The sequence below is a fragment of the Terriglobales bacterium genome (genome assembly GCA_035457425.1).
GTDB lineage: Bacteria > Acidobacteriota > Terriglobia > Terriglobales > Acidobacteriaceae > JACPNR01.
Window position 1 is genome coordinate 1 of record DATIBR010000074.1, and the last position, 56,504, is coordinate 56,504.

Here is a 56,504-nt window from a genome sequence, read left to right on the forward strand (position 1 = left end):
GTATCGTGAAGAGACTTCTGTTCCCCCTGCTGGCTGCCCTGGCGCTCGCCGCCGTACCGGCAAGCGCCACCACCTACTACAACGTGCAGAACATGACGGGCTGGAAGTGGTGCAGCGCGTGCGCGAATGCCGGAGGCGGCGCGCTGCTCGACATGACGCAGAACGTCAGCTCGCCCTCGCTTTCGGGGAAGAGCTCGCGCTTCTTCCTGGGCGGGACCACGCCCTGGTCGCACGCGCTGTATTACAAGCGGCTGTCCTCCAACTCGACCGCCACCAACTTCCGCTACACCGTGAACTACTACTACAAGAACCCCAAGGCGCCCTCCGGCATGGAGTTCTCCATGAGCCAGCGCAGGGGTTACGAGTGGTATCGCATGGACACGCAGTGCTCGTACATCAACGGGAACTGGCGGCTGTGGGACAACGGGAACGCGCACTGGGTGGACACCGCGATCGCCTGCACCCGCCCGACGGCGTACAAGTGGACCAAGGTCGTGTTCGAGGGCAAGCGCTCGAGCGGGAAGATCGTGTTCGTGTCCATCACCATCAACGGCGTGAAGCACTACATCAATCGCAGTTTCTATCCCAAGAAGATGTCGACTTCGAACTCTTCGATCACGGTGCACTTCCAGCTGAACGGCGACAAGTACCAGACGGACTACAACGTCTGGGGCGACAACTTCACCGCCACGTACTGGTAGAGGGAGCCGTCTCAGGAGTGACACGAGGTGTCGTCCGGCAGCCACGCCGGGCGGCGCCTCGTGGTGTTTTCGCGGCCATTGTCGCGGCACCGCGGGATGGCAGCGCTCCTGCACTCCAAGGCGCCGGGAGGCGGAGTCGCCGAGTTTTTGCCATGCGGACGGCGGTGATTTATAGTCCGCGGCGACTCCGAACAATCGAATGGTCGCGACGTCCAAACGACGCTGGGCCCTGACGGTCGCCGGCTGCCTGCTGGCGGCCGCAGCGGTGGCCGGCGGCGGGCTGCGCGTTCGCCGGTTGATGTCGCAGACCGCGGAAGCCGCCGCGCCACCCGAGCGCGCAAGGGCGGCGATCCGCTGGGACGACCGCTTTGGCGACGGCACGCCGGACTTCCTGCGGCTGGAGAGCGAGAGCGACCGGCAGGCGTTCCGGCGCTGGTTCACCGACATCGCCGAGTACCAGGCGCTGCGCGCCGACGGCGGGCTACCGGCGGAGGTGAGCGACTGCTCGGCGCTCTTGCGCTACGCCTACCGCAACGCGCTGCGCAAGCACGACATCGCGTGGATGGAAGAGACGGGCCTCGGCAGGCTCGGCTCGGGCTCGATCGAGAAGTACTTCTATCCCAACACGCCGCTGGGCGCGGGGCTGTTTCGCGTGCAGCCGGGGCCGCTGCGGGCGGAGGACGCCGCGAACGGCGCCTTCGCCGAATTCGCCGACGCCTTCACGCTCAAGGAGCGGAACGCGTTCTTCGTGAGCCGCGACGCGCGCCAGGCGCGCCCCGGGGACCTGTTGTTCTATCGCCAGCTCGGGCAGCACTCGCCGTATCACTCGATGGTGTTCGTGGGACGCAGCCGGCTGATGCCGGAAGACGGCGAAGTCGTCGTGTACCACACCGGGCCGGACGCCGCGATCAACCACGGCAGGGGCGAGATGCGCCGCGCCACGCTGGCGGAGCTGGAGCGGCATCCGGACGCGCGCTGGCGCCCGCTGCCCGGCAACCGGAATTTCCTCGGGGTCTATCGCTGGAACATCCTTCGGGAGTCCTACTGATGCGCCGCTACTTCGTTCTCGCGCTGTTGCTTGTCGCCGCGCTGCCTGCGCTCGCGCAGGTGGACGAGGCCGCCCCGAACCCGTATTTCTCGCTCTCGACCGAGCGGACGTTCGCGCCGGGCGAGAAGCCGGTCATCCGCGTCTACACGCACGACGTGGAGGTGCTGGAGTTCCGCGTGTACCGCGTGAACGACGCGGAGCAGTTCTTCGCCAAGCTCGACAACCTGCACAGCTTCGGGCAGCAGTCGTTCGCGGGCAAAGAAGACATCGAGGAGAAGAGCTGGCTGGAGAAGTTCCACGACTGGAAGCGCGAGCTGTGGCGGGCGATCAAGGAGTTCTTCCGGCGGCAGTTCACCAGCGCGTCGCGGGCGAGGATCCGCGAGACGCAGACCACCGAGCAGAAGCGCACGAAGATCGGGCAAGCGACGTTGTTCGCGCAGGTGCCGCTGCTGAACTCGAGCCAGCTGATCGCGCGCTGGCACCAGGACGTGCCGCCGAAATATTTCTCGGACGCGCAGCAGATCCCGCTCGATTCGCTGAAGGGCGGGGTGTACGTGGTGGAGGCGACCGACGGCAAGCTGCGCGCCTACACCGTGCTGGTGGTGAGCCAGCTCGGGCTGGTGACGAAGACCGCGCCGCGGCAGATGGTGGCGTTCGCCGCCGATCGCAAGTCGGGCGAGCCGGTGAAGGACGCGACGGTGGTGATCTGGTCGAAGGAGAAGGAGCTGTACCGCGGGACGACCGACGCGCAGGGCCTGGCGGAAGCGAAGCTCACGCCGGCGGCCGACCAGTCGTTCGAGAACACGTTCGTGCTGGCGAGGCGCGGCGACGACGTCGCGGTGGTGGCGCCGTACTCCTTCAACCTGTCGAGCGACCCGTGGCGCGACTGGAGCGGGTTCATCTACACCGACCGCCCGGTCTACCGGCCGGGTCACACGGTGCACTTCAAGGCCATCGTGCGCGAGCGCCAGGGAGAGGCGTGGCGGGCGCCGCGCGGCGAGATGCAGGTGGCGATCGAAGACCCGGCGTCGAAGACCGTCTACCAGAAAAAACTGACGCTGAATGCGATGGGCACGCTGAACGGCGAGCTCGAACTGCCTGCCGACGCGGCGCTCGGCTACTACTCGCTGAGCGTGAACACCGGCTCCGGTCCCACGATGAACGGGTCCTTTTACGTGGAGGAGTACAAGAAGCCGGAGTACGAGGTGAAGGTCACGCCCGACCAGACGCGCGTGCTGGAGGGCGACAAGATCGGCGCGACCATCGAGGCGCGCTACTACTTCGGCGAGCCGGTGGCGGGCGCGGAAGTCACGTACGTGGTCCACACCATGCCGTACTGGTCGCCCTACATCGACCGCTTCGAAGACGACGAGAACATGAGCTACGGGGTCGAGGGTGAAGGCGAGGGCGAGGGCGAGGGGTCCTACGAGGCGGGATACTACGGCGGCGAGCAGGTCTCGGAGCAGAAGGGAAAGCTCGACGCCGACGGCAAGCTGCGGGTGACCGTGCCGACGTCGGTGAACGCGTACAAGCAGGACGTGCGCTACCGCATCGAGGCGCGGGTGATGGACGCCTCGAACCGCGAGATCAACGGCGCGAACTCGGTGATCGCGACCTACGGCAACTACCAGATCTCGGTGCGGGCCGACAGCTACGTCTACGAGAGGGGGCAGACGGCGCGCGTCAACGTGGTCGCGAAGGATTACGACGGCAAGCCGGTCCAGACCAAGGTCCACCTGCAGCTGGAGCGCTACTGGTACCGGTCGGGCGAGAGCGGCCGCACTCCCGACCAGGCCACCGACGTGACGACGGGCGCGGACGGCAACGCGTACGCGACCTTCCAGGTGCGCGAGACCGGCAGCTTCAACATCAAGGCCACGGCGAAGGCGGCGCAGAACCGCGAGCTGGAAGCGCACGGGTACTACTACGCGACCGGGCCGGGCGAGCAGTGGTGGGGCGGCAGCGAGCGGCAGATCAAGCTGGTCGCCGACAAGCCGCAGTACCAGCCCGGGGAGACCGCGCACATCCTGGTGATGAGCGGCATGGAGCACGCGTACGCGCTGGTCACGACCGAGGGCCGCGACGTCCAGACGAAGAAGGTCGTGGAGCTGAGATCGGCGAGCGCCACCATCGACGTGCCGATCACGGCGGACGCGCAACCGAACATCTTCGTGGCGGTCGCGTTCTTCAGCGAGAACAACCTTTACCAGGCGAGCCGCAACCTGAAGGTGCCGGCGGTCGACAAGCAGTTGAACATCACCGTCTCGCCGACCAAGGAGACGTTCACGCCGGGCGAGAAGTCCAGTTACGTGATCAACGTGAAGGACGCGGCGGGCAAGCCGGTGCAGGGCGAGTTCTCGATCGGCGTGGTGGACGAGGCGATCTACGCCATCCGGCCGGACCAGTCGGGCGACATGATGCAGTCGTTCTACGGCTCGGTCTACAACGCGGTGATGACCGAGTCGTCGCTCGCCTACTACTTCTACGGGCAGGCAGGAGAGCGACCGCTGCCGCTGGCCAAGCGCGGCAACTACACCCGGCGGGCGCTGGCGCAGCTCAAGCCGAACGAGGCTCTGGTCGCGCCCAAGATCCGCAAGAACTTCCCCGACACCGCGCTCTGGCAGGCCGACGTCCGGACGGACGCCCGTGGCTTCGCCATCGCCAACCTGGTGTTCCCGGATTCGCTGACGACGTGGCGCGCGACGGTGCGCGGCGTGACCAGCGACACCAAGGTGGGCAGCGCGATCAACCGCATCATCGTGCGCAAGAACGTGATGGTGCGGCTGGCGGTGCCGCGCTTCTTCCGCGACGGCGACGAGGTCACCGTCTCGGTGCTGGTGCACAACTACCTGAAGTCGGAGAAAAGCGCGCAGGTGTCGCTCGACGTCACCGGGCTCGAGGTGCTGGGCGGCTCGACGCAGACGCTGACCATCCCCAGCCGCGGCGAGGCGAAGGCCGACTGGCGCGTGAAGGCCGGGAAGGTCCGCAACGCAGTGCTCACGGCGAAGGCGCTGACGAACGAAGAGTCGGACGCGATGGAGCTCACGCTCCCGGTGGTGCCCTACGGCGTGAAGCTGGCGGACGCGCAGTCGGGCGCCATCACGGCGGCGACCGGCAACGCGCAGGCGAGCGTCAACTACCCGGCGCAGACCGACCCCTCGGCGCACGCGCTCGACGTCAGCATGACGCCCTCGGTCGCGGGCTCGATCTTCGGAGCCCTCGACTACCTGACGCAGTATCCCTACGGCTGCACCGAGCAGACGATGTCCAGCTTCCTGCCGAACATCGTGGTGTCGAAGGCGATGACGGAGCTGAAGCTCGAGGACACGATCAACACGCCCGAGCTGAAGAAGAAGATCGCCGCGGGCATGGACCGTCTCTACGACTTCCAGCATGAGGACGGCGGGTGGGGCTGGTGGAAGGACGACGAGAGCCACGTCTTCATGACGGCGTACGTGGTGAACGGGCTGGCGCAGGCGAAGGCGGCCGGCTACAACGTGCGCGAAGACGCGCTCGAGAACGGCAAGAACTGGCTGGTGCGCTCGATCGAGAAGTATCCGCGGATGCGCGCCGACCTGCACGCCTACGTGCTGTACTCCATCACCTCGACGGGGACGCGCGACCCCAAGCTGATCGAGGCGGTGTGGGACAAGCGCGACAAGATGAGCGTGCAGGGCCTGGCGTTCCTCGGGCTCGCGCTGCACGCCGCCGGCGACATGCGCGCGGCGCAGCTCGCCGACAGGGTGGAGAAGCAGGCCGTCGTGACGCAGGCGGAGGCCTACTGGGCGGCGGAGTGGGATTACCTGATGGAGTTCCGCATCGACGACTCGGCCGAGACCACGGCGTACGCGGTGCGGCTGCTCAGCCTGCTGAAGCCGCAGAGCCCGCTGCTGCCGAAGGCGGTCTTCTACCTGGTGAGCCACCGGAACGGCGGCTACTACTGGGATTCGACGAAGCAGACGGCGATGGTCGTCTTCGGGCTGACCGAGTACCTGCGCGCGAGCAAGGAGCTCGAGGCCGACTTCAACGCGGCCGCGCTGGTCAACAGCAAGCAGGCGCTGGCCAGGCATTTCACGCGCGCGGACGTGTTCGATCCCTCGACCGGGCAGCCGCGCGCGCGGCTCACGCCCGACCAGCTCCAGCCGCAGCAGAACCAGGTGCTGTTCACCAAGAACGGCGCCGGGCGGCTCTACTGGTCGACGCGCGCGGAGTACTACTCGGTCGACAAGCGGATGTTCCAGTCGAACAAGATCTCGCTGAACATCACGCGCGACTACTTCCGCCTGCAGCCGGCCACGGAGAAGGGCAGGATCGTCTACGACCTCGTGCCGCTGGCGGGCGAGCTGCATCCCGGCGACGTGCTCGCGGTGCGGCTCACGGTCGCGGGCTCGGAGTGGCGCTACCTGATGATCGAGGACCCCATCCCCGCGGGCGCCGAGTTTCTGCAGAAGGACAGCCTGTACGAGATCCGCAAGCGTCCCGACTGGTGGGAGAGCTGGTGGTCGCGGCGCGAGTTCCACGATGACCGCGTGGCCATCTTCCAGACGTATTTCTCCGGCGACCGGCCCGGATATTACTTCTACCTGCTGAAGGTGGTGAACCCCGGAAAGTTCCGGGTGAGCCCGGCGTCGGTGCAGCCGATGTACCAGCCGGGCGTGATCTCGACCACCGACGCGGCGACCGTGGAGGTGAAGTGATGAAGCTCGCACTGGTTGGTGATTCGCTTCGCGCCACCTTCCGGCCGCGGTCGTTGTGGCTGGCGGAGTTCCTGCTCAACCCGGTGTTCGCGCTGCTCGCGGTCGTGTGGCTGCAACTGCCGGAGACCGCCGGCGGGCTCACCCTGACGGTGCTTCTCGGGCTCGTGATCGTGGTCGGATCCCTCACGCTGGCCGGCGCGACGCTGGCGTGGTTCGTGGAGCACCACGGAGGTGGCGCGCCCACGCTGCGCGGCGCCTTCGGCAAAGGCCTGCGGCACTTCTGGCTGCTGGGGATCTGGGGACTCGTGATGCTGGTCGGGTGCCACGTGGTCGAGTGGATGGAGGGTTACCGCTACCAGTTCCCGCAGTACGTTCGCTCGGAGCTGCCGATGTTCCTCCGCGTGCACGTGAGCGAGGCGCAACTGCTGTGGCTGTTCCTGTTCGTGCTGGGCGTGCTGTTCTGGGTCATCCTGCCGGCGCTCTGGCTGCCGCCGGCGGCGCAGCTCGCGGCCCAGGGGTTCCGTGGCTTCGGGCGCGACGGCTTCCGCGCCTGGGGCCGCTCGCTCAAGAGCTGGCAGTACTGGCTGATGGTTGCGCTGTGCGCGCTGGTGGGCGTGTGGCTGCCGATGCTGCTGATGGGCATGGCGCCCACGGAGAGCATCAACCCGCCACCACCGCCGCTCTCCACCCAGATGATGAGCCTGATCTTCCGGCTGGCGATCTCGTATGCGCTCGCGCTGTTCGGGTGGATGTGGGTGGCGTCGGCGACGGGGCGGGCCGGTACGGTGTCGTCCGCGCAAGCGGACTCGAAGTAAGAACGCGCGGGAGGACGGCACGACTGAAGTCGTGGCCTGTTACTTGCCTTCCAGGCGGCGCAGGACGGCCGCCTTCCCCTGCTCGCGGATGAGCGCGGCGACGCGCGCGCGCGCGGCGGCGTAGGCTGCCTGCTGTTCCGCCTGGTCACGCGGCTGCGTGAGCGCGCGGTCGAGCTCGGCGTCGTTGAACTGCCGCCGTGCGGGCGGCGCGGGCGAGCCGTCGAAATAAAGCGCCAGGCCTTCGCGCAACCAGAGGGGCGCGCTCTCCACCGCGTGTTCTTCCAGGATCATGTGCAGCAGCTCGTGGCGGAGGGTGCTTTCGAGCGCGCTGCGCGCGCGCAGCGTGGCGAGCGGCTGCAGCCGGATGGTCGCGCCGCGCGTCGAAGCGGCGATCCAGCCGGGCTGGCCGGTGGTGTCGCGATAGGCGTCGAGCGTGGGGAAGACCTGAAGGCGCGGGCGTTGCGCCAGCTTCCAGCCGATGGCGGACTCGGCGTCGTGGAGCAGGCGCTCGGCGAGGTCGAGCACGGCGGCGTCGGCGGCCGTGGCGACGAGCGCGTCGAAACGCGAGCTCTTGCGCGTGAGCCACGCCACGCCCGGCGAGCCCTTGGCCACCGTCGTCCCCGGGTAATAGAAGGCGAGGATCTCGCGGTACGTCCTGCCCTGCGCGGCCATCTGCTCGGCGCCCGCCTGGCAGAGGCCGACGCCGTGCCCGGCGCCCGCGCCGGTGAAGGTGACACCGGCGGCGTCGGAGCGGAGGTCGTAGAGCTCGCTGCGGATGCGGCTCCAGCCCAGCGCGCGCCCGACGGCGAAGCGCACGGTCGAGGCGGAGACCTCCGCCGAGCCGCCGGGGCCGGAGAAGCGGAGGCGCTGCGCGCGTCCGCTGGGGCCGCGCGCGCTGACGGCGGCCGATTGCCAGCCGGCGGGCAGCTTGACGTCGGAGTCGGCGAGCGCGCGCTCGAGCTCGGCGCGCGTCAGCGTCGTCTCCCAGTGCAGCGGCACGGCGGCGCAGTAGGGATCGGGGCGCGACTTCAGGTAGGGCGCTTTGACGGTGGGCCACACCTCGCCGGCGGCGGCGAGCTTCCCGCCGCAGTGCGCGTGGTAGTAGGGCGCGGCGAGCGCGCCGGCGGACCAGAGCAGCTCGCCCGCGGTGGCTTGCGCGGCGGAGCGCGTGCGCGGGTTGTTGACGGCGAGCCGCAGGTCCTGGCAGTGCGTGGTGTCGCAGTAGTCGAAGCCGTCGGCGACGTGGCGCCCGCGGAAGCGCGCGGCGTAGGTGCGCACCGCGACCGCCATCGCCTTCATCGACTCCAGGTTCTGGAAGTTGCCGCTTTCGCCCGCCAGGACGCCCGCGACGTAGTCCTCGAGCGACATCCTGATGACGACACGGAGCGCGTCCTGCTCGGCGGTCACTTCCAGCGGATACCCGGCGCGGAACGGCTTCTGCTGCTCGGCGCGCAGCTCGTAGCTGCCGCTGATGAACAGCCTGGGGTAGGGAACCGAGCTGCCCTGGAGGCGGAGCTGTCCGCGCTGGGCGATGAGCGCGAGCGTAGCGGCGGCGTTCTCCGGGCACTGCTCGCACGTCCTCCACTTCAGGTCCGCGCCGGAGAGCGCGAGCTTGGCCGGCGGGTGGACCGCGTACAGGCGCACGCGGACGTCGTTGCCCTGCGCCCACGCCGGGAGGGCGAGTAGTAATAAGAGGATGAGGCGACGGTTCATTGTTTCCGCGCGTCCTGGAAGTAGGCGGCGAAGACCGGTTGTGCGAGGGCGGCGGCGTCCGCGCCGCGCCCGCGCTCGAGGTACACGACGATGGCGATCTCGGGGTCGGCGGCGGGCGCCAGGCCGACGAACCAGCCGTGTGTCGGGCCGCCGAGGCCGTCGGAAGCCGTGCCGGTCTTGCCGGCGATCTGCATCTTGTCCACGTGCGCTGCATGCGCCATGCCAAAGGCGACCGAGCGCTCCAGCCCCTGCCAGACCAGGCGCACGTTCGGGTCGTCGCGGCGGCCGGCGAGGCGGATGTAGGAGTAGAGCAGCGCGGCGGGCGTGGTGGTGACGCCCCAGTGGCCGAGCGCCTGGAGCTGGAGGCGCTCCTGCGTGTCGGCGGGGAGGAGCTGGCCGTGGCCTTCGTCGGGCGTGAGGCCGGTGTAGGTCTCGAGGCCGGCGCGTTCGAGCGCTTCGTGCAGCTCGGCCGGCGTCAGGCGGCGGGCGACCTCGGCGAAGTAGGCGTTGCAGGACCACGCGAGCGCGTCGGCGGGATCGATGGGGCCGGGCAGCTCGGGGTGGGTGCAGTCGATGCGGCGTCCGCCGACGCGGACCTGGCGCGGGCAGACGAAGAGGTCCGACGGCCTGGCCTTGCCGGTCTCGAGCAACTTGAGCAGGACGAAGGTCTTGACGGTGGAGCCGGGCGTGGCGACGCGGCGCGCGGCCGACTCGATCCGGTGCGCGGCGAGCAGCACAGGGACCTGGCCGCGCACGTCGACGACGAGGAGGGAGCCGCGCTGCGCGCGCATGGCGCGGGCGACGGCGCGCTGCAGCGGCGTGGGAGGCGGGGGCGCGGCAGCGGTGCCGGCGGAGGCGAGCACGAGAGCGCAGAGGATGGCGGAGCGGAGCTGCACGAGCAGGAGTGTAGCGCAAAGCGCGCGCACGCCGAACCGGCGGCGTCGCGCCACGCGAAAATAATCGTTGACATGCAAAAGCATAATTATGCATTCTTGTGCATAATTATTCATGAGCAAGGCAGCGCGACAATCCGTGATCATGGACGTCCTGGGAGCCGGGCCGCTTCCCAACCAGGATGAGCTGCGCAAGAAGCTGCGGCACCGCGGGCTGACCGTGACGCAGGCCACGCTCTCGCGCGACATCCACGAGATGGGGCTGGTGAAGACGCCGGAAGGCTATTCGCTGCCCGAGACGGTCCACGTAGTGGCGGAGGCGAAGCTGCCCTCGACCGCGCGCCTGGTGCGCGAGTTCGTGCGCGAGGTGCGCGAGGCGCAGAACCTGCTCGTGCTGAAGACCACGATCGGCAGCGCGCAGCCGGTGGCGGCCGCGCTCGATGCCGAGCAATCGCCCGAGTGCGTGGGCACGATCGCGGGCGACGATTCCATCCTCATCGTTTCTCCGGACCGAAAGGCGGCGAAGAAGCTGGCACACCGCATCCGGGAGATGCTCGAGTAGTGGCCCGGACGATCCAGACCGCGGTGGTCGGGGCCACCGGGTACGCGGGCTTTGAGCTCGCGCGCCTGCTCGCCCGGCATCCCAGGCTTGCGCCGCCCATGCTGCTGGGCCGCGAGGACGCCGGCGCCGCGCCCGCCGACCTGGCGGAGGCCTATCCGCACGTCGCCGGCAACGGGCAGTTGCCCATCGCGCCCTTCGACTGGAAGAAGGTCGAGGCGGCGGAGGTCGTGTTCCTGGCGACGCCGCACGAGCTCTCGCGCGAACTGGTCCCGCAGCTCATCGCGCGCGGGTTGAAGGTGGTGGACCTGTCGGGCGCGTGGCGGCTGCAGGACGACGCCCACCGCGCCGTCTACGGCTTCCACGAGAACGGCACGGCGGCGGCGAACGCGACGCTGCAAAAGCAGGCGGTCTACGGCCTGCCGGAGCTGCACGCGAAGAAGATCGCGGGCGCCAAGCTGGTGGCGAACCCCGGCTGCTACGCCACGTCGATCATCCTGGCGCTGGCGCCGCTGGTGAAGGCAAGGCTGCTCGACCGCGAGCACGGCATCGTGTGCGACGCGAAGTCAGGCGTCTCGGGCGCGGGCAAGGCGCCCACGCACAAGACGCACTTCGTCGAGGTCGCCGACAATCTGTCCGCCTACTCCGTCTTCGGCCACCGCCACACCGGCGAGATCCTCGAGCAGCTCGCGCTCGACGGCGGGCAGGTCACGTTCACGCCGCACCTGCTGCCGATCCCGCGCGGCATCCTGTCGACCGTGTACGTGAAGCTGGCGAAGCGGGCGAGCGAAGAGCAGGTCGAGGCCTGCTTCCGCGCGTTCTACGCGCGGAGCCCGTGGGTGCGCGTCTTCGGGACAAAGCTGCCGCAGATCCAGTACTCGCTGCGCACCAATTTCTGCGACCTCGGATTCGCGCTCGGGCCGGACGGCAAGCGGCTGGTGGTGGTCTCGTGCCTCGACAACCTGATGAAGGGCGCGGCGGGCCAGGCGGTGCAGAACCTGAACGTCATGTACGGCTGGGACGAGAAAGAGGGACTGGACTGAAGATCGTGCTCAAGGTGGGAGGGGCGGCGCTCGACGACGCGAAGCTGCGTCGGGAGTGCGCGCAGGCCATCGCGGCGGTCGCGCGGGAACACGAGGTCGCCGTGGTGCACGGCGGCGGCGCGGCGCTCACGCGGACGCTCGCCAGGCTGGGGAAGAAGAGCGAGTTCGTGGGCGGACTGCGCGTGACCGACGCCGAGACGCGCGACGCGGCGGTGATGGTGCTGGCCGGGGGCGTGAACAAGCAGCTGGTGGCGGAGCTGGCGATGCTGGGCTGCGCGGCCATCGGGCTGTGCGGCGGCGACGCGGCGATGTTCCGCGCGAAGAAGCGCGGGCCGAACGGCCACGGCGCTCCCCACGCAGACCTGGGTTTTGTCGGCGACGTCTGCAACGCGGACGCGCGCTGGATCCGCGCGCTGTGGAGCGAGCGCTGTATCCCGGTGATCGCGAGCCTCGCGCTCGGCCACGACGGCGAGTACTACAACGTGAACGCCGACCAGATGGCGGCGGCGTGCGCGGTCGCGGTGGGCGCGGACGCGCTGGTGTTCCTGACCGACGTGCCGGGAGTGAAAGACGCGTTCGGCATCGTGATGAAGTCGCTGAGCGTGAGCCAGATCCCGGCGCTGGTGGAGTCGCAGGTGATCGCCGGCGGCATGCTGCCGAAACTGGAAGCCTGCTCGACGGCGCTCGAACAGGGCGTGGCGCGCGTGCTGATCACGCCGGCGGCGGAGGCGGGCGCGCTCCGCGAGATCGCGTCGCTGCGCTTCGCCGCGGGCACCGAGGTGCACGCGTGACGACGCTGGCGGCCATCCAGAAGAAGGAAGCGGCGGTGCTGGTGCCGCTCTACGACCGCTATCCGCTGAAGATCGCGCGAGGCGCCGGCGTCTACGTCTACGACGAGCGCGGGCGGAGGTACCTCGACTTCCTGAGCGGCATCGGCGTGAATGCGCTGGGGTACGCGCACCCCGCGGTGCGGCGAACGATGGCGCAGCAGAGCGCGCGCGGGCTGGTCCACGTCTCCAACCTCTTTTATACGGACTACCAGGCCGAGCTGGCCGCGCGCCTGGAGAAGCTCTCCGGGCTCGACCGCGCGTTCTTCTGCAACAGCGGCACCGAGGCGTGGGAAGCGGCGCTCAAGTTCGCGCGCGCCTACGCGCAGACGAAGGCGACGAACGGCCGCAAGCCGAAATGGCGCGTGCTCGCCATGCAGGACGCCTTCCACGGCCGCACCTTCGGCTCGGTGGCGTGCACGTGGAACGAGAAATACCGCAAGCCGTTCGCGCCGCTGCTGCCGGGCGTGGAGTTCGTGCGGTTCAACGACGTCCGCGACCTGAGGGAGAAGCTCGACGACACGGTGTGCGCGGTGGGGATCGAGGCGGTGCAGGGGGAGGGCGGCATCCGCCCGGCGACGCGGGAATTCATGCAGGCGGCGCGCAAGCTGACGAAGCAGCGCGGCGCTCTGCTCCTGTGCGACGAGATCCAGGCCGGCATCGGACGCACGGGAAAGATGTTCGCGTACCAGCACTTCGGCGTGCTGCCCGACATCGTGACGGTGGCGAAGCCGCTGGCCGCCGGGCTGCCGCTGGGCGCCGTGCTGACTTCGAATGCGGTCTCGCGCGCGCTGCACTACGGGATGCACGGCACCACGTTCGGCGGCGGTCCGATGGCGTGCGCGGTCGCGCTCACAGTGCTCGACGTGCTCGAGAAGAACAAGCTGCTGGCGCGCAGCCGGCAGCTCGGCGACTACTTCCGCGCGCGGCTGGAGTCGCTGCGCAAGAAGCACTCCGCGGTGCGCGAGGTCCGCGTGCTCGGGCTGATGGCCGGCGTGGAGCTGGACTCACCCGACCTGGCCAAGGCCGTCGTCAAGAAGATGCTCGCACGCGGGATCATCCTGAACCGCACGCACGAGACGGCGATCCGCATGCTGCCGCCGTACCTGATCGGCAAGCAGCACATCGAGCGCGTCGTCGCGACATTCGATTCCATCCTGACGGAGGAAGCGAAGCACCAGAAGCAACCTGCTACGAAGAGGAGTACCACTCGTTGAAACCACAGACCATCCGTGCCGCCAATCCGAACCCCGCGCCGCTGCCCATCGAGCAGCCGGTGTGGTGCGAGGACCTGATCTCGATCGCCGACCTGGGGCCGAGCGGCGTCCGCACCGTGCTCGACCTCACGCTGCTGCTGAAGGCGCGGCCGGCGGACTTCCGCGGCGCGCTCGCCGGCAAGCAGATCGCGCTGTTCTTCGAGAAGCCGTCGCTGCGCACGCGCATGACGTTCGAGGCGGGCATCGACGCGCTCGGCGGCACGTCGTTCTTCTACGACCAGCGCGACGCGCGGCTGGGCGCGCGCGAGAAGCTCTCCGACATCGCGCACAACCTGGAGCGCTGGATCGACGGCGTGGTGCTGCGGACGTTCGCGCACGCGACCATCACGGAGATGGCGGCGAACGCGAAGATCCCGGTCATCAATGCGCTCAGCGAGCTGGAGCACCCGTGCCAGGCGCTGGCGGACTACTGCACGCTGCAGGAGAAGTTCAGCGACCTGAAGACGGTGAAGCTGGCGTACGTGGGCGACGGCAACAACGTGGCGCACTCGCTGCTGCTGGCGGCGGCGTGCACGGGCGGGAAGATCTCGGTCGCGACACCGGCGGGCTACGAGCCGCTGCCGTCGGTGGTCGACGCGGCGCGCGCGATCGCGAGCGAGACCGGCGCGGTCCTCAAGACGATGACCGACCCGGAAGCCGCGGTCGAGGGCGCCGATGCCATCTACACCGACGTGTGGGCGAGCATGGGGCAGGAGGCGGAGAGCGAGCAGCGCAAGCGCATCTTCGAGCCCTACCGCGTGGACAAGCGCCTGATGGCGGGCGCGGCGAAGCACGCCGTGTTCATGCACTGCCTGCCGGCGCATCGCGGCGACGAGGTCACCGACGCCGTGATCGATTCCTCGCGCTCGGTCGTCTTCGACCAGGCGGAGAACCGGCTGCACGCGCAGAAAGCGGTGATGCTGATCCTGTTGGGCGGAGGCGTCACGCGCTTCTCGCCGCGGAGGAACGGACATGCCTAAGGTCGTACTCGCATACTCGGGCGGACTCGACACCTCGATCATCATCCCGTGGCTGAAGGAGAACTATTCCGACGAAGTCATTGCGATGGTCGGCGACGTGGGCCAGGGCGACGACATCGAGGCGGTCGTCCAGAAGGCGTACAAGACGGGCGCGGCGAAGGTCGTGGTCGAAGACATGCGCGAGGAGTTCCTCGCCGACTACGTGTTCCCGGCGATCCAGGCGGGCGCGGTGTACGAGCACAAGTATCTGCTGGGGACGTCGCTGGCGCGGCCGGTGATCGCGAAGCACCAGGTCGAGGTCGCGCTGCGCGAGGGCGCGGGGGCGGTGGCGCACGGCTGCACCGGCAAGGGCAACGACCAAGTCCGCTTCGAGCACGCGTACCAGGCGCTGGCGCCGCAGCTGAAGATCATCGCGCCGTGGCGCGAGTGGACGCTGAAGTCGCGCGAGGACTGCCTCGATTACGCCGAGGCGCACGGCGTGGAGGTCGCGCAGAGCCGCGAGAAGATCCACTCGCGCGACCGCAACCTGCTGCACATCTCGCACGAGGGCGGCGAGCTGGAAGATCCGGCGAACGCGCCGCTCGAGACCACGTGGCAGCTCACGCGCTCGCCGCAGTCCGCGCCCGACAAGGCGGAAGAGGTGGAGCTCGGGTTCGAGGGCGGAGCGCCGGTGAGCGTGAACGGGCAGAAGCTCGACCCGGTCACGCTGGTCGAGCTGCTGAACGAGATCGGCGGGCGCAACGCGGTCGGCCGCGTGGACCTGGTGGAGAACCGCTTCGTCGGGATGAAGTCGCGCGGCTGCTACGAGACGCCGGGCGGCACGCTGCTGATCGCGGCGCACCGCGAGCTCGAGGCGCTATGCCTGGAGCGCGAGGTCGCGCACTACAAGCAGCAGGTCGCGCTCAAGTACGCGGAGCTGGTCTATTACGGCCTGTGGTTCACGCCGCTGCGCGAGGCGCTCGACGCGTTCGTGCGCGCGACGCAGAAGGACGTGACCGGCGAGATCACGCTCTCGCTCTACAAGGGCAACGTCAACGTGAAGAGCCGGAAGTCGGAGCACTCGCTGTATCGCACCGACCTCTCGTCGTTCACGATGGGCGAGAGCTACGACCAGAAGGACGCGCAAGGGTTCATCCGCATCCTCGGGCTGCCGGCGCGGGTGCGCGCGTGGCTGAAGGAGAAGAAGGAAAAGAAGCACGAGGTCGCCGCGAAGTGAGCGGCGGCGGCAAGAAGATGTGGTCGGGGCGCTTCCGCGAGCCGCTCGACGCGGAGTTCGAGCGCTGGCAGCGTTCGCTGCCGTTCGACCGCAGGCTGCTGGCGGAGGAGCTCGCGGCGAGCGGCGCGTACGCCGAGGCGCTGGCTTCGGCGGGCGTGCTCACGGGCGACGAGCTGCGGACGCTCGCCGACGGGCTGAAGAAGATCGGCGCGGCGGCGACGGCCGACCCGCACTTCCTCGACGACGACGAAGCGGAGGACATCCACGACTTCGTCGAGCGGCGCCTGGTGGAGCTGATGGGCGACACCGGCTCCAAGCTGCACAGCGGGCGCAGTCGCAACGAGCAGATCGCGACCGACTTGCGGCTGTACGTCCGCAAGCAGTGCGACACCATCGGCGACCTGCTGCTCGACCTGTGCTCCGCGCTGGTGGAGCAGGCGGAGAAGGCGCGCGAGGCCGTGATGCCGGCGTACACGCACCTGCAGCCGGCGGAGCCGGTGCTGGTCGCGCACTGGCTGCTGGCCTACGCGCAGATGTTCCTGCGCGACCACGAGCGGCTGGCCGACTGCCGGAAGCGCGTGAACCTGTCGCCGCTGGGCTCCAGCGCGATCGCCGGCGCGCCGCTCGCGCTCGACAGGAAGACCATGGCGTCGGCGCTCGGCTTCGACGCTCCCGCGGCCAACTCCATCGACGCGACCAGCGACCGCGATTTCGCGATCGAGTTCGTGCAGCACCTGGCGCTAGCGTTCACGCACCTCAGCCGCTGGGCCGAGGAGTTCATCGTGTTCGCCACGCCGGCCTACGGGTTCGTTCGGCTGCCGGAGGCGTTCTCGACCGGGTCGAGCGCGATGCCGCAGAAGCAGAACCCGGACGCACTCGAGCTCATCCGCGCGAAAGCCGCGCGCGTGCTCGGCAACGCGACCGCGCTGCTCGCGACCATGAAGGGACTGCCGCTCGCCTACAACAAGGACCTGCAGGAGACGCAGCCGCCGCTGTTCGACTCCGCCGACCAGGCGGCGCTGGCGCTGCGCACCGCCGCCGGCTTCATGCGCGCGGTCGAGTTCGACCTGGACCGCATGCGCGCCGCGGCCTCGGCCGACGGCATGAACGCGCTGGCGGCGGCGATGTACCTGGTCGCGAAGGGCGTGCCGTTCCGCAAGGCGCACGAGCGCGTGGGCCAGATGGTGCGCGCGTGTCTCGACCGGGGCAAGCAGCTCGGGGAGCTGAGCGCGGCGGAGCTGAAGGCGTTCGGCCCGGAGTTCGGCGCGGACTTCGCGGCAGCGCTGAAGCTCGACGCCGTCCTGGCGCTGCACGACGTCGCCGGCGGGACGCATCCGAAGCGCGTCGCGGAGCAGCTCGCGCAGCTCCGCAAACACATCGCCGAAGCGAGGAGGGAAGCGCATGCGTACGCGTAGAGCGGTGCTTCCCGACGCGGAAGCCATCCACGAGCTGATCGCGCGCTACTCGGGCGACGGCACGCTCATCCCGCGCTCGCTCAACGAGGTGTGCGAGAACGTGCGCGACTTCACCGTGGTGGTGGACCGCGGCAGGATCGTCGGCTGCGGCGCGCTGCATCTCTACGGCCCGCACCTCACCGAGATCCGCTCCATCTGCGTGCTGCCGGAGGTGAAGGGCCGGGGCGCGGGCGCGATGCTGGTGGACGCGCTCCTGCGCGAGGCGCGCCACCACCGCGTGGACTGCGTGTGCCTGTTCACGCGCATCCCGGAATTCTTCGCGCGCTTCGGGTTCCGCGCGGCGACGCGCGAGGAGCTGCCCGACAAGATCTACAAGGACTGCCTGAACTGCCCGCGGCTGCACGCCTGCGACGAGGTCGCGATGGTGCGCGGCGAGTTGCCGCAGCGCGCCGTGCTGGGCGAGCTGCCCATCATCCTGCCCCACCAGATCCGCCCGACCGCATGAGCGCGCCGCATCTGCCGCGCGGCTTTCGCTGGGCCGCGGGAAAAGCCGGCCTGAAGGCGAGCGGCAGGCCGGACCTTGCACTGGCGCTGGCCGCGGCGCCGGCGAGCGCGGCGGCGGTGTTCACGAAGAACCGCGTGGTCGCCGCGCCGGTCGTCGTCGGGCGCGAGCACCTGAAGAAGGCCGGCGGGAAGATGCGGGCCGTGCTGGTGAACTCCGGCAACGCGAACTGCGCCACCGGGCCGGTGGGCGAGCAGACATGCCGCGAAGTCTGTGGCGCGCTGGCGCGGACGCTCGGCGTGGCGACGGCGGAGGTCTTTCCGTCTTCCACGGGGATCATCGGGGTGCCGCTGCCGGGCGGCAAGATCACGGCCGCACTGTCCGCGGTGGCGGACAGTGCGCAAGCAGACGAAGCCGCGCTGCGCGGCTTCGCGCAAGCCATCATGACCACCGACACGCGGCCGAAGCTCGCTTCGGCCGCGTGTCGCATCGGTGGCAAGAAAGTGTCGCTGGCTGGCGTGGCGAAGGGCGCGGGAATGATCCACCCCAACATGGCGACGATGCTGGCGTACGTGTTCACGGACGTGGCGGCGACGCCGGCGGAGCTGCGGCGGGCGCTGCGCGCCGCTGCGGACCAGAGCTTCAACTGCATCTCCGTCGATGGTGACACCTCGACCAACGACACCATGCTGCTGCTGGCGAGCGGGGCGTCGGGCGCGCGGCTGGCCCGTGGCAGCAAGGCGTTCGGGGCGGCGCTGCTCGAGGTCTGCCAGTCGCTGGCGGAGCAGATCGTCACGGACGGCGAAGGCGTGAAGCACGTGGTGCGGCTGCGCATCGAGCAGGCGCGCGACGCGGCGGAAGCCCGCCGCGTCGCGGAGACCATCGCAACCTCTTCCTTGGTGAAGACGGCGTGGGCAGGCGCCGACCCCAACTGGGGCAGGATCCTCGCCGCTGCCGGCCGCAGCGGCGTCGCGATCGACCCCGCGCGCGTGGCCATCCGCTTCGGCGGCATCGCGGTCTTCGAAAAGGGAAGGGCCGCGCCGTTCGACGCCGGCACGGCCCATCGCTATCTTTCCCAGCCGAGCTACGACGTCACAGTCGCGCTCGGCCGCGGCAAGGCGTCGCTCTCATTCCTCACCTGCGACCTTACGACCGAATACGTGCACATCAACGCCGACTATTCCACTTAGCGGCTTCTCCACGACCTTGATCTCGGCGAGGCCGTGCGCGCGCAGCTTCTCGTTGAGCACGGCCAAGTCACTGCCGGTCACTGTTTTCCACTTTGCGATGAGGCCGGGGACCGCACCGCGCAACTGCTTCACGTTGCCGACGGCTTGCGACGTCGGCGCTGCGTCGACCTCCTGGAGCACGGTGAAGAGCTGGCCCAGACGCCCGGCGACCGTGGTGAGCGTGAGCGGCGCCGTCGTCGGCACGCCGGGACGCGGCGGGGCGCCGCCGCCCGCGACCGGCGCGAGCTGCTTCTCGAAGGCGGCGAGCGCGGCTGCCGCTGCGGGTTTGTCCGCGGCGTTCTTCTTGCGGTCGGCGAGCTGCTCGCGCAGCGCGTCGAGCGCGTCCATGACCGGCGCGAGCGTGAGCTGGTCCTGGTAGATGCCATAGGAAAGCTGGAACTGCTGCGCCAGCGCCGCGGGCGCGAGCTTCACGCGAGGGTCCATGCGCACGGTCAGCGGGCGCGAGTAGCTTTTTCCGGCGGCGGCGAGCGTGGCGGTGTACTGCCCCGGCAGCACCCACGGCGAAGTCGCATCGGGCGCGGTGTTGTAAGGCACGGCGGCGATGGGATAGTCGGGCTTGCCGGGCAGCGGCGCGTAGTGCAGGTCCCACACGAAGCGATGGAAACCGGGCTCGGCGGAAAGCGTCTGCGCCGGCCGCGGCCAGTACGGCGGGATAGCGAGCTTCGGATCGGGCGCCGGCGGCTTGTCATCACTCGAGAAGCGGCGCACGACCTTGCCGGCCGCGTCCTTGATCTCGAGCGTGACCGGACCGCTCGCATCCTTCAGCAGGTAGTCGAGCACCGCGCCATCGGGCGGGTTCTCGCCGGCGGGCGTATCGGGCGGCAGCGGCGTGTCGGTGTTCAGGTTCCAGCGCACGCGGGTCGCGACCTGCGGGGCGAACAGGTACGCGGGCTCGGCCGCGACCTGCGGCGTGAGCTGCCGCAGCGGCGTGATGTCGTCGAGCACCCAGAAGCCGCGGCCGTGGAAGGCGACGACGAGGTCGTCGTCTTTCACGATGACGTCGCGCGCCGAGCTCGCCGGCAGGTTGTTGCGCAGCGACTGCCAGTGGTCGCCGTCGTCGAACGATACGTAGACGGTGCGCTCGGTGGAAGCGAACAGCAGCCCCTTGCGCTTGGGATCTTCGCGCACGGCGTTGGTGTTCTCGTTCGCCGGGATGCCGGCATCGATCTCCTGCCAGCTCTTGCCGCCGTCGTGGGTGCGGAAGAGGTGCGGGCGCAGGTCGTCGAGCCGCAGCGTATTGATGGCCGCGTACGCCGTGTTGCGGTCGAAGTGGCCGGCCTCGAGCAGCGACACCTTCCACCACGGCTGGAGCGCGGGCGGCGTGACGTCGCTCCAGGTCTTGCCGCCGTCGCGGGTGACGTGGATGAGGCCGTCGTCGGTGCCCGCCCAGAGCAGGTTGATGTCGAGCGGCGAGGGCGCGAGCGCGTAGATCACGCCGCGCTGCATGGGCTTGGCGGTCTCCTCGCGCAGGAACTTGCCGATGGTCGCGGGCGCCTCGTAGTTCGTGCGCGCCAGGTCGGGCGAGATGCGCTGCCAGCTGCGGCCGTAGTCCACCGTCTTCCACAGGAAGTTGCTGGCGAAGTAGAGGGTGCGCTTGTCCACCGGAGAAAAGATGACCGGCTCGGTGCGCAGCATGCGGAAGTCGGCGCTGCGGAAGAAGCGCGGCGCGATGTTCTGCGTCTGCATGGTGCGGCGGTCGAAGCGCGAGACCTTGCCGCCGTAGACGACGTCGGGGTCGAGCGGGTCGGGCGCGACGTAGCCGTACTCCTCGACGCCGACCGGCGTCCACTCGCGGAAGGTGATCTGGCCGTAGTCGCCGCGGCTCTTGATGCACACCGAGCCCGACTCCTGCTGGCCCGCGCACAGGCGATAGGGGAAGGCGTTGTCGGCGGCCGCGTGATAGAGCTGCGCGGTCGGCTGGTTGTACCACTCGCTCCAGCTCTTGCCGCCGTTCACCGTGATGACCGTGCCCTGGTCGGCCGCGAAGATGACGATGTTCGGGTCGTTGGGATCGATCCAGAGGTTCTGGTAGTCGTCGCCGCCGGGCGCGCCGCGCACCGCCGCCCACGTCTTGCCGCCGTCGGTGGACTTCCACGAGACGATGCTGGCGGAATAGACGACGTCGGGGTCCTTGGGGTCGACGCGCAGCACCGGCAGCTCGCCGCCGCCACCGACGCGCGTGTTGGGACGCGGATCGTCGGTCGCCGGGCGCCAGGTCGCGCCCGCGTCGTCGGAGCGCATGACCTTGATGCCGGCCTTCAGCGCGACCGAGGCGTACAGCCGCGACGTCATGCTGGGCGCGATCGCGAGGTTCGCCTGCTTCATCTCCGGCAGGCCGCCCGCGAGCTGCTGCCAGGTCGCGCCGCCGTCGGTCGACTTGTAGATGCCGGCGCCCGAGGTGGTCGAGCCCCACGCGCCGTTCTCCCACGGGCCTTCACGCTCTTCCCAGAGCGCGGCGTAGACGACCTGCGGGTTCGCGGGATCGATGGCGACGTCGGAGCCGCCTACGTTCTCATCCTTGCCCAGCACTTTCTGGAACGACCGGCCGCCGTCGGTCGAGCGGTAGATGCCGCGCTCTTCGTTCGGGCCGTACGGATGTCCGGCGGCCGCGACGAACAGGCGCTGCGGGTCGCGCGGGTCGACGGCGATCTGCGCGATCTGCTGCGCGTCGCGCAGGCCGAGGTGCGTCCAGGTCTTGCCCGCGTCGGTGGACTTGTACATGCCGTCGCCGATGGAGAGGTCCGGCCGGTGCAGGCCCTCGCCCGAGCCGACATAAATGATGTTCGGGTCCGAGGGTGCGACCGCCAGCGCGCCCACCGAGCCGGTCGGCTGGTCGTCGAAGATGGGCGTCCAAGTGTGGCCGTAGTCTTCGGTCTTCCAGACGCCGCCGTTCACCGGCGCCATATAGAAGACGTTGGGCTGCTGGGCGACGCCGGAGACGGCGCGCGTCCGGCCGCCGCGGAACGGGCCCACGTTCCGCCACTTCAGCCAGCCCAGGTCGGGGCGGAAGTCCTGTGCGGTCAACAGGGAAGCGAGAAAAAGGATGAAAAGGGCGGAAACAGCAGGCTTGCGCATGGGGCGCCTCCGGAAACGGATGAGGATACCAGCTTGGTACCGGCAGTGCCTGCCATCACTTGCGCGAAAAGGGCCGAAGCGTATGATTGTGGCCCTCCCTAGCCCCAGGCCCAGATTCTAGAGACATCCGTCTTCTTCCGGACGGGTGAGCGCGGAGCGAGCGCCGAACTGCGCGAGCGCAGCGCGAGGGGCGACGCAGCCGAGCTGAGTCCGCCGCGGCGGACGAGGCGAGAGCGTTGCGGCGACCCTGGAAGGAAAGAGGCGCCATGCTCGAGACCATCGACCTCAAACTCAGCCTGCCGAAGCCCGCGTACACCAAGCGCATGACGGAGCTGCAGGAGCAACTGCGCGGCCTGCAGTACGCCGCCAAGGAAGCCGAGATCCCCATCATCCTCTGCCTCGAGGGCTGGGACACGGCCGGCAAAGGGCAGACGGTGAAGAAGCTCACCGAGCGGCTCGACCCGCGGCTGTACCGCGTGTATCCCGGCACGCCGCCCTCGGAGCTGGAGCAGCGCTACCACTTCCTGTGGCGCTACCAGGTCGCGCTCCCCAACGACGGCGAGATGGCCGTCTTCGACCACTCCTGGTACGGGCGCGTGCTGGTGGAGCGTTGCGACAAGCTCTGCAAGAAGAAGGAGTGGCGCGAGGCCTACCAGCAGATCAACGAGTTCGAGCGCTGGCTGGTGGACGACGGCCAGGTCGTCCTCAAGTTCTTCCTGCACATCTCGAAGAAGGAGCAGAAGAAGCGCTTCAAGGAGGCGCTGCGCGACCCGCTGCTGCGCTGGAAGATCACCAAGGAGTACAAGCGGCACCACAAGCAGTACGACCGCTGGGTCGAGGCCATCGAAGACATGCTGGCGAAGACCAACACGCCGGACGCACCCTGGACGGTCATCGCGGCCAACGACCTGCGCTACGCGCGCGTGAAGTTCTTCGAGACGGTGGTCACGCGCATCCGCGAGGAGCTGGAGAAGCGCAAGGCGATGCCCGCGCTGGTCTCGCGCACCGTCGCGGCCAAGGACGCGACCAAGGCCGCGCGCACCGCCGAGCACAAGCGCGACGCCGAGCTGGCGCGCGAGGAAGAGAAGAAGACGCTCGCCAAGCCGGAAGAGAAGAAGAGCACGGCCTCGGTGAAGGAAGAGACGGAGGTGGCCCATGCTTGAGCGCATCGATCCGAACAAGAAGATCACGGAAAAGCAGTACGAGGAGCAGATCGGGAAGCTCCAGGTGCGCATGCGCGAGCTGGAGTTCGAGATCTTCAAGCGCAAGGTGCCGGTGCTGTGCGTGTTCGAAGGCTGGGACGCGGCGGGCAAGGGCGGCGCCATCAAGCGCGTCACCGAGATGCTCGACCCGCGCGGGTTCACGGTGTCCGCCTACGCGGCGCCGCGCGGCGAGGAGAAGACGCACCACTACCTCTGGCGCTTCTGGCGGAACCTGCCGCGCGCCGGGCACGTCGCGGTGTTCGACCGCAGCTATTACGGGCGCGTGCTGGTGGAGCGCGTGGAGCACTTCTGCCACGAGAGCGAGTGGCGCCGCGCCTATCGCGAGATCACCGAGTTCGAGTCGCACCAGGCGTCGTATGGCATGGTCATCTGCAAGTTCTGGCTGCAGATCTCGAAGGAAGAGCAGCTGCGGCGCTTCAAGTCGCGCGAGATCGATCCCTACCGGTCGTACAAGCTGACCGAAGAAGACTGGCGCAACCGCGCCAAGTGGGACGAGTACACCGCGGCGGTCGAAGACATGCTGCTGCACACCTCCACGCCCTACGCTCCCTGGACCGTGGTCGAAGCCAACAGCAAGTGGTTCGCGCGGGTGAAGGTGCTGAACACCGTCGTCAACGCGGTGGAGAAGCGGCTGAACTAGGCGCGGAGGCGAGAGTTTTTCGGCGCGGTGTTTTGGAATCAGTGGGTTGCGGCGAAAAGTCTGTCATGGGGTCTGGCGGGGATCCGTGGCTTTGCGCGCGCTGAACCACGTTGCCAGAAAGATCAGGTAGGAAACCAGCGCTGCCAAGCCGAAGCCGGGACGCGCCGTCCACACCCACGCCGCCATCAGCACCCAGGTAACGGCGTGGAACCAGCGCAGCACGAATCGAACGCCCACCGACCAAGCTCGCTCGCGTTTCCATCCCGGCCACACCACCACGTAAGCGGCGGCAATCGCCAGGCACGCCAGTGCACCCATGAGCCGCATGCAGGGGATGCTATAGCAGCGGGTGCGGTCCTGGGGTCTCTAAGTCCATTCAGGAGTTCTAGAACCCGTATGCCGACTTCTTCACCTGGAAGGGCACCTGGATGACGGCCTCGAGGTCGACGGGCGCGCCGTTCTTGGTGGCCGGGCGGAACTTCCAGCCGAGCAGCGCCTTGACGGCGTTGAGGTCGAGCGTGTCGTCGATGCCCTGGATGACGCGCACCTCGCCGACGCGGCCGTCGGCGTGGATGACGGCGTAGAGCAGCACGCGGCCCTCGACGCGCTGCTTCATCAGCTCCGGCGGATACGCCGGGTCGAGCTTCTGCACCGCCACCGGCGCCGTCAGCGCGGACGCGCTGCGCGTCTGGTTCAGCTCCGCGAAGCGGATGATCCACGTGCCGCTCGCCGAAGTGAGGTTCGGCATGTTGATGGTCATGGTGTAGTACTTCTTCGGGCCGAAGGTGTAGTCGTTGATGTTGTCGGCGTCTCTCGGAGCGGTCGGACCGGTCGGGCCGATAGGACGCTCCGCGCGCGGGATGTCGGCGGGATTCGGCGGCGCCACCGCCTTCGCCATCAGGTCTTTCAGGTTCCCCGGATTCCCATTCGTGCCCGGGCCGGAGCCGCCCGAGCCCGGTCCGCCGGGCGCGCCGCCAGCGTAGTTTGCCGGGTTGTTGCCTTGCACGCCCGCACCGGGATCGTAGGGACCAGCGCCGACGTAGACGCCGCGCGGGTCGCCCGAGCCCGAGCCGGGACCGCCCTCGCCGGTGCCGGTGCCGCCGGGACCGGAGCCGCAGCACGCTTTGTCGGGCGTGCCGGCCGCGCCGGGGTGTCCCGAGGGCGTGGCGGCGAACTCGCCGCTGCGGCTGCCGCCGGGCAGCTCGACCGGACCGCTGGGCTGCGTGGGATGGATGCCGAGCGCGATGAGGCGCCCCATGGCTTGCGCGCCGGAGCCTTGCCCGAGGCTGGCGGAGGGCGCGGCGGTCTCGGCCTTGGCGGTGCCGGCGGGGTCGCCCACGGCGGTGGCGCGCTGCACGGGAACGACCAGCTCGGGATTGACCACCGTCCCGGCGGCGCCGAAGTTGATGTCGCCGACCTTGCGCTGCAAGTCATCGGCGGCGGGCGGCGGCGCGATGACCGACGACTCGGCCAGCTTGGGCAGCTTGAGGTCGGCGACGTTACGCACGGTGGAAGGCGCGGGCGCGACGACTTCGGGCGCGAGCCGCGGCATGGTGATGGCGTTGCCGCGCGCGGCGGCGGCGACCGGCACGGCCGACGGGATGGGCGTCCACACCACCACGTTGGGGATCTTCACTTCCTGCGTGAGCAGGTTGGGGTGCGCCGGGTCGATGATCGTCTGCATCCGGTTGTCGGGCTTGGGCGGCAGCGAGACGATGGGCTGCCTGGCGTACTCCGGATCGCCCTTTTCGGCCTTGGGCGCGGGGGCGCTGCCGCCATTGATGGGCGGCAGGTACTCGCTCACGTCGTAATAAGTGAGCTTGTCGCCGGGCTTCTTCTCCTGCGTGACCTGCGGCTGGTAGATGAAGGCGAAGGTGATGACGTAGACGATGAGGGCGGTCAGCAGGTGGGCGCCGGCGGATTGCAGGAAGGGCGCCGCGGGCAAGCGCTTGTTGACGAAGACGTCGGGCCAGAAGGGCGCGGGCTTCGAGGTCAGCGAGAGCGGCGGCGGAGGCGGAAGAAAGAGGTCGCCGACGTTCTGCAGAAAGGAACCGAACCACGGGGTCCAGGGCACGAGCAGGCGCGGGGCTGCAGTGGCGGGCACGAGCGGCCTTCTGACCGGAGCACTAGACACGAAGGACTTCCACATCCTGGGGCAGAGTAGCGGGATTATACCTTAGTAAACATGCCGCCCACGGCGGCCGGCAGAATCTTTTCCTCCGCCCTCGCCGATTATGCGACTTGTGGGAGGATAGGAGTAGACATTTGTGATTTGTGATTGGTGATCGGTTCAGGAGCGGTATGAGATCTCAGACGTTGCGGACGGCGCTCGTTCTCTTGTTGCTTGCGGTGATGTCGGGGGCGCAGGCGAATCCCGCTCCCAAGAGCGCCGCGCCGGATTACTCCGGCCGCTACAGCTTCCTGCAGGAAGGCGAGGACCTGCAGCTGGACATCAACGACGGCCGGGTGGACGGCTACATCTCGCGACTGGGCGACACCGACACCGACCGCGACACCATCCTGAACCACTATCTCGCGAAGGCGTCGCTCACCGGCGACAAGCTCACGTTCACCTCGAAGCCGGTGCACGCGGTGTGGTACGAGTTCAGCGGGACGATCGGGCGCGGGCCCGCCAAGAGCAGGGCGGAGGACGGCTACTACCAGATCGTGGGGACGCTGATCGAGCATCGCCAGAAGAACGGCAAGGAAGAGAGCGCGCGCCAGCGCGAGGTCACGTTCAAGCTCTTCGCCGACGAGAGCGCGCCCACGACGAAATAGCAACGCGTGTCATCCTGAGCGAAGCGAAGGATCTCATCACCTGAGATGCTTCGCGTCTGCGACGCTCAGCATGACACGCACGATCACCTACGACTTGGCCTCCGGCGGGCGGGTGAACTCGACCGTCTCCTCCTGGTTGCCGAAACGGGAAGTCTGCGCGCCCGTGCTCGGAGGCGTGGTGACGCCGGCCTCGACCGGGCGGCCGCTCACGGGCGAGCCCGCTCCGAAGGTGCCGGTGGCGCGCTCCTGTCCCTTGCCTTCGAGCGCGGCCTTGAAGTCGCGCAGCGCCTGCTCGACGTACTGGTCGACGCGGTCGAAGGTCTCGAGCACGGCGCGGCCGAAGGCGCCCATCGGGGGCGCGTAGTTCATCTGGACGTGCACGAGCGTGTTGTCGCCCAGGGGCGCGAAGTTGATGCGGCCGGTGTGCTGCGGGCCGGAGGCGGAGCGCCATCCCAGCGCCTGGTTGGGGACGACCTGGATGAGCTCGGCGTCCCACTCGAAGGTGCGGCCGTTGATCTCGACGGCCCAGTGGGAGCGGCGGCCGAAGGGGCGCACGCGCTTCACCATCCCGATGTATTCGGGAAGATTCTCCAGCTGCGACCACGCGCGGAAGACCTCGTGGACCGGGCGGCCGATCTGCACGGTCTTCTCCAGGCGCAGGACGTCGGAGTCCCGGTTGCCGGAGCGCAGCGCGCGCGAGGTGAGCGCCGCTCCGATGCCCGCGAACATGCCGGCAGCCGCGCCGGCGCCGAATCCACCCCAGAAGTCTCGCTGCGACATAGCCTGTTCCTCCGCCGAAAAATCGCTGTCCTTGGTTGGAACGGAGGCGGGAAGCGCGGGTTGCCAAATTTCGGACACGAGTGAAGGGGATGGTGGACGGGCGCGAGCCGCGGCGAGCGGCATAGCGTTAAGCCCGCGAAAAATGCTACTCTGCGCTCTCCATGGCCTCCACTCCATCCACGTCCGGGGTTGCGCCCATGCCGGGCGGCGAGAAGCCGCTCGGCTATCCGGAGCTGGTGTACTCGCAGAAGGGCGAGCAATCGAGCATCGTCTTGAAGAAGCTGCCGTTCCGGGTGGGGCGGAAGACGGAGAACGACCTGGTCATTCCGGACGCGCGCGTCTCGCGCGAGCACGCACAACTGGTGGAAGACAACGGCGACTACTACGTGGTCGACAACCAGTCGAAGCACGGCACGTTCGTGAACGGGGAGCGGATCGAAGGCCGGCGCAAGCTGGCGCGCAACGACCGCATCGAGTTTGGGATCCGGGACGAGATCTTCGTGGTGTTCAGCCCGTCGGAGGGCCGGCACAACACGACGCGCGAGTTCCTGACGCAGCTGAGCGGGATCGAGCTGAAGAGCCACGCCGGGTCGGACCTGGAGAAGCTGACGTTCTTCCTGGACGCGGCGCGCAAGCTGAACACCAGCAACGTGCTGGAAGAGATCCTGGTGACGCTGATCGAGGCGACGCTGCGGCTGACGGGCGCGGAACGCGGGTACGTGTTCCTGCGCAACGACGACGGGACGCTGCGGCTGGCGGCGGGCCGGAACGCCAAGGGCGGCCCGCTGAGCGACGACAAGACGATCTCGAAGTCCATCATCACGGATGCGGCGCGCTCGGCTTCGGCGTTCCTGGTGAGTGACACGATGAAGACGAGCGGGATGGCGAAGCGCGAAAGCGTGATCGCGCACGACCTGCGGACGGTGATCTGCATCCCGCTGCGGCGCAAGATGGTGCACGCGGAGGCGAAGGGGAACCAGATCACGCCGGACGTGATCGGGGTCCTGTACCTGGACAGCAAGTACGCCTCGCGCGACCTCACGACGGTGGGCCAGGACATCCTGGCGGCGATCGCGACGGAAGCGGCGGCGCTGGTGGAGAACGCGCGGCTGGTGCAGGCGGAAGAGGCGGCGCGGCGCATGGAGCAGGAAATGACCATCGCCGCCGGCATCCAGCAGCGGCTGATGGCGGTGCGCATCCCGGAGCTGCCGTTCGCCAAGATCCAGGCGAAGAACGTGCCTTGCAAGGACATCGGGGGCGACTTTTTCGACCTGGTGAAGACCGACGACGGGCTGCTGGTGGTGATCACCGACGTGTGCGGCAAGGGCATCACGGCCGCCATCATGGCTTCGATCATCCAGGGGCTGGTGTATTCGCAGGCGCTGGCCGGGGTGCCGCTGGAGCAGATCGTCAGCACCGCGAACACCTTCCTTTGCCAGAAGGAACTGGGCGAGAAGTACGCCACGCTGATGATCGGCAAGCTCTTCCCCGACGGGCGGCTGGAGTACGTGAACTGCGGACACGTGCCGCCGCTGGTGGTGAGCGGTTCGAAGATCACGAAGCTCGAGCAATCGAACCTGCCGGTCGGACTGCTGGGCGAGGCGCAATACAAGCCGGGCTTCACGCACCTCAGCGCCGGCGACCGGCTGATCGTCGTGACCGATGGCGTGACCGAGGCAGAGAACCGCGCGGGCGAGTTCTTCGGCTACGAGCGGCTGCAGGACGTCGTGAAGACGGAGGGCCTGGACGGGATCTTCAAGGCCATCCGGGAGTACGCCGAAGGCATGCCGTTCGGCGACGATTGCACGATCTTCGAGCTGACCTACAAGAACTAAAGGCAGACTTCAGACTTCAGTCTTCAGAAAAGCGCAACACGGATGCCGACGAACATCCGCGTTGCGCTTTCGGGTCTTAGGCGGCCTTTTTTGTGCCATGGTCCACCGAAGGGGACTTTGTCGATGACGCCGCCGTAGGCGCCGGGGACGACGGCGCCGGCTTTGGAAGGGCATAAATCGAGGCGCAGCTTAGGTTTGCCGGGAGTACATGTCCGCCGCCGGAAAGGGGGCATGTCCTTAATTCCTGGGGTTTTCCGCAACCAAACCCGCCCAACGTGCATAACAATTCATCAGCACCACTTCGGCGCGGGGGTGCCAGGAAAGAGCGTGTATGGGTCACACCCCGAACTATCAGCGGGTCGAACACGAGCGGCGGCGCTTCCAGGCCGCGCTCGATGACTACTTTGCGGCTTTGGAAAACGCCTCGAGCGCCGTCCTGCCGGAAAAGAAGCGGGAATTGCTGAGCGCGTACGCGGAGTTCCGCTACCAGGTGAACGGCGGGACGCATTGCGTGCTGTGCCGCGCGCACGTGCGTCACAACATGCTGGTGGAAGTCCGGCGCGCGGACGGCAGCACGCGGCAGTTCGCCGCGCTCTGCACCCGCTGCCTGGAAGGCGAGAAGGCGAGCGCCGAGAGCGTGACGCTGCGCGTGGGTCCGGTGGAGTACGAGACGTTCCACCGCCAGCCGGGCGCGAAGGACGCTCCGCAGCGCGGCCGCACCGCCGCAGCCTGAACTGGCGGGTGAGACCGGAGCGAGCGCAGGTCGAGGGGCGACGCAGCCGAGGCGGGCGCGACGCGTGAGCCGACCGCGTTGCGGCGACCCTGGAAATAATGATGTAAAGTGTCTGGTTCCTTACTCCGGAGGGAACCTGACCGATGCGCACCGCTCGCGCTCTGCTGCTGTTCTACTGCTGCCTCCCCCTGTTCGCCCAGACTCCCGCCGCGGCCCCGAAGGAGATCACCGGCTTCCGTGACGCGAGCGCGCAACACGCGCTCGACCAGAAGTTTCTCGCCGTCCCCGACCCGAAGCTGGCGGAAGAGCACCTGCGCACGCTGACGGCGAAGCCGCACCTTGCCGGCACGCCAGAGGACAAAGAGACCGCCGAGTACGTGGCGCGGAAGTTCCGCGAGGCGGGCCTGGAGACCGAGATCGTCGAGTACAAGGTGTGGCTGAACTTTCCCCGGGAGATCAGCGTGGACATGACGGGCCCCGCGGGGGTGAAGATGCACGGCCCGACGCCGGAGCGCGTCGCCGGCGACCCTTTCCAGGACGACCCGCGCGTGGTGACGGCGATGAACGGCTCGTCGCCCTCGGGCGACGTGGAAGCGGAGGTGGTGTACGCGAACTACGCGCGGCCGGAGGACTTCGCCAAGCTCAAGGAGATGGGCATCGACGTCCGCGGGAAGATCGTGATCGCGCGCTACGGCGCGAACTACCGCGGCGTGAAGGCGTACGTGGCCGAGCGCGCGGGCGCGGCGGGCCTGATCATCTACTCCGACCCGATGGACGACGGCTACTTCAAGGGCGACGCGTACCCGAAGGGCGCGTACCGGCCGCCGAGCGCGGTGCAGCGCGGCTCGATCGAGTACCTGTTCAAGTATCCGGGCGACGTGACGACGCCGAGCCTGGCGTCGGTGCCTGACCTGCCGGCGCCGCAGCGCACGCCGCCGGAAAAGGCCGAGGCGCTGCCGAAGATCCCGACGACGCCGCTCAGCTACCAGGACGCGCAGCCCATCCTGGCGAACCTGGGGGGGCCGGCGACGCCGCGCGACTGGCAGGGCGCGCTGCCGTTCACCTACCACGTGGGCCCGGGGCCGGCGCGCGTGAAGCTGCACCTGCGATTCGACTACGCCTATCGCTCGATCTGGAACGTGATCGGCAAGGTCCGGGGCACGGAGCTGCCGGACGAATGGGTGGTCGCCGGGAATCACCGCGACGCCTGGGTCTACGGCGCGGTCGATCCGAACAGCGGCACGGCCGCGATGCTGGAGACGGTGCACGGCATCGGGGAGCTGCTGAAGTCCGGCTGGAAGCCGAGGCGGACGATCGTCTTCGGCAGCTGGGACGCGGAGGAGCAGGGCCTGATCGGCTCGACCGAGTGGGTGGAGCAGAACGAGAAGCAGCTCGCGAACGCGGTGGTGTACTTCAACACCGACTCGGCGGTGTCGGGGCCGCGGTTCAGCGCGTCGGCGGTGCCGACGCTGAAGCAGTTCACGCGCGAGGCGGCGCAGGTGGTGCCGTCGGCGAAGGGCGGCGGCTCGGTGTACGACGTCTGGAAGCAGCAGCGCGAGCAGGAAGACCGCGAGAAGAAGGAGAAGGCGGCGAATTCCGACGTCACCGGCTCGCAGGAGCGCGCCCCGAACGCCCGGTCGAAGGACGTTCCGGTGGGCGACCTGGGGTCGGGCTCCGACTACACGCCGTTCTTCCAGCACCTCGGCATCCCGTCGAACGACATCGGGTCGAACGGCGACTACGGCGTGTACCACTCGGTGTTCGACAACTTCGCGTGGTTCAAGAAGAACGCCGACCCGGATTTCACCATCGAGCAGCAGATGGCGCGGGTCTTCGGCATCCAGCTGCTGCACATGGCGCAGACCGACGTGCTGCCGTTCGACTACCAGAGCTACGGCGAGGAGATCCAGCAGTACATCGAGAGCGCGGAGAAGAAGGCGGAGAAGAAGCTCGGGAAGCAGGCACCGTCGTTCACCGCGGCGCACCAGGCGGCCGAGCGCTTCACCGCGGCCGGCAAGGCCATCGGCGCGCGGCAAAAAGACCCGAGCTCCGACACCCGGAAGCTGAATCGCACGCTGCACGACGCCGAGCGCGCGCTGCTCATCCCCGAGGGGCTGCCGAACCGGCCGTGGTTCAAGCACGCCATCTACGCGCCGGGGGAGTTCACCGGATACGCCGCGGTCGTCATCCCGGGGGTGAACGAGGCCATCGACGCGGGCGACGTGGGGCGGACGACCAGGCAGCTCGAGGTGCTGGCGGGGGCGCTCGACCGGGCGGCGGCGGTGCTCGAACAGCGCTAGGGACGGGCCTGACGCGCGCTACGCAGCGAATGTATCGGCGGCTAAGGTATTCGCAGGATTCGCCGTTTTCGGGCGAGGACTAGACTCAGTGGCCATGCACACGGCCATCAACAAATTCCTTTTCGCGCACGAGCGCTATCTCTCGCTCGAGCAGGCGCGCACCGAGTGCAAAGGCCCGACCGAGCGCGAGCTGATGCACATCGAGATCCTGACCGCTTACCTGGAAGTGCAGTACCGCGCCAAGGTCATCGCCGGGCTGCAGTTCGCCGACGGCATGGACTACGCGGAAGTGAACTAGTCGCGAGTTGTTCGATGTTCGATGTCAGGAGCCGGGGGCTTGCCCGGCGACTAGCACCTAACAACTGGCAGCCAGCGACTCCCCCCAAGCAGCCCCGCAGCTTCTACTCCGCTTCTAAGTAGCCAGCCACTGCTCCGGCCCCTGGCCGCGCCCGGAGCCTGTCGAATCCAAGACGCAAGAGGCACGTCCATGCCCGTCGCACGGATCGTCACCCGTTTTGCCGAAGAGGCCGCGCCGCTGATCGGAGAGCTGCGCGCGCGCGGCTACACCATCGAGCTAGTCGATCCCGGCACGTTCCGCGTCACGCCCGCGGACCTGGAGATCCAGCTCGACCGCCTGCGCACCCCCGAAGCGCTCCGCCACGCAGTGAAGTTCGCGGGTGAGCACGATGCCGAGGTGTTCGTCGCGGCGGGCCTGCCGCTCGACGAGGAAGCGGCGGCTGCGCTGCGCGGCGCCAGGGCGCGGCGCAATCTCCTGGCCGAAGGCTTCCAGCAATTGCTCGCGCCGTTCCGGCGGCTGGGCGCCCAGGTGCACGATTCGCGCAAGGCGCGGCGCCAGGACGTGATCGACCAGGAGCTGGCGCGCGAGGCGGAGAAGAAGCAGCGGGCCGAGCAGAAGGCGGCCGAGCGCGCGGAGCGCGCGCGACGCGAGCAGGAAGAAGCGGAGCGGCGCCGCGTGGAACGCGAAGCGATGCTGGCCCGCGAGCGCGAAGCAGCCGAGCGGCGGCAACAGGAAGAAGCCCGGCTGGCGCGCGAGCGCGAGGCGGCGAAGGCGCGGCAGCGCGAGGAAGAAGCGCGGCTGGCGGCCGAAAGGGAAGCGCAGCTGGCCGCGCGGCGGCGGGAGGAAGAAAGCGAGCGCGAGCGGCGCGAAGCGGAAGCGGCGCGCTTGTCGGCCGAGGAGCAGGAGCGGCAGCGCGTGGCGCACGAGCTGGCGGCAGCGGAGCGCGAGCGCCGGCTGGAGGAGGAGCGCCGGCGCGCGGTCGCCGGCGCCGCGGCGCTGGTCGAGGCGCAGCGCAGGGAAGCGGAGCGGGAACGAGCGCGGCAGCGGGTCGCTGCCGCCCCAGCCGGCGTCCTGCCGGCGGTCCAAGAGCGGGCGGGCAGCCGCGCGATGAAGCGCGCCCTTGTGGCCGCGGCGGGACTCGCGGTCCTGATCACCGCGGGGTGGGGCGCGTACGAGAACCGGATGCCGGCGCAGCCGCTCAGCAACCAGCAGCAGGTGAACAGCAACCAGATCCGGCAGGACGTGCCGTTCGGCTCCGCGACCATTCGGCCGCAACAGCAACCGAAGCCGGCCGCTACGAAACCGCCAGCGCAGCCGAAGACGGCGCAGCAGAAGGCGGCGCCGGCGAGCGCGCCCAAGCCCTCGCCGAAGCGCGCGCAGCGCTATGCGGCCGACGACGTGGACATGGTCGCGGAAGACGAGATCGTGTACCACGGCGCGCCGAAGAACTCGAAGAGCCGGGCGTCGGCGAAGCCGCAGCAGCAGCAAAATGGCGTGAAGCGGATCTCCGACCTGGCCGACGGCGAAGAGGAGTAGCGTCGCCGGCTGAAGCCGGCTCGGAGTCTGCTCTGCGACAGCTACGGCGCGTCTGAAGGCGCGCCCCTCCGAAAGAAAAGCGCCGGCGAGTCGCCGGCGCCTACCTGCAAGTGAAAGTGCAAGTCAAAGGGCGCGGGCGAGGACGCCCGCGCCACAGCCGGCGAGCCGCCGACGCTACCGGTTGGTGGTGCCGCCGATGGAGACCAGCTTCTCCACCAGCTCCTTGTAATCCTGCTTCTCGAGGCCGTGCTCCTTCTTGTTGTACTCGTCCACCTTGGAGGAGTAGTTCATGGAGCAGAACTTGGGGCCGCACATGGAGCAGAAGGCGGCGTCCTTGAAGCGCTCGTCGGGCAGGGTCTCGTCGTGCATGGAGCGCGCGGTCTCGGGATCGAGCGAGAGCTCGAACTGCTTGTTCCAGTCGAAGGTGTAGCGGGCGTAGCTGAGGGCGTCGTCGCGGTCGCGGGCGCCGGGGCGGTGGCGGGCGATGTCGGCGGCGTGGGCGGCGATCTTGTAGGCGATGATGCCGTCCTTCACGTCCTTCTCGTTGGGCAGGCCGAGGTGCTCCTTGGGCGTGACGTAGCACAGCATGGAAGCGCCGTACCAGCCGATCATGGCCGCGCCGATGGCACTGGTGATGTGGTCATAGCCGGGCGCGATGTCGGTGACGAGCGGCCCGAGCGTGTAGAACGGCGCCTCGTAGCACCATTCGTTCTCCAGGTCCACCTGCTCCTTGATCTTGTCCATCGGGATGTGCCCCGGGCCTTCGATCATGGTCTGGACGTCGTGCTCCCAGGCTTTCTTCGTCAGCTCGCCCAGGGTCTTGAGTTCGGCGAACTGGGCTTCGTCGGAAGCGTCGGCGACGCAGCCGGGACGCAGGCCGTCGCCGAGCGAGAACGAGACGTCGTACTTCTTGAAGATCTTGCAGAGGTCGTCGAAGCGCTCGTAGAGGAAGTTCTGCTTGTGGTGGTGGGTCATCCACTGGGCGAGGATGGCGCCGCCGCGGGAGACGATGCCGGTGATGCGCCTGGCGACCAGGGGCACGTACTGGATGAGGACGCCGGCGTGGATGGTCATGTAGTCCACGCCCTGCTGGGCCTGCTCCTCGATGACCTCGATCATGATGTCGGCGTTGAGGTCCTCGAGCCGCTTCACGCGCGCGATGGCTTCGTAGATGGGCACGGTGCCGATGGGCACGGGCGAGTGCCGCAGGATGGCGTTGCGGATCTCCGGGATGTCGCCGCCGGTGGAGAGGTCCATCACGGTGTCGGCGCCGTGGTGCACCGCGGTGTGCAGCTTCTTCAGTTCCTCGTCGATATTCGACGTGACGGCCGAGTTGCCGATGTTGGCGTTGATCTTGCACAGCGAGGCGACGCCGATGGCCATGGGCTCCAGCTCGGGGTGGTTGACGTTGGCGGGGATGATCATGCGGCCGCGCGCGACCTCGTCGCGCACCAGCTCCGGGGTGAGCCGCTCGCGCCGCGCGACGTAGGCCATCTCCTCGGTGACGACGCCCTTGCGGGCGAAGTGCATCTGGCTGAGGTTGGAGTCGCCGGTGCGCGCGGCTTCCGCCTTGCGCTTCGCGACCCACTCGCCGCGCAGCGCGGGAAGAGCGCCGTTGCCGTTGGTGCGGTTGTTCGTCATGGGGACCCGCCTTCTCTGTGCCGAAATGGGCTGGAAGTGGCTTGTAACAGGCGATTATACGCCGCCGCCCGAGGTGACTTTCGTCATACCTTGGGGTGACGCGCGGTGCCGCAGGGAAGGATCAGTTGTGGCACAATAACGCTTCTCCCCAGGAAACCAGCCCCCAGGATCGAGGTTTGTCCCCGACATGGCGATCGAGCGCAATCAACTGAAGATCCAGGGCATCAAGTACGCGCGCTCGCTGCAGATGATCATCAAGATGGTCGGGATGTTCTCCGCCGACCACAACGCGGCCCAAGGTCCGTTCCAGAACAGCTTCAACATGCTGAACGAGATCGTGAAGCAGACCCGGCAGTTCACCATCGGGTTCGTCGACCAGCGCATCCTGATCAACAACATCCTGACGCAGGAGAAGTCGCTGAACACGCTGGAGAACGAGTTTCTCAAGCGCGGCATCGGAGCGGTGACGTTCGAGGTCGGCATGACGCTGGCGGCGTACAAGCGCGCGATCGGCGTGCTGGCCAAGCCGGCGAAGGACATCGAGGAGTTCGGCGGGTTGTCGCGCTACCTGGAAGCGAACCCGCTGGAGTTCGTGCGCGTGTTCCCCGCGAGCAAGAACCAACAGCGCACCGAGAGCGGCGACACGCTGCTCGACATGGATTCGGAATCGTTCCTGATGGCGAAGGCCTTCGCCGAGCTGCACAACCCGAACCCGGGCTTGCAGAGCCTCGACGCCTTCCTGACGCAGACCGGCATCCAGGGCGGGGGCGGAGCGGGCGGCGGAGGCGGGACCGGTGGTCCCGGCGGCGGTCCAGGTGAGGGCGGCGGCGGCGGAGGCGGCGGCTACGCCGAGATGCTGGGCTCGAGCGGCACGGGCATCGGATACGGTTCGACCTACCAGCCAGGCGGGGGAGGCCCGGGGGGCCCTGGGCCGGGTGGCGGTGGCCCCGGCGGCGGCGAAGGTGGCGGTCCCGGCGGCGGTGGACCGGGCGGACCTGGCGGTGGCGGCGGAGGCTACGGCGGCGGAGGCTACGGAGCCGGAGGAGGCGCCTCCATCGGCGGGTCGAGCGTGGTGGTGCAGCCGCCGGCGCCGGGTGGTCCGGCGGACATCGAGAACATGGTCTCGGGCTTCTTCACCTCCAGCCTGATGGATTCCAACCAGGGTCCGCAGCAGCGCTCGTACACCGAGCTGGCGAAGATCATCAAGGAGATGCGGCCGGAGTTCGTGCTGCAGAATTTTCCGCCCGCCCGGCGCGAAGAGCTGCGCAACCTGCCGCCCGACCAGATGGCGGCGGAGATCATCGAAGACACGGCGGTGAAGTGGGCGATGGACCGGCTGGTGTCGGCGCCCTCCGGCTCGGAAGCGGTGATCGTGGAAGAGGAAGTCATCCGCGTGCTGATGCGCAGCCTGCAGACCACGCAGATGGCCGACCGGCTGGCGAAGAAGCTGGCGGAGTTCGTGAAGCAGTACTCCATCCCGCCGACGACGGTCAAGCGCATCCAGGACGAGCTCTCCTGGGTCACGCTGAAATCGAAAGAGAAGACCGCGCGGCTGCTGGCGCTCGAGAAGTTCGACGTGGGTTCGTACCGGCGACTGCTGGAGCACCTGAAGGAATTGATCAAGCAGCCGGACTTCGATTCCGCGACCGCGCTCGGCAACCAGTACCTCGCCTTCCTCGACCAGCCCGGCAATCCGCCGCCGGAGGAGATGGGGCGGGTGCCCGAGCTGCTGCGCACCATGGCCGGCGTGCGCACCGATTTCTGGCAGAAGACGGGCGAGCGGCTGGTGCGGGCGCTGGAGAAGAAGTCGGACAGCGAATTCCTGCACCGGCAGCTCATCAACTCGCTGGTCGCGCTCACCAAGACGAGCGCGCTGTATGAAGACTTCAAGCTCATCCAGACGATCGGGACCGCGATCGAGAAGAAGGCGAGCGAGGAAGGACACGCGGCCTGCTGCGGCGCCGCGCTCAAAGAGCTGCTCACGATGCACGCGGTGGACCGCGTGGTCGAGATCTTCGTGCAGAAGAAAGACGACTTGCCGTGGACGCGCACCGCGGCCACGCTGCTGCGCTGGTCGGGGACGCCCGCCATCAGCAAGGTCTTCCAGCAACTGGAGGACGAGCCGCAGGCGCCCGTGCGGCTGGCGCTGCTGCGGCTGATCGCGCGCATCGGCCCGGCGGCGCTGGTGCTGGCGCGCCAGCAGCTGAAGAGCGACAGGTGGTTCGTAGTCCGCAACGGCTGCAAGCTGCTGGGCGAACTCAAGGATCCCGAGCTGCTCCAGGTCATCGCGCCGGTGCTCAAGCACCCGGATCCGCGCGTGCAAAAGGCCGCCGTCACCGCGCTCATGGACAGCCGCAACAAGGACCGCGCCGCCGTCTTCGCCACCGCGCTGCGCGAGATGGACCCGCAGGTGCTGGAAGACGTCTTCGCCGACATGCTGTTCCTGAAGGACCCGCGCTGCCAGGACGCGCTCGAGAACTTCCTCTTCGAGCACGAGCACGGCAAGGTGAAGATGCTGACCCAGGCGGTGCAGGCGCTGGCCGCCATCCCGGGGCAGCGCACGCTCGATTCGCTGATGCGCGTGCTCTCCGACGGCAACCTGGAGAAGGCGGTGCGGCGGGCGGCGATGTATCCGCTGACGCGCAGCCCCGAGGGCGCTGCGATGGTGCAGAAGTTCGCCGAGGCCTTCCCCGACGACGAGATGGCCAAGGAAGCCAAGCGCCACGCCAAGGCCGCCGGCCACGGGTAGAAACAGCGACTAGCGATTAGCGATTAGCGATCAGCAACTTCCGGCCGTCACGACTCTCCGACCCGCGGGTTGTGACGCGCGTCACAGCCGGGGGTTCTAGCCCTTCCGTAGGATGGACTTATTCCGCTGCTGCGCCGGTTGAAACGAGGGGACGCAGGGGCGTAAAGTCAGGTCTGTCTATGTCTTCGAACGAGCGCAGTCGCTACCTCCGGTTCGGCATCGCCACCGCGGTCATCGTGCTCTCACTCGGCTACCTCGCCTTCACCGGGGTGGAGGAGAGCAAGAGCTACTACGTGACCATCGCGGAGCTGCGCAAGATGGGCGATGACGCCTACTCGAAGCGGCTGCGGGTGGCGGGCAACGTGGTGCCGGGATCGATCCAGCGGCAGGGCTCGAAGATCCACTTCGAACTGATCGAGCAGGAACAGAAGCTCGCGGTCATCTACTCGGGGAGCGAAGCGCCTCCGGACACGTTCGTGGACAACTCGCAGGCGCTGGCCGAGGGCGAGTTCGGGCGCGACGGCGTCTTCCACGCCAAGAAGCTGCAAGCCAAGTGCGCGTCGAAGTACGCGCCGAAAGAAGGCGAAGCCGCCGCGGCGGGCGCGATGACGACGACCCAGGCTCCGGCGACAACTTCCGCGCCCCAAGCTCCGGCAGCGAAGTCCACCAAGTAAGTCTTGTCCACCACGCCCAACGCGCCGAGCGGGACGCCGCCGGCCGTCAGCCTTCAGGAAGTCACCAAGCTTTTCGGGCGCTTCGCGGCGCTGCGCGAGGTCACGGCCGAGTTTCCCGCCGGACGCCTCTACGCGGTGCTGGGCGAGAACGGCGCGGGGAAGTCCACGCTGCTGCGCATGATGGCGGGGCTCTCGCGGCCGACGCGCGGCGAGCTGCGCGTCTTCGGCCGGGACCCGCGCGAGGCCGCCCGCCGCGGCGGGCTCGGCTACATGAGCCACTCGTCGTTCCTCTACGACGAGCTCGACTGCCAGGAGAACCTGGCGTATTTCGCCGGGCTCTATGACATCCATGACCCGCAGGTGTGGGAACGCGCCATCGCCGCCGTCGGGCTGGACCCCAAGCTGGCGCGGCGCGTGGGCGACTACTCGCAGGGGATGCGGCAACGGCTCTCGCTGGCGCGCGCGGTGCTGCACGACCCGCAGTTGCTGCTGCTCGACGAGCCGTTCTCGAACCTCGACCTCGGCTCGGCGGCGGCGATGGCGCAGCTGCTCGGCAAGATGCGCGACCAGGGCAAGACCATCTTCGTGGTGACGCACCAGCCGGCGCACCTGGCCGAGGTCGCGGACGAATCCATCACGCTGGCGGCGGGCGCGATCACGAGCCGCGGCGTGGGCTCTCGCTCGCGGAGGCGAGACGCCTCCGCGCCGGCCGGCGTGGACGCCGGCGCTCCGGAGGCGCGGCGATGAGCGCGCTCGTCCACGTCACGCGCACCACGCTGGCGAAGGACATTCGCCTGGAGTGGCGTTCGAAGGATGCGCTCAACGGCATGCTGTTCTTCGCGCTGCTGGTGGTGATCATCTTCAGCTTCGCGTTCGACCCGACGGCGGAGGAATCGCGGCAGATGGCGGGCGGGCTGATCTGGACCGCCTTCCTGTTCGCCGCAACGGTGGCGCTCAACCAGGCGTGGGCGCGCGAGCTGCGCAACCAGGTGCTCGACGCCTACCGCATCTCGCCGGCGCCGCCGAACGCGCTGTTCCTCGGCAAGGCGCTGGGGAACTTCCTGTTCATCGCGGTGGTGGAGGCGGCGGTGGTGCCCATCTTCGTGATGTTCTACAACCTGCGCTCCATCGGCCCGCCGGTGCAGTTGCTGTGGATCTTCCTGCTGGGGACGTGGGCGCTGGTGGTGAACGGGACGTTCTTCGCGGCGCTCTCGCTCCGCACGCGCAGCCGTGAGATGATGCTGCCGCTCATCCTTTTCCCCATCAGCTTGCCGGCCATCATCGGGATGGTGACGGGCACGACCGCGGTGCTGGTGGGAGAATCGCCCAAGCTGGCGATGAGCCTGCTGGTCGGCTACGACGTGGCGTTCACGGCCTTATGTCTGGTCTTATTTGAAACGGTTTTGCACGCGGAATGATCCGATCATGAGAAGAGCCTTTCCTATCCTCGCAATCATCACGCTGGCGCTGCTGAGCTACGGCGCGTACCAGGCGCTGGGCAGCTCGCCCAATCCGCTGGAGCCGTACATCGGCAAGCCCGCGCCTTCCATCTACGTTCCGACGGCGAACACCGCCAAGGAATCCGAGCTGAGCAACGTGTTCCGCATCTTCTATTACCACGTGCCGTCGGCGTGGGTGGCGTTCCTGCTGTTCTTCACGAACTTCCTGGCGTCGATCGCGTACCTGATCAAGCGCAGGCCAGGCATCGACGCGTTCGCGCTGGCGACGGCGCAGGTGGGCGTGGTGTTCTGCACCATCGTGCTCGTGACCGGGCCGATCTGGGCGAAGCCGGTGTGGGGCATCTGGTGGACGTGGGACGCGCGGCTGACTTCGACGCTGGTGCTGTGGCTGATCTACGTGAGCTACCTGCTCTTGCGGCGCTACGCCGCCGGCGGGCAGACGCCGGTGCTGGCGGCGGCGCTGGCCATCTTCGGTTTCGTGGACGTGCCGCTGGTGTACATGTCCATCCGCTGGTTCCGGACGCAGCATCCGCAGCCGGTGCTGGGCGGCGGTGAAGGTTCGGGCATCGATCCCGCGATGCTGCACGCGCTGCTCATCAACTTCGCGGCCTTCCTGCTGTTCGGCGTCCTGCTGGTGTGGGTGCGCTACACGATGGAGCGGCTGCGGCTGGAGATCGAAGAGGCGCACGCCATGGGCGCGGTCAGGGGGACGCGATGAGCTACTTGTACGCCGCGATCGTCGCGACGTGGGCCATCCACATCGTGTACCTGTTCATCCTGGTGAGCGGCATCCGCAAGCTGCGCCGGGAAGCCGACGAGCTGGAGCGCCGCTAGATGAAGCGCTTCGTCGGCGGTTTCCTGCTGGGAGCGATCGCCGGCGGGCTCGCGGTGTGGGGCTACCTGTCGCGGCCGCACCGCGCGCTGGCCACGCCGGCGGTGTGCTACTCCTGCTTCTGGCAGACGCAGAGCGCCGCGCTGCGCAAAGACCTGATCGACTTCTACCAGCAGTACCGCAGCCCGGACGAATTCGTGATGGGCGACGTGGCGTACATCCTGTGGCGGGCGAAGGACCAGCCCAACTGCGACGCCCGGGAGCGCTACCGCGCGATCGCCAGCGACGACAGCGACGGTTACCGCAAGTTCCTGGCGCGGGGCATCCTGGCGTTCAGCGGGTCGGAGTGCGGCGCGGGACGCCCGCAGGACTTCGGAGCGGCGGCGGAGCAGGCGCGCATGATCGGCCTGGCGGGGGAAGCGAAGCTGCTCGACGCGCTGGCGCAGAACAAGCCGGCGCCGGAGTTCGGCGACGTCGAGCTGCAAGGCAGCGTGCCGGCGCCGCGCGGCGCGAAGACGCTGATCCTGGGGGAGTCGCGCATCGAGGTCGCGCCCGACACGCGGCTGGGCGCGCAGGTGGACCGCGTCTCGCGCGACTGGCTGAGCTACCAGCTCAAGTGGGACATGAGCGGCGCCGCGCTGCCGCCGCAGCAGATCATCGGGTGGCACGAGGGGCGCTTCATCCGGTACATCGTGAACGCCGCGCCGGTGGAGGTGCATCCGCTGAGCGGCACGCTGGTCGCGAAGAAGGGCGAGAAGTGGTACGCGCCCGACGAGAACGGCGTCTTCCGGTTCGAGGTGCTGCTCGACAAGGTGGAGTATCCGACGACGCATGTCGCGGGGCAGTTCGGCCTGCTGGAGGACACGCACGGCATCTCGGCGCTGGTGAGCCAGGCGATGCGCCGCGGCATGCAGGTGGTGGTGGGCTGCGGCGACTCCGACGGCAAGGTGAAGGCGGCCTATTACCTGGCGCAGCGCGGCGTGCACGTCATCATGCCGGGCGACCGCTACGACGACGAGCTGGTCGGCTACCAGGGCAAGGGCGTGATCCTGGGCACGGCGCCGGTGCGCGCGCAGGGCAACAAGGCCGTGATCGGCGGGCAGCCCGTGCGGTTCGCGCTGGCCGAGACCATCGTGGTCGAAGACACCAAGGCGATCTTTCCCATCCAGTACTACGACGCAGGCGCGCGCTACTTCCGGCGGCTGGCGAAGGCCGCGCCGCTGAAGCTGGAGTTCGTGAACGTGGACGACCAGAACCAGATCGCGCGCGTCCTCGACCGCGCCGACGAACTGAGGGCCACGGCGGTCGCGGTGCGCGTGATGACGAAAGAGGAGAACGACCGGCTGGTGGCGTGGCTGAGCGTCGCGCCGCAGCGGCGCGCGATCCTGTTCCATTCCGGCCTGTACGAGTTCGCGCAGCCGCTGTTCGAGAAGTTCCCGCAACAAGTGACGTTCGGCGACCTGCGGCCGAGGTTCGAGTAGGGGAAAGAATGGCGCTGCTGCGCGAGCTGAGCGCGCTGACCAAAGCCGCGGCTGTCGCGTACAAGAGCTGGAAATCCAGCTAGTTTGGCGGGTTTGGGCGGTGTGACACCTGACCCATTGGGGTATAGGGGTATGTGACGCACGTCACAGAGGACCCTTGGTCGCTATGGGAGTATCATGAAGAACTAGATAAGGAACTACTCATCATGCGCTCACCGTACGGGCTCGACATCATCGAGAGCTGTATCACCTGTCCATTCCGCGAAGACCGCCTGTTCTGCAACCTTTCCAACGCTGCCGTAAAAGAGCTGCAGGAGATCACCTCCGCGGCGGCGTATCCGAAAGGGGCGCTGTTGTTCGTGGAAGGGCAGGCGCCGCGCGGCATTTTCATCCTGTGCGGCGGCAAGGCGAAGCTTTCGACCTCGGCTTCGGACGGCAAGACGTTGATCCTGAAGATCGCGGAGCCCGGGGAGGTGCTGGGGCTGAGCGCGACGGTCTCGGGGCGGGAGTACGAGGTGACGGTCGAGCTGCTGGAGCCGGCGCAGGCGAAGTTCGTGCCGCGCGACAAGTTCCTGAACTTCCTGAAGCACCATGCGGATGCCGCTTTCCAGGTGGCGAACCAGCTCTCCAACAGCTATCACACAGCGTACGAGGAGATCCGGTCGCTCGGGCTCTCGCGCTCGGCGACGGCGAAGCTGGCCAAGCTGCTGCTGGAGTGGTCGGCCGGGCATGACGGCAAGGAGCCGCGCATCACCGTGACGCTGACGCACGAGGAGATGGCGCAGCTCATCGGCGCTTCGCGCGAGACGGTCACGCGCGCCTTTGCCGACCTGAAGAAGCGCAAGCTGATCGACGTGAAGGGTTCGGCGGTCGTGCTGCGCGACAAGAACAAGCTGGAGCAGATGGTCGGTTCGTAGCAGGGCACTCCTAAGCGCTTTTCCTTCAAGCACTTCGCCGTGTGACACCTGTCACAAACGGCTGTAGCCGAAATCACGGCAACAAGTCTTTCCGGCAGCGATGATGCGGGTGTGACTAGCAAGGTTCTAGTTGAATCTGCTCTCCCCGCGCCGGTGCGCAGCGCCGTCCTGTGGCCGCGCGAACATGGCGCGTGGGGCCTGCTGGCCGCACCTCTGGTACTGGGCACCGCGGTGGCCGCGCGTGCCGGCGGAGACCGCTGGATGGCGTGGGGCGCGATCGTGGTCGCGGCCCTGGCCGTCTTCCTGGCCCGCACGCCTCTCGATGCGCTGCTCGGCGTGGGGATCGTGCGCGCGAACGGGCCGGCGGAGGTCGCAGCGGCGCGCGCACGCCTGGCGCTCTGGGCAACGGTCGCGGCGGTCGCCGGCGGCGTGAGCCTGCTCTTCGTCTCCTACAAGATCCTGGGGCTGTTTGCCGCGATCGGCCTTGCGGGCTACGCGACGCAGTGGCTGCTGACGCGCAGCGAATCGCAGCTCGTCGTCGCCGTGGCGTTCGCGGTGGGCGCGCCGGCGGCATACGTTGGGCTATGCGGCCGCGCCGACGGCATGGCGCTCGAGCTGGCGGTGCTGGCCTCCGCGCTCACCCTGAACCAGGTCGCCTACGTCCAGGTCGAGATCGACGCATTGCGGCACGCGGGACGGCGCGCCGACCTTCGCGCCGGCTGGCTGTTCCTCATGCTGCAGGCCGCCATACTGGCAGCGCTGCTGTGGGCGTGGCAACAGGGAGAGCTGCCGCTGCTGGCGGTGCTCGGGTTCGTGCCGCTGCTGGCGCGCGGGTTCTGGCGGTTCGCGCACACGCCCAAGCGGGTCGCGCTCAAGCGCTTGGGGTTCACGGAACTGGCGTACACCGCGATCGCAGTGGTGCTGATCGCGCTCGGAGTCTCCCTGTGATGGACATCACGAGCGGGGGTACGAGCGGTCACGGCGCAGGCAATACCGGGCCGATAGATTCCGGGAAGAAGGAGTGATCATGACGACGAAGACAGCGAAGACGGTAGCTGAGATCGCGCTGGAGACGCCGCGCGCCGCGAGCCTCTTCGAAGAGTTCGGGATCGACTACTGCTGCGGAGGCGAGAAGACGCTGCAGGAAGCGTGCAACGAGGCGCGGGTGGCGCTGGCCGAGGTCGAGGCCGCGCTGCAGGAAGTACGGGACGCGCGCGAGAGCGCGGAGGCCCGGGACTGGAGCGCGGAATCGCTGGCGCAGCTGGTGGCGCACATCGTGAATTTCCACCACCAATACGTGCGGCGCGCGCTGCCGCGCATCGAGCAATTGCTGGGCAGCGTGTTGAGCGCGCACGGGCAGAAACATCACGACCTGGCGAAGGTGCAGCGGCACTTCCACGTGCTGGCGGACGAGATGGTGCGCCACATGATGAAGGAAGAGCAGGTGCTCTTTCCGTACATCATCCGGATGGAAGACGCGGCGGCGGGTGGCGAGGCGGTGGCGGCGCCGACTTTCGGCACGGTGAAGAACCCGATCCGGATGATGCGGTCCGAACACGACTCGATCGGGCTCGAGCTGCGGGAGATCCGCAAGCTGAGCAAGGATTACGACACGCCCAAGGAGCAATGCAATTCGTTCCGGGCGCTGTACAACGCGCTGGAGGAATTCGAGCGCGAGCGCAACCAGCACATCCACCTGGAGAACGAGATCCTGTTCCCGCGGGCGGAAGCGCTGGAAGCGCGGGCCGGCAGGCAATAAGGGGGAAGGTATGAGACGGGAACTGAAGCAGGAATTCGCGGAGCGTCCGCTGGTGGTGATCTGGGAGATGACGCAGGCGTGCGACCTGAAATGCGCGCACTGCCGCGCGAGCGCGCAGCCGTTGCGCTCGGCGCTGGAGCTCTCGACCGCGGAAGGCTTCCACCTGGTGGACCAGGTGGCGGAGATGGGGGTGCCGATCTTCGTGCTGACCGGGGGCGATCCGCTGAAGCGCTCGGACCTGTTCGCGATCACGCAGTACGCGGCGCAGAAGGGCGTGAAGACGTCGCTGACGCCGAGCGCGACGCCGCTGCTGACGCGCGACTCGATCCGCAAGCTGAAGGAATCGGGGCTGGCGCGGCTGGCGCTCTCGCTCGACGGCGCGACGCCGGAGCTGCACGACGGCATCCGTGGCGTGCCGGGTTCGTTCGCCAAGACGCTGGAGTGCGCGAAGTGGGCGCGCGAGGTGCACCTGCCGCTGCAGATCAACACCACCGTCTCGCGGCGCAACTTCCACCAACTGGAGGAGATGGCGAAGCTGCTGGAAGAGCAGAAGATCGTGCTGTGGAGCATGTTCTTCCTGGTGCCGGTGGGGCGCGGCCAGGCCTTCGACCTGCTCTCGCCGGAGGAGACCGAAGCGGTGTTCGGGCGGATGTACGAGATGTCGAAGCGGGTGCCGTTCCGCATCAAGACGACCGAAGCGCCGCACTACCGGCGCTTCCTGATGCAGCAGAAGGCGGCCGCGGCGGGCGGCGAGGAGAAGCTGCCGGAGATGCTGGCGCACGCGCAGACCGGGGTGAGCGACGGCAAGGGGTTCATGTTCATCAGCCACACCGGGCAGGTGTTCCCGTCGGGCTTCCTGCCTCTGCCGGCGGGCAACATCCTGTGGGAGCCGCTGGGGCAGATCTACCGCAAGTCGCCGCTGTTCATGGCGCTGCGGGATCCGGAGCAGCTGAAAGGGAAGTGCCACGACTGCGAGTTCCGCGAGCTGTGCGGTGGATCGCGCGCGCGGGCCTACGCCTTCACCGGCGACCCGCTGAGCGAGGAGCCCTGCTGCGCGTTCACGCCGCAGGCGAGCGCGGCTGCCGACTAAGGCCTGGCGACAGGCGGAGGCATGAGGACCGGGAAATCTCCCGGTCCTTCGCCTTTTAGGGCGAACACAGAGCGAAGCAGAAAATCTTGCCGTGGCGGACTTAAGTCACAGCCTATCGTCTCACGACCTTTCATGATGAAGGTGTCATGGAGGGTACGACGATGGAGCGTATTCATAGATCCAGGCTGGTAGTGACGGCGGCCGCGATGCTGCTGCTGAGCGTGGCGGCGGTGGGACAGCAAACGCACGAGATGCCGGCGGCGAAGAGCGGAGCGGCCGTCAACATCGTGCGCGACCCGGCGGAGGTGCCGCCGCCGGTCGGCGATCGCGCTCCGGCGACGGTCAGGATCCAGCTCGTTTCGAAGGAAGTGGTGGGCACGCTGGATGCGCAGGCGGGCACCACGTTCCGTTACTGGACGTTCAACGGCAAGGTGCCGGGGCCGATGATCCGCGTGCGGGAGGGCGACACCATCGAGGTGAGCCTGCGCAACGAGCCGGGCAGCGCGATGGTCCACTCCATCGACTTTCACGCCGCGATGGGACCGGGCGGCGGCGCGGCCCTGACGCAGGTGACCCCGGGGCAGGAGAAGACGTTCACTTTCGTGGCGGCGACTCCCGGGCTCTATGTGTACCACTGCGGCACGCCGATGATCGGCGACCACATCGCCAACGGCATGTACGGGCTGATCCTGGTGGAGCCGGCGGGCGGGCTGCCGAAGGTCGACCACGAATACTACGTCATGCAGGGGGAGATCTACACCGCAGGACCGAAGGGGAAGAGCGGACTGCAGGCCTTCAGCGAAGCGAAGCTGCTGGCGGAGCAGCCCGACTATGTAGTGTTCAACGGCGCGGTCGACTCGCTCACCGGCAAGTACACACTGAAGTCGAAGACGGGCGAGACGGTGCGGCTGCTGTTCGGCAATGCCGGCCCCAACCTGACGTCGTCGTTCCACGTGGTGGGGCACATCTTCAGCAAAGATTACGTGCTGGGCGGGCTCGAATCGCCGCCCGTGACCGGCATCCAGACCATCAGCGCGCCGGCGGGCGGGGCCACCCTGGTCGAGATGGTGACCAACATGCCGGGCAAGTACCCCTTCATGGACCATGCGATGGCGCGCATGCCGAAGGGGTTGATGGGGATGCTGGCGGTCGAGGGTGTGGCTGTGGCGGATTACATGCATCCGGGGCCGGCGCCGGTGACGGCGGCTGCGGGCCCGGCGCCGCAAGCGATGATCGTGGCGCAGGACGACGCCGTGCCGGCGACGCAGAGTGCGGGCACCGGCGTCCTCGCCATGCTGCCGCACGACGAGGCGCCGGAGAGCGGGACGGCCGCGACGACGGAGCCGGCCGCGAAGCCGGTGGCGACGGTGCGCACGAATGAGCTTAGCGGCTGTCTGCACCTGGCGCCGGGTACTCGGCAATTGCGGCTCACGGCGTTCCGCTCCGGCACGAGCTACGACTTGGAGCCGCGGGCAGGCCTGCTGAGCGAACACCCGCTCCTGTTCGCCGACAACCTGAACACCCTGGTGCAGGTGAATGGCCGCTTCGAACCGGCGCAGGGAAAACGGCGCTTCGCGGTAGAGGCGGTGACGCCGCTGGCACCGACCTGCCACCCGCAGGGCTCGCTCGCGGCGTTGCGGCGGGCGGCGCAGGCGAAGATGGTGCGGACTGCGGTCGAGGGAGCGCGCGGCAGGGTGGGCGCGACGGTCAACATGAGCGAGATGGCGTTCCTTCAGCGCCAGGTGACGATCGAGGCGGGGCAGAGCGTGCTGTGGCGGAACACTTCGCAGGTCACGCACGATGTCGTGACCAACGTGGCTCGGGTGGCGATTGCGGCGCACGTGCGCACCCCGAACGGCGCCGCGATGTTCGACTCGGGCCACATCCAGCCGGGCGCGAACTACCAGCGCACTTTTAACGTGCCGGGCATTTATAAGTACGTCTGCACGCTGCATGAGACCGGCGGGATGATCGGAGTGGTGATCGTGAAGCCGGCGCCGGGAAGGACCGAGCCGGCGGTCATGACGGCCGCAGCGGGCAAGTAGGCGGACGCGGGCACGAAGGGGGCATCGCGCGGCGGCCTTCTTGCGGCCGGCAGAACAACATTCGGGCGCTCCGGCGGCTCCAACCCCGGTGGTTGGCAAACTGGAAGGCCTGCGGCGCGCGGGACGCCTGCCTTAGAGGCGTCATGCCGGCCGGGCGATAGATAATGGACGGCTGAGATAAAGGAGAGGCAAGCATGTCATACAAGGGGCTGTGGATCGCGTTGGCGGTGGTGATCATCGCGTCGTTCGCGATCCTGGGAGGTGCGGGGTACAAGGCGCTGAACGCGGCGCCGCCGCTGCCGCGGCAGGTGGCGGCGGAGGACGGGCGCGTGCTGTTCGAGGGCGCCACCATCCAGAACGGCCAGGGCGTGTGGCAGGCGATGGGCGGGCAGGAAGTCGGGTCGATCTGGGGACACGGCGCCTACGTCGCCCCGGACTGGACGGCCGACTACCTGCATCGCGAGTCGGTGCTGATGCTCGACGACTGGGCGCAGCAAGCGGGCGCGGCGAACTTTGCGGCGCTGGGTGGAGAGCAGCAGGGAGCGCTCAAGGCTCGCCTCCAGCGCGTGATGCGCAGCAACACCTACGACCCCGCCTCGGGACGGATCGTCATCGCGAAGGAGCGCGCCGCCGCCTTCGAGAGACTCGCCGCCTACTACGGCGACGTGTTCGCGAACGGGCGCAACGAATACGCCATCCCGAAAGGGGCGGTGACCGACCCCACGAAGCTGCGCGAGATGACGGCGTTCTTCTGGTGGACGGCGTGGGCGTCGTCGACGAACCGGCCGGACCTGGGGGTGAGCTACACCAACAACTGGCCGCACGAGCCGCTGGTGGGGAACACGCCGACCGGGAGCAACATCGTGTGGAGCGTGATCAGCTTCGTGCTGCTGCTGGCGGGAGTGGGCGGGATGGTGTGGTACTTCGGCTGGCGGGCCGAGGCGCCGGAGCACGTGGCGCCCGCCACGCATGATCCGTTCCTCGACCTGCAGGCCACGCCGTCGCAGCGCGCCACGACGAAGTACTTCTTCGTGGTCGCGGCGCTCATCGTGGTGCAGGTGCTGCTGGGGGCCATCACCGCGCACTACGGCGTGGAGGGCTCGGGCTTCTACGGGATCCCGCTCGACCGCTGGCTGCCGTATTCGGTCGCGCGCACCTGGCACCTGCAACTCGGCCTGTTCTGGATCGCGACCTCATGGCTGGCCACCGGGCTGTTCGTGGCGCCGGCCATCAGCGGCAAGGAGCCGAAGGGGCAGCGCCTGGGCGTGAACATCCTGTTCGGCGCGGTGCTGCTGGTCGTGGTGGGGTCGCTGACGGGCGAGTGGCTGAGCATCCAGAACAAGCTGGGCGGGCTGAACTGGTTCTGGTTCGGCACGCAAGGGTACGAGTACGTGGACCTCGGCCGCTTCTGGCAGATCGCGCTGTTCGGCGGGCTGTGCTTCTGGCTGTGGCTGATGTGGCGCGGGCTGCGGCCGGCGCTGCAGCGGAAGGACGAAAGCCATTCGCTGCTGCTGTTATTCACCATCGCGTCGATCGCGATCCCGCTGTTCTACGGCGCGGGCCTGATGTACGGGCAAAAGACCAGCCTGGTGACGGCAGAGTACTGGCGCTGGTGGGTCGTCCATCTCTGGGTGGAGGGCTTCTTCGAGGTCTTCGCCACGGTGGTGATCGCGTTCCTGTTCACGCGGCTGGGATTGCTGGCGGTGCGGTCGGCGACGCGCGCCGTGCTGTTCTCCACCGTCATCTTCCTCTCCGGCGGGATCGTCGGCACCTTCCATCACCTGTACTTCACCGGGGTGCCCGATTACGTGCTGGCGCTGGGCTCGGTGTTCTCGGCGCTGGAAGTGGTACCGCTGGTGCTGATCGGCTTCGAGGCGTGGGAGAACATTCGCCTCGCGCGCACCGGCGAGCGCGACGCGCGCTGGGTGCGCGCGTATCGCTGGCCGATCTACTTTTTCGTCGGCGTGGCGTTCTGGAACTTCGTGGGCGCCGGGCTGTTCGGCTTCTTCATCAACCCGCCCATCGCGCTCTACTACATGCAGGGGCTGAACACGACGCCGGTCCACGGCCATACCGCGCTGTTCGGCGTGTATGGCTTGCTGGGGATCGGGCTCATGCTGTTCTGCCTGCGCGCGCTGCGTCCGCGGGAGATGTGGAAGTCGGGGGCGCTGACAGTGGCATTCTGGGGCATCAACATCGGCCTGATGGCCATGGTGGCGCTCAGCCTGCTGCCCATCGGGCTGATGCAGGCGTGGGCGTCGGTGGAATTCGGCACGTGGTACGCGCGCTCGGCGGAGTTCATGCAGACCGGCGTGATGAACCGCCTGCGCTGGATGCGCATGTTCGGCGACACCATCTTCGCGGTCGGCGCGCTGGCGCTGGGATGGTTCGTCCTGGGCCTGCTGACCGGGCATTCGCACACCGGGAAGCGGCCGTCGGTGCTGGAGTACGAGAAGGGCAAGGCAGACGCCGCGGACTGAGCAAGAAGGAAGAGACAATCTCGGCGGCTGGACGCGAACATCCTTCGGTGACGCGCGTCACAGCCGCCTTTCTGTTGTTCCGGCTAGCATGCGAAATCTTCGGGCGGGGGTCCTTTCGGGAAACGCACGAAAGGATCTGAAGGAGTCGTTAAGAACGGCAACGCAGTTGTGATAAGTTGCAACAACGCCATTTCGCGACACGCAAGCCAGGCAGCGTACGGTACGCAATCCGGCCCCTAACCACAAACGAGCGAGATAGGGGGACAAATGGCAGCACGGTCTATCCGTCTTCTTCTCCTGCTGTTCCTTTGCGCTTTGCTGGCAGTGGCGTTTGCCGCTGCGCAGAACGCGACCGGCACCGCGCCCGCGGCCAAGCCCAAGGCCGAAGAGGTGCGGGGCGCCGAACCCAGCCGCAGCACGAACGCGGAGGACTACGTCGGCACCGATACCTGCAAGGGGTGCCACGAAGCCGAGTTCAACAGCTACGATCACGGCCCGCACTGGCAGACGGAGAAGAACTCCAAGGGCCTGGGCTGGCAGGGCTGCGAGTCCTGCCACGGTCCGGGGAAAGCGCACGTGGAGGGCGGCGGCGACAAGACGAAGATCGTCCGCTTTCCGGACCTGAGCGCGGAAAAGGCCAGTCGCGTCTGCCTGGATTGTCACGAGCGCGGCGAGGACCACACCAACTTCCAGCGCTCCGTGCACCTGACGAACGGCGTGGGCTGCACCAGTTGCCACTCCGTGCACAAGCCGAAGACGCCGGAGAAGCTGCTGCTCGCCAAGCAGCCGACGCTCTGCTACAGCTGCCACCTGGAGATCAAGCCGGACTTTTCCAAGCCGTTCCACCATCGGGTGAACGAAGGGCTGGTCGGTTGCACCGACTGCCACAACCCGCACGGCGGGTTCCTGACCAAGCAACTGCGAGCCACGGCGGCACAGGACCAGGTCTGCTTCAAGTGCCACTCGGAGAAGGCGGGGCCGTTCGTGTTCGAGCACGCACCGCTGAAGACCGAAGGCTGCGTGGCGTGCCACACGCCGCACGGCTCGTCGAACCCGCGGCTGCTGAAGCGCGCCAACGTGAACCTGCTCTGCCTGGAGTGCCATACCCTCACGGTGGACTCGATCGCGCCAGCCATCCCGAGCTTCCACAACCAGGCGCAGAAGTACCAGGCATGCACGATGTGCCACACCCAGATCCACGGGTCGAACTTCGACCATATCTTCTTCCGTTAGAAAGGAGCGGTCATGCACACGCGCAGAGAGAGCACGATGAAGTGGACGCTCCTGGCGGGATGCCTTCTCCTGCTGGTCGCGAGCACGGCGCAGGCGCAGTTCCTGCCGGCGCCGGCGCCGCCGCCGGAGAGCGAGAAGGGCGAGGTCAAGGACGGCTACCAGATCCACCAGTCCATCGAATTCGGCGGCTACATCTCCGATTTCGACGGCAACGAGTCGCTGTGGGACACGTTCGTGAACCAGCACACCGGACCGCGGCTGCTCGGTTTCACGCTCGACATGCACTCGGTCGACCACTCCAACCTGCTGTTCGACGAGCTGCACAGCGCCAGCTTCGGCTACGGCGGCGATCCCAACAACTGGACGCGGCTGCGCGTCAGCAAGTCGCGGATCTACGACTTCAGCGCGAGCTTCCGCCGCAACCGGAACTACTGGGATTACAACCTGCTGGCGAATCCGCTGAACCCGCCCACCTCGGTGCCGAACGACCCGGTGGAGGTGTCGCCGCACCGCTTCCAGGTGGTGCGCCGCATGACGGACCTGAACCTGACCATCCTGCCGCAGTCGAAGATACGGTTCCGCCTGGGCTATTCGCGTAACGTGAGCGAGGGGCCGTCGAACTGGACGATCCACGAGGGCACCGAGACCGTGCTCGACCAGTTCTGGCGCAACGGGCTGGATACCTATCGCGCGGGCGTGGACTTCCAGTTCATCCCGCGGACGACCTTCAGCTACGACCAGTTCTGGAGCTTCTACAAGGGCGACATCTACTGGGTCGACACCAACCACCAGTTCGAGTTGAGTCCGGGCGTTGCGAGCGACCTGGGCATCGTGTTCAACACGGGCGCGAACCAGCCCTGCGCGCCGCCGGTGATCGTGGGAGGCTTCACCGCTCCGGCCTGCAACCAGTACCTGGACTACGCGCGCTTCCAGAAGCCGCGCGGCGAGTATCCGGTGGAGCAGTTCAGCTTCCAAAGCAATTACTGGAAGCCGGTGGACCTGTCAGGGCGCTTCTCGTACAGCAGCTCGGATGGCGATGTGCCGTTCGACAGCGGAGCGGGCTGGGGTGAGTTCTACGACGGGTTCACTTCGCGGTCGCGCACGCGCATCCAGACCACCACCGGCCCGACGAGGGCGCGACGGGTGAACGCCAACGCCGATCTCGGCCTCACCTGGCATATCACCGACAAGCTCAACTTCGTCGACAGCTTCCGCTGGACCAACTTCCGCATCCCCGGCAACTGGCAGGAGCTGCAGTCCACGCTGTTTGCGGCGAATGCCGCCACCACGCCGAACACGTTCGATCCGCTGACCTGCCCGGGCGTGCCGGCGACCTGCCCGCAGCACAACGCCAATTCCGGAGCGGATGTGATCGTCGCCGACCGCAACCGCTTCCTCGGCCAGCAGATCACGATGAACACGGTGGAGCTCGAGTATGCGCCGTGGCGGCAGTTCGGCGGCTCGCTCGGCTATCGCTACCGGCATCGCGACATCGACGTGCGCGAGTTCGACCTCTACACGCTCACGTTCTTCCCGACGCTGCCCAACCGCGGCGCCTGCGCCGGGCAGCCGTTGAATCCTGACGGCTCGTGCTCCGTGCTCACGTTCAACGGGACCGGCGCCACGAACGTGGTCCCCAGCTTCACCGGGCTCGAGCCGGAGAGCGAAAAGACCGAGATCAACGAGCACTCGCTGCTGTTCGGGCTGTGGTTCCGGCCGGCCCGTTCGTTCACCGCGCGCTACGACATGGAGTGGATGTACGCCGACAACGTGTTCACCCGCATCAGCCCGCGGCAGCTGCAGCAGGTTCGCCTGCGCGTGAACTGGGAACCGGCGCAGTGGGCGAACGTCTCGGCGTCGATCAACATCCGGGAGAACCGCAACAACGTGGAGACGGTCGAGAACAAGCAGCACAACCACGCCTACAACCTGGGCGTGACGGTGATGCCGCGCGATGCCTGGAGCCTCGACTTCGGCTACAGCTACCAGGACATCTTCTCGGCCACCAACATCTGCTTCGTGGCCACCCCGGTGCCGCCCGGGACACTCACCTGCGGCGCGCCCTTCCTCGAGGACGTGTCGTTCTACAGCCAGAAGGTGCAGTTCTTCTCCTTCGGCGCGATGTGGCGGCCTATCAAGCGCGTGACGACGCAGGTCGGGTATACCGGCACGTTCGCGCGCGGCGATACGCTGATCCTGAATCCGATCGCGCCGCTCGGCCCGCTCGACTACCGCTACCACCTGCCGGTCGCCGGCATCCGCGTGGAACTGGCGCCGCGGTGGAGCGTGGCAGGCGGCTGGAATTACTACGGCTACAACGAGAAGGGCGAGGTCGGACCGACGGTGCCGCGCGATTTCAAGGGGAACGTCGGCACACTCGGGGTCCGGTACGCGTTCTAGCCAGACGAGCGGCAGGGGTCGAGCTGTTGAAACCTCCAACGCTCGAACGCTGAGAAATGCATCAATCACTGTGTAATCAACAACTTGCAATGGTGTGACGCCGCCACAATCTGGTGTGACGGCCGTCACATGGCGGGCGGAGCGCAGGCCGCAAACTGTTCTTGTACAACGGCGTCCGAGACGCCTTTCCTAGGAGGAACGACATGAAACGCATTCTTAGCCTGGCAATCGCGCTGGGACTGATCCTGATGGTGGCTTCTCCGGTAGCTTCGGCCGCCGACGCGGCAGGTGACTACAAGGCGAAGTGCCAGATGTGCCATGGCCCCGACGGCAAAGGGACGCCGGTCGGCACGAAGATGGGCGCGCACGACTTCCACGGCGCCGATGTGCAGAAGATGGCCGACGGCGAACTGGCGAGCGTGATCGAGAACGGCAAGAACAAGATGCCGGCGTACAAGGGCAAGCTGACCGCCGACCAGATCAAGGCGCTCGCGGCCTACGTGAAGGAACTCGGGAAGAAGTAGATGGCGACGGAGGCCAACGCGCCCCACGAATCGCCCCCGGCACGCCGCACGTTCCTGCAGCTTTTGCTGGGCGCGGGACTGCTGGGGTCGTTGGCCTCGTTCTTTTATCCGGTCCTGCAGTACCTCATCCCGCCGGCGGCAGCCGACCTGGGCTCCGACGAGGTGGTGGCGGGCAAGGTGGGCGAACTGAAGCTGAACGCGGGGAAGATCTTCCGCTTCGGCTCGCGCCCGGGACTGATCGTGCGCAACGCGCAGGGCGAGTACAACGCGCTGTCAGCGACCTGCACGCACCTGGACTGCATCGTGCAGTACCGCAGCGACATGCAGCGCATCTGGTGCGCGTGCCACAACGGCGTCTACGACCTGAGCGGGAAGAACGTGTCGGGTCCGCCGCCGCGGCCGCTCGAGGCCTACGACGTGCACGTGCGCGGCGACGAGATCTACGTCAGCCGGCGCAAGGGAGCGTGAGATGATCGCGCGCGCGCGCCAGTGGCTGGAAGAACGCGTCGGCCTCAGCCAGATCAACGACTTCCTGGCGCACAAGACCGTCCCCGTCCACAAGCTGTCGTACTGGTACTTCCTGGGCGGCATCACGCTGTTCCTGTTCATGGTGCAGGTCGCGACCGGCATGCTGCTGCTGCTGTACTACCGGCCGACCTCGAACGAAGCCTTCGAGAGCGTGCAGTACATCGTGACGCAGGTGCGCTTCGGGTGGCTGGTGCGGTCCATCCATTCGTGGTCGGCGAACCTGATGGTGCTGACGGCGATGGCGCACATGTTCAGCGTGCTGTTCCTGGGCGCGCATCGCAAGCCGCGCGAGCTGACCTGGGTGTCGGGGATGGTCCTGCTGTTCCTGGTGCTGGGCTTCGGCTTCAGCGGCTACCTGCTGCCGTGGAACACGCTGGCGTACTTCGCGACCAAGGTGGGCACCGACATGGTGAAGCAGGTGCCGGTGATCGGGAAGCCGATGATGATCTTCCTGCGCGGCGGCGAAGAGGTGTCGGGTGCGACGCTCACGCGCTTCTTCGGATTCCACGTGGCCGTCCTGCCCGGCATCACCACGCTCATTCTGGCCCTGCATCTTCTGCTCGTGCAGCGCTTCGGGA

The 56,504-nt window shown here is 67.9% G+C and carries 45 protein-coding genes; 38 read left to right on the forward strand and 7 right to left on the reverse strand.

The features are described from left to right. The 4 genes from VLA96_05340 to VLA96_05355 form a co-directional block, all read left to right on the forward strand. On the forward strand, positions 1-701 hold a 701-nt coding region (locus VLA96_05340; GenBank protein HSE48612.1), incomplete at its 5' end, for a hypothetical protein. A 199-nt stretch (positions 702-900) separates the two neighbouring features. Continuing rightward, positions 901-1,749 carry a DUF1175 family protein gene (locus VLA96_05345; GenBank protein HSE48613.1) on the forward strand — a complete coding sequence of 283 codons (849 nt, stop codon included), beginning with the start codon at positions 901-903 and terminating at the stop codon, positions 1,747-1,749. Beyond that, positions 1,749-6,446, forward strand: coding sequence for an MG2 domain-containing protein (locus VLA96_05350; GenBank protein HSE48614.1), 4,698 nt, complete (start codon positions 1,749-1,751; stop codon positions 6,444-6,446). Before VLA96_05345 ends, VLA96_05350 begins: the two co-directional genes overlap by 1 nt. Beyond that, positions 6,446-7,261 carry a hypothetical protein gene (locus tag VLA96_05355; protein ID HSE48615.1) on the forward strand — a complete coding sequence of 272 codons (816 nt, stop codon included), beginning with the start codon at positions 6,446-6,448 and terminating at the stop codon, positions 7,259-7,261. The genes VLA96_05350 and VLA96_05355 overlap by 1 nt, the downstream gene beginning before the upstream one ends. Positions 7,262-7,300: 39 nt before the next feature. Here the strand turns inward: VLA96_05355 and VLA96_05360 are convergent, their stop codons facing one another. Then, on the reverse strand, positions 7,301-8,974 hold the full coding sequence (locus VLA96_05360) for a SpoIID/LytB domain-containing protein (GenBank protein ID HSE48616.1): 1,674 nt from the start codon (positions 8,972-8,974) through the stop codon (positions 7,301-7,303). Then, positions 8,971-9,954, reverse strand: a complete 984-nt coding sequence (locus VLA96_05365; GenBank protein HSE48617.1) for a penicillin-binding transpeptidase domain-containing protein — start codon at positions 9,952-9,954, stop codon at positions 8,971-8,973. The genes VLA96_05360 and VLA96_05365 overlap by 4 nt, the downstream gene beginning before the upstream one ends. Positions 9,955-9,982: 28 nt before the next feature. Here VLA96_05365 and VLA96_05370 point away from each other — a divergent pair, with 28 nt between their 5' ends. Genes VLA96_05370 through argJ form a run of 9 tightly spaced genes read left to right on the forward strand, consistent with a single transcriptional unit; the run spans position 9,983 to position 18,855 of the window. Further along, positions 9,983-10,429, forward strand: coding sequence for a hypothetical protein (locus VLA96_05370; GenBank protein HSE48618.1), 447 nt, complete (start codon positions 9,983-9,985; stop codon positions 10,427-10,429). Continuing rightward, on the forward strand, positions 10,429-11,469 hold the full coding sequence (gene argC / locus VLA96_05375) for an N-acetyl-gamma-glutamyl-phosphate reductase (protein ID HSE48619.1): 1,041 nt from the start codon (positions 10,429-10,431) through the stop codon (positions 11,467-11,469). Before VLA96_05370 ends, argC begins: the two co-directional genes overlap by 1 nt. 5 nt (positions 11,470-11,474) lie before the next feature. Beyond that, positions 11,475-12,260: an acetylglutamate kinase gene (gene argB / locus VLA96_05380; GenBank protein ID HSE48620.1), complete on the forward strand. Its 786-nt coding sequence runs from the start codon at positions 11,475-11,477 to the stop codon at positions 12,258-12,260. Further along, a complete protein-coding gene (locus VLA96_05385) occupies positions 12,257-13,513 on the forward strand; it encodes an aspartate aminotransferase family protein (GenBank protein HSE48621.1) in 1,257 nt (418 codons plus the stop codon). Before argB ends, VLA96_05385 begins: the two co-directional genes overlap by 4 nt. Further along, complete coding sequence (gene argF / locus VLA96_05390; GenBank protein ID HSE48622.1) at positions 13,510-14,532, forward strand: ornithine carbamoyltransferase; 1,023 nt, start codon at positions 13,510-13,512, stop codon at positions 14,530-14,532. Before VLA96_05385 ends, argF begins: the two co-directional genes overlap by 4 nt. Further along, complete coding sequence (locus tag VLA96_05395; protein ID HSE48623.1) at positions 14,525-15,748, forward strand: argininosuccinate synthase; 1,224 nt, start codon at positions 14,525-14,527, stop codon at positions 15,746-15,748. The genes argF and VLA96_05395 overlap by 8 nt, the downstream gene beginning before the upstream one ends. Next, positions 15,700-17,163: an argininosuccinate lyase gene (gene argH / locus VLA96_05400; protein HSE48624.1), complete on the forward strand. Its 1,464-nt coding sequence runs from the start codon at positions 15,700-15,702 to the stop codon at positions 17,161-17,163. Before VLA96_05395 ends, argH begins: the two co-directional genes overlap by 49 nt. Beyond that, positions 17,150-17,668 carry an N-acetyltransferase gene (locus VLA96_05405; GenBank protein ID HSE48625.1) on the forward strand — a complete coding sequence of 173 codons (519 nt, stop codon included), beginning with the start codon at positions 17,150-17,152 and terminating at the stop codon, positions 17,666-17,668. Before argH ends, VLA96_05405 begins: the two co-directional genes overlap by 14 nt. Then, positions 17,665-18,855, forward strand: coding sequence for a bifunctional glutamate N-acetyltransferase/amino-acid acetyltransferase ArgJ (gene argJ / locus VLA96_05410; protein ID HSE48626.1), 1,191 nt, complete (start codon positions 17,665-17,667; stop codon positions 18,853-18,855). The genes VLA96_05405 and argJ overlap by 4 nt, the downstream gene beginning before the upstream one ends. On the opposite strand, the gene VLA96_05415 is transcribed toward argJ, so the two are convergent. Further along, complete coding sequence (locus VLA96_05415; protein HSE48627.1) at positions 18,793-21,990, reverse strand: hypothetical protein; 3,198 nt, start codon at positions 21,988-21,990, stop codon at positions 18,793-18,795. The genes argJ and VLA96_05415 overlap by 63 nt on opposite strands. Before the next feature lie 266 nt (positions 21,991-22,256). Here VLA96_05415 and VLA96_05420 point away from each other — a divergent pair, with 266 nt between their 5' ends. Together VLA96_05420 and VLA96_05425 are read left to right on the forward strand one after the other, a co-directional pair. Next, positions 22,257-23,153 (forward strand): hypothetical protein, encoded by an 897-nt coding sequence (locus tag VLA96_05420; protein ID HSE48628.1) that lies wholly within the window; start codon positions 22,257-22,259, stop codon positions 23,151-23,153. Beyond that, a complete protein-coding gene (locus tag VLA96_05425) occupies positions 23,146-23,853 on the forward strand; it encodes a hypothetical protein (protein HSE48629.1) in 708 nt (235 codons plus the stop codon). Before VLA96_05420 ends, VLA96_05425 begins: the two co-directional genes overlap by 8 nt. A 63-nt stretch (positions 23,854-23,916) precedes the next feature. On the opposite strand, the gene VLA96_05430 is transcribed toward VLA96_05425, so the two are convergent. Together VLA96_05430 and VLA96_05435 are read right to left on the reverse strand one after the other, a co-directional pair. Next, positions 23,917-24,180 (reverse strand): hypothetical protein, encoded by a 264-nt coding sequence (locus VLA96_05430; protein HSE48630.1) that lies wholly within the window; start codon positions 24,178-24,180, stop codon positions 23,917-23,919. A 58-nt stretch (positions 24,181-24,238) separates the two neighbouring features. Continuing rightward, positions 24,239-25,957: an energy transducer TonB gene (locus tag VLA96_05435; protein HSE48631.1), complete on the reverse strand. Its 1,719-nt coding sequence runs from the start codon at positions 25,955-25,957 to the stop codon at positions 24,239-24,241. Between the two features lie 197 nt (positions 25,958-26,154). On the opposite strand from VLA96_05435, the gene VLA96_05440 reads away from it, so the two are divergent. Beyond that, complete coding sequence (locus VLA96_05440) at positions 26,155-26,631, forward strand: hypothetical protein (GenBank protein ID HSE48632.1); 477 nt, start codon at positions 26,155-26,157, stop codon at positions 26,629-26,631. 87 nt (positions 26,632-26,718) lie between these two features. Here VLA96_05440 and VLA96_05445 read toward each other — a convergent pair whose 3' ends face one another. Beyond that, positions 26,719-27,411: an SRPBCC family protein gene (locus tag VLA96_05445; GenBank protein ID HSE48633.1), complete on the reverse strand. Its 693-nt coding sequence runs from the start codon at positions 27,409-27,411 to the stop codon at positions 26,719-26,721. A gap of 161 nt (positions 27,412-27,572) precedes the next feature. Here VLA96_05445 and VLA96_05450 point away from each other — a divergent pair, with 161 nt between their 5' ends. The 5 genes from VLA96_05450 (at position 27,573) to VLA96_05470 (ending at position 34,113) form a co-directional block, all read left to right on the forward strand. Continuing rightward, positions 27,573-29,246 carry a SpoIIE family protein phosphatase gene (locus tag VLA96_05450; GenBank protein HSE48634.1) on the forward strand — a complete coding sequence of 558 codons (1,674 nt, stop codon included), beginning with the start codon at positions 27,573-27,575 and terminating at the stop codon, positions 29,244-29,246. Between the two features lie 331 nt (positions 29,247-29,577). Continuing rightward, a complete protein-coding gene (locus VLA96_05455) occupies positions 29,578-29,979 on the forward strand; it encodes a hypothetical protein (GenBank protein HSE48635.1) in 402 nt (133 codons plus the stop codon). A gap of 143 nt (positions 29,980-30,122) precedes the next feature. Beyond that, the gene (locus VLA96_05460; GenBank protein HSE48636.1) at positions 30,123-32,279 is read left to right on the forward strand and encodes a M28 family metallopeptidase; all 2,157 of its coding nucleotides are present in this window, start codon (positions 30,123-30,125) and stop codon (positions 32,277-32,279) included. Positions 32,280-32,373: 94 nt separating this feature from the next. After that, complete coding sequence (locus VLA96_05465) at positions 32,374-32,577, forward strand: hypothetical protein (protein ID HSE48637.1); 204 nt, start codon at positions 32,374-32,376, stop codon at positions 32,575-32,577. A gap of 189 nt (positions 32,578-32,766) precedes the next feature. Further along, entirely contained in the window at positions 32,767-34,113 is a 1,347-nt protein-coding gene (locus VLA96_05470) for a hypothetical protein (protein HSE48638.1), read from the forward strand. Between the two features lie 174 nt (positions 34,114-34,287). Here the strand turns inward: VLA96_05470 and thiC are convergent, their stop codons facing one another. Then, positions 34,288-35,754, reverse strand: coding sequence for a phosphomethylpyrimidine synthase ThiC (thiC, locus tag VLA96_05475; protein HSE48639.1), 1,467 nt, complete (start codon positions 35,752-35,754; stop codon positions 34,288-34,290). A gap of 187 nt (positions 35,755-35,941) precedes the next feature. Here thiC and VLA96_05480 point away from each other — a divergent pair, with 187 nt between their 5' ends. From VLA96_05480 to VLA96_05560, 17 genes are all read left to right on the forward strand, one after another. Next, positions 35,942-38,503, forward strand: coding sequence for a HEAT repeat domain-containing protein (locus tag VLA96_05480; GenBank protein HSE48640.1), 2,562 nt, complete (start codon positions 35,942-35,944; stop codon positions 38,501-38,503). A gap of 179 nt (positions 38,504-38,682) precedes the next feature. Then, positions 38,683-39,177, forward strand: a complete 495-nt coding sequence (locus VLA96_05485) for a cytochrome c maturation protein CcmE (GenBank protein HSE48641.1) — start codon at positions 38,683-38,685, stop codon at positions 39,175-39,177. 3 nt (positions 39,178-39,180) lie between these two features. Continuing rightward, positions 39,181-39,924, forward strand: a complete 744-nt coding sequence (locus tag VLA96_05490) for an ABC transporter ATP-binding protein (GenBank protein ID HSE48642.1) — start codon at positions 39,181-39,183, stop codon at positions 39,922-39,924. Then, positions 39,921-40,595, forward strand: coding sequence for a heme exporter protein CcmB (locus tag VLA96_05495; protein ID HSE48643.1), 675 nt, complete (start codon positions 39,921-39,923; stop codon positions 40,593-40,595). Before VLA96_05490 ends, VLA96_05495 begins: the two co-directional genes overlap by 4 nt. A gap of 7 nt (positions 40,596-40,602) precedes the next feature. Beyond that, the gene (ccsA, locus tag VLA96_05500; GenBank protein HSE48644.1) at positions 40,603-41,355 is read left to right on the forward strand and encodes a cytochrome c biogenesis protein CcsA; all 753 of its coding nucleotides are present in this window, start codon (positions 40,603-40,605) and stop codon (positions 41,353-41,355) included. A 116-nt stretch (positions 41,356-41,471) separates the two neighbouring features. Then, the gene (locus tag VLA96_05505; protein ID HSE48645.1) at positions 41,472-42,950 is read left to right on the forward strand and encodes a hypothetical protein; all 1,479 of its coding nucleotides are present in this window, start codon (positions 41,472-41,474) and stop codon (positions 42,948-42,950) included. A gap of 206 nt (positions 42,951-43,156) precedes the next feature. Then, on the forward strand, positions 43,157-43,867 hold the full coding sequence (locus VLA96_05510; GenBank protein ID HSE48646.1) for a Crp/Fnr family transcriptional regulator: 711 nt from the start codon (positions 43,157-43,159) through the stop codon (positions 43,865-43,867). A 111-nt stretch (positions 43,868-43,978) separates the two neighbouring features. Further along, positions 43,979-44,815: a YwiC-like family protein gene (locus tag VLA96_05515; protein ID HSE48647.1), complete on the forward strand. Its 837-nt coding sequence runs from the start codon at positions 43,979-43,981 to the stop codon at positions 44,813-44,815. A gap of 79 nt (positions 44,816-44,894) precedes the next feature. Then, complete coding sequence (gene ric / locus VLA96_05520; GenBank protein HSE48648.1) at positions 44,895-45,626, forward strand: iron-sulfur cluster repair di-iron protein; 732 nt, start codon at positions 44,895-44,897, stop codon at positions 45,624-45,626. A gap of 10 nt (positions 45,627-45,636) precedes the next feature. Further along, the gene (locus VLA96_05525) at positions 45,637-46,716 is read left to right on the forward strand and encodes a TIGR04053 family radical SAM/SPASM domain-containing protein (protein HSE48649.1); all 1,080 of its coding nucleotides are present in this window, start codon (positions 45,637-45,639) and stop codon (positions 46,714-46,716) included. 161 nt (positions 46,717-46,877) lie between these two features. Beyond that, positions 46,878-48,761 (forward strand): copper-containing nitrite reductase, encoded by a 1,884-nt coding sequence (gene nirK, locus VLA96_05530; GenBank protein HSE48650.1) that lies wholly within the window; start codon positions 46,878-46,880, stop codon positions 48,759-48,761. A 194-nt stretch (positions 48,762-48,955) separates the two neighbouring features. Beyond that, the gene (locus tag VLA96_05535; protein ID HSE48651.1) at positions 48,956-51,241 is read left to right on the forward strand and encodes a nitric-oxide reductase large subunit; all 2,286 of its coding nucleotides are present in this window, start codon (positions 48,956-48,958) and stop codon (positions 51,239-51,241) included. Positions 51,242-51,508: 267 nt separating this feature from the next. Further along, entirely contained in the window at positions 51,509-52,474 is a 966-nt protein-coding gene (locus VLA96_05540) for a DmsE family decaheme c-type cytochrome (protein ID HSE48652.1), read from the forward strand. A 12-nt stretch (positions 52,475-52,486) separates the two neighbouring features. Continuing rightward, positions 52,487-54,874, forward strand: coding sequence for a hypothetical protein (locus VLA96_05545; GenBank protein ID HSE48653.1), 2,388 nt, complete (start codon positions 52,487-52,489; stop codon positions 54,872-54,874). A 203-nt stretch (positions 54,875-55,077) separates the two neighbouring features. Next, complete coding sequence (locus tag VLA96_05550) at positions 55,078-55,398, forward strand: cytochrome c (protein ID HSE48654.1); 321 nt, start codon at positions 55,078-55,080, stop codon at positions 55,396-55,398. Then, positions 55,399-55,866, forward strand: a complete 468-nt coding sequence (locus VLA96_05555; protein HSE48655.1) for a Rieske (2Fe-2S) protein — start codon at positions 55,399-55,401, stop codon at positions 55,864-55,866. Position 55,867: 1 nt separating this feature from the next. Beyond that, positions 55,868-56,504, forward strand: a 637-nt coding sequence (locus VLA96_05560) for a cytochrome b N-terminal domain-containing protein (protein ID HSE48656.1), incomplete at its 3' end; no start/stop codon positions are given.

Excerpts from the sequence above, each read along its gene's own strand:
- VLA96_05525 (HSE48649.1), top strand. The coding sequence starts at position 45,637 with ATGAGACGGGAACTGAAGCAGGAATTCGCGGAGCGTCCGCTGGTGGTG.
- VLA96_05420 (HSE48628.1), top strand. The coding sequence starts at position 22,257 with ATGCTCGAGACCATCGACCTCAAACTCAGCCTGCCGAAGCCCGCGTAC.
- VLA96_05535 (HSE48651.1), top strand. The coding sequence starts at position 48,956 with ATGTCATACAAGGGGCTGTGGATCGCGTTGGCGGTGGTGATCATCGCG.
- VLA96_05465 (HSE48637.1), top strand. The coding sequence starts at position 32,374 with ATGCACACGGCCATCAACAAATTCCTTTTCGCGCACGAGCGCTATCTC.
- VLA96_05345 (HSE48613.1), top strand. The coding sequence starts at position 901 with ATGGTCGCGACGTCCAAACGACGCTGGGCCCTGACGGTCGCCGGCTGC.
- argJ (HSE48626.1), top strand. The coding sequence starts at position 17,665 with ATGAGCGCGCCGCATCTGCCGCGCGGCTTTCGCTGGGCCGCGGGAAAA.
- VLA96_05430 (HSE48630.1), bottom strand. The coding sequence starts at position 24,180 with ATGCGGCTCATGGGTGCACTGGCGTGCCTGGCGATTGCCGCCGCTTAC.
- VLA96_05365 (HSE48617.1), bottom strand. The coding sequence starts at position 9,954 with ATGCTTTTGCATGTCAACGATTATTTTCGCGTGGCGCGACGCCGCCGG.
- VLA96_05555 (HSE48655.1), top strand. The coding sequence starts at position 55,399 with ATGGCGACGGAGGCCAACGCGCCCCACGAATCGCCCCCGGCACGCCGC.
- VLA96_05550 (HSE48654.1), top strand. The coding sequence starts at position 55,078 with ATGAAACGCATTCTTAGCCTGGCAATCGCGCTGGGACTGATCCTGATG.
- VLA96_05495 (HSE48643.1), top strand. The coding sequence starts at position 39,921 with ATGAGCGCGCTCGTCCACGTCACGCGCACCACGCTGGCGAAGGACATT.
- VLA96_05480 (HSE48640.1), top strand. The coding sequence starts at position 35,942 with ATGGCGATCGAGCGCAATCAACTGAAGATCCAGGGCATCAAGTACGCG.
- VLA96_05460 (HSE48636.1), top strand. The coding sequence starts at position 30,123 with ATGCGCACCGCTCGCGCTCTGCTGCTGTTCTACTGCTGCCTCCCCCTG.
- VLA96_05450 (HSE48634.1), top strand. The coding sequence starts at position 27,573 with ATGGCCTCCACTCCATCCACGTCCGGGGTTGCGCCCATGCCGGGCGGC.
- VLA96_05405 (HSE48625.1), top strand. The coding sequence starts at position 17,150 with ATGCGTACGCGTAGAGCGGTGCTTCCCGACGCGGAAGCCATCCACGAG.
- VLA96_05485 (HSE48641.1), top strand. The coding sequence starts at position 38,683 with ATGTCTTCGAACGAGCGCAGTCGCTACCTCCGGTTCGGCATCGCCACC.
- VLA96_05455 (HSE48635.1), top strand. The coding sequence starts at position 29,578 with ATGGGTCACACCCCGAACTATCAGCGGGTCGAACACGAGCGGCGGCGC.
- VLA96_05425 (HSE48629.1), top strand. The coding sequence starts at position 23,146 with ATGCTTGAGCGCATCGATCCGAACAAGAAGATCACGGAAAAGCAGTAC.
- VLA96_05355 (HSE48615.1), top strand. The coding sequence starts at position 6,446 with ATGAAGCTCGCACTGGTTGGTGATTCGCTTCGCGCCACCTTCCGGCCG.
- VLA96_05545 (HSE48653.1), top strand. The coding sequence starts at position 52,487 with ATGCACACGCGCAGAGAGAGCACGATGAAGTGGACGCTCCTGGCGGGA.
- VLA96_05360 (HSE48616.1), bottom strand. The coding sequence starts at position 8,974 with ATGAACCGTCGCCTCATCCTCTTATTACTACTCGCCCTCCCGGCGTGG.
- VLA96_05445 (HSE48633.1), bottom strand. The coding sequence starts at position 27,411 with ATGTCGCAGCGAGACTTCTGGGGTGGATTCGGCGCCGGCGCGGCTGCC.
- VLA96_05350 (HSE48614.1), top strand. The coding sequence starts at position 1,749 with ATGCGCCGCTACTTCGTTCTCGCGCTGTTGCTTGTCGCCGCGCTGCCT.
- VLA96_05540 (HSE48652.1), top strand. The coding sequence starts at position 51,509 with ATGGCAGCACGGTCTATCCGTCTTCTTCTCCTGCTGTTCCTTTGCGCT.
- thiC (HSE48639.1), bottom strand. The coding sequence starts at position 35,754 with ATGACGAACAACCGCACCAACGGCAACGGCGCTCTTCCCGCGCTGCGC.
- VLA96_05395 (HSE48623.1), top strand. The coding sequence starts at position 14,525 with ATGCCTAAGGTCGTACTCGCATACTCGGGCGGACTCGACACCTCGATC.
- VLA96_05370 (HSE48618.1), top strand. The coding sequence starts at position 9,983 with ATGAGCAAGGCAGCGCGACAATCCGTGATCATGGACGTCCTGGGAGCC.
- VLA96_05440 (HSE48632.1), top strand. The coding sequence starts at position 26,155 with ATGAGATCTCAGACGTTGCGGACGGCGCTCGTTCTCTTGTTGCTTGCG.
- nirK (HSE48650.1), top strand. The coding sequence starts at position 46,878 with ATGGAGCGTATTCATAGATCCAGGCTGGTAGTGACGGCGGCCGCGATG.
- VLA96_05505 (HSE48645.1), top strand. The coding sequence starts at position 41,472 with ATGAAGCGCTTCGTCGGCGGTTTCCTGCTGGGAGCGATCGCCGGCGGG.
- VLA96_05470 (HSE48638.1), top strand. The coding sequence starts at position 32,767 with ATGCCCGTCGCACGGATCGTCACCCGTTTTGCCGAAGAGGCCGCGCCG.
- ccsA (HSE48644.1), top strand. The coding sequence starts at position 40,603 with ATGAGAAGAGCCTTTCCTATCCTCGCAATCATCACGCTGGCGCTGCTG.
- VLA96_05415 (HSE48627.1), bottom strand. The coding sequence starts at position 21,990 with ATGCGCAAGCCTGCTGTTTCCGCCCTTTTCATCCTTTTTCTCGCTTCC.
- VLA96_05510 (HSE48646.1), top strand. The coding sequence starts at position 43,157 with ATGCGCTCACCGTACGGGCTCGACATCATCGAGAGCTGTATCACCTGT.
- ric (HSE48648.1), top strand. The coding sequence starts at position 44,895 with ATGACGACGAAGACAGCGAAGACGGTAGCTGAGATCGCGCTGGAGACG.